This is a genomic window from Flavitalea sp., assembly GCF_035489435.1.
GTDB lineage: Bacteria > Bacteroidota > Bacteroidia > Chitinophagales > Chitinophagaceae > DATHKG01.
The window spans coordinates 1-57,671 of the sequence record NZ_DATHKG010000180.1 but is presented as its reverse complement, the minus strand read 5'-3'; the positions used below and the strand labels follow the sequence as shown (position 1 = coordinate 57,671).

Here is a 57,671-nt window from a genome sequence, read left to right as displayed (position 1 = left end):
TGTGTATTGATGAAGACAAGAATGAAGTTTACCTCAATATAGATACGAATCATTCCATTCATTTTACACAGACTCCTGGTTCCGGCATCAATTCTTTAGAAGAATTAAGGAACAAGCTTTTGTGGCTTGCCTGTTATTTCCCATTCACTAATAAAGAATCAGGTAAATCTTCTACCGGACGCAATGTTGAGCGATTTTGCATTGAGATCAGGTTGCCAGGTTTTAATCCCTGCGCTGACTGCAATGGGAATGAAGGCAAGCCTGAAGAATTATGTCCCCTGGCATGGATCAGCGAATGTTGTTTTGGATCCTGCGATGAATTGATTGCAGCGTTTAAGATAATCGTTAACCTGCTTCAGCATTTTCGGTTGTACCTGCCCGTTTTTGATTGTAAATGTGGTCCCTATGGGATCGAACTTTATGATGTTACGTCCCGCTGTATAGACGAAATGCGGCATCCGGATTCAAACACTAACAATGCCAATACAATATCTCTGAACAGGATAGTGGCCAGAAATCCGCAATGCTATCCAGGTGCGGAGATAATGTGCGAAGCCATCACGAGGTCAAAAAAACTGATCAATAGTGAGGGGCTCCACCTGGTGGAACATATCTTGCTGAGACCCCGCTGCCCGGAGGATTGTGAATGTGTACTTGAGCCTTGCCCGAATCCCTTCGATGATTGCAAATTTCCTTATTGGGATGATCTCGATGATGAAGATCCCTGTGATACAAGAAAACCTGTTTGCTTTCAACCCGGGCATGATCCTTATTCGTTTATTGCAACGGTTGCATTACCCGCGTGGCCTGAAAGGTTTCGGAAAAAAGAAAGTCGTGCAATTATTGAGAACATGCTTCACCGGGAAGCTCCGGCGCATGTTGCCTTACGTGTTTTATGGTTAACGCCACATGACCTTTGTTGCTTTGAACAGCAGTATAAACGATGGTTGATATGGATCGCATATAAGAAGTCCTGTCTTGATAATTATAAAACCTGCGACTTCGTCAACTTCCTTTTCCACCGCGAATTTGAATGTTGGATTGATAGACCAGCCTGCGACAATTGTGAAGATCCAATTGAAGAGGATAGTTGCGTTCAGCGTATTAAAGATGAGGAAGGAGAAAACAACCAGAACAAATGCAGACCCCAGAAATGGACGGAACAGATCAATGAATTGTTTTGTTGGAAAGATAAAAATTGCAGCGATAGCTTTTACCTGCCCTGCGAGGAACCTGTTGTCGAAATCAATAATGAACGGAGCGCAAAATTAAAAACCAGAGAAAAGCCGAAGGCGAAAACGCCTGTTAAACAAGAAAAATCTAAAGAAGCGCCAGAGACGAAAATACCTGGCGAAAAAGAAAGAGCAGTTGAAGAACCGGCAGATGTAATTGACCCACCGAAAAAGACGAGCAAGACAAAATTTGTGAACAGCCGCCTGGCCGCTTATAGAAGGGAATTGGACTCAATTGTCGAAAAATCCAAAGGCAATGACCTTATGCTGCGGGCAAGACGTTTCCTGGACTCCGGTTCCGCATCGTCTGAAGAGTATAACAAATTACTTACAGAGCTGAATAAGGCCTGGGATAAGGCTAAGGCAAAAAAGACAGAAAGCAAAAAACTCTTCGACATTATTTCGAATATTACCCGATTTTATCTGGACAAATTGTTGTTCAATGGTGGTGTAACAGAAGAATTAAGTGAGCTCCGCACGAAATTTTTATCAATGCGCAAAAAAGGTATGAATACCGGCAACATCTATAAGTCATGGCAACCTGGGATCGTGCAGGAATATCAACCCGAGCTTGATTTTGCAAATCTGGAGAAAATAATAAAAGGATAGTAATAGTATGCGACATGTAATCAGAAAGCAGGTCCTTGACATTAACCTGAACAAAACACAGGATGCATTTCGCGTACAAAATGATCTGAGCCGCTTTTATTGGAATCAGATTGTTCCAACACTGGAACGGGTATTTAATGAAATATCAGTAGAAGATGAGATCATTCAAATAGATCAACTCGAACTGGATCTGGGTAAGCTCTGGTTGGAAAGCATCGGTTCAGGAAAACCTGACAATGATTTGTTTGAGCGATTATACAAACAGATAAAGGAAGCAGTTGCTACCAAAAAGAAGACTTCAGCACAAGGCAAAGTTAAAAGCATTGCCGCTCAATGGTTGTATTATATGGAAAGGGGTTGGCTTGATTGGAACACGCTGGAAATTGATCACGAATGGAATCGCAAAGTATTGGAAGCCTTAGCTACGGATTATGCCAGCATTACAGCGTTGCGACATCTCGTTCAAAAGGATTCAAGGGTACGCGCCAGGATAGCAATGCGGCATGATGAAGTTTATTTGCTTCAGCTCATTGAAGTATTGACTGCTCAAAAGCAAGATGATATAGCTCATGTCATAAGAGAGTTGATTAGTTTGTTTACATCTTTGAACATTCAAATTCCGGCCGATCTTTCATCCCCTGGAACAATTGAGAAACTTCTATGGAGTCAGGCAATTTTTCTTGCTGCAATTCAGGGTAACAAAATGAATTCGCGGGAGCTGGCTGCAGAAATCCTTAACCTGTATATAGGGGAGAAAACTAATCCGGCATGGAAACGAATTTTATCAGTGACTGACGCCACCGCTCCCTATCTGAGTAAGTTTTATTTATCGGAAAAGTACAGGATAGAATTCGACTATGAGGAAAAGCATTTAACCTGGAAGTCATTAGAAAAAATGACTCAAGGTCAGAAAAACATACAACGTGAAATTGAAAAGCAATTGTTCGAAGACGGAATTTTCTTGAACAATGCCGGCCTGGTATTACTACATCCTTTTTTGTCAACGTTGCTGACACGGATTGGATTAATAGAAGCTGGTTCTTTCCGTGAGCCTTTAACGCATCAAAAAGCCCTGCATGTGTTGCATTACCTCGCCCTGGGACGTCATGCAACCGAAGAGCACGAACTACTGATGCCAAAGATTTTATTGGCTTATCCATTGGAGGATCTGGTTTTGCTGGATTTGCATTTAACAGATGCTGAAAAGGAGGAAGCCGATAACCTGTTGGAGACTGTAATTGCACGATGGCAAATTCTTCACAATACTTCAAAAGCCGGGTTAAGGGAAGGATTTCTTCAACGAAGGGGAAAATATTTCTTAAAGAACGATAACTTCTATTTACAGGTTGAACAGAGTAGTATTGACATGCTTCTTGACCATTTGCCCTGGAACCTGAGTATTATAAAACTTCCGTGGATGAACCAGATGTTGAGAGTTGAATGGAGATGATATTAGACCTATAAACCAATTATCCGAAGTAAGGAGTCCGGATTTTATCTGAAAAATATTGTTCAGAAGCAGATAAGCTGCACTTAAAAATAAAATGACCTGAATGACTTATCAACGGATCATACTTAATGTTTTAAAGATGAGGAAATGAAGGCTGTTGGACAAACCACGACCTCGGCACCTCCAAAAAGTGAGTCTCCTTTTTTCAACAAGGGGGGCGAGGGGGATTTTGTTGGGGAGTCTGCCGGCAAACAACCTTTTTTTAAATCATCCGGTGCAGCCAAACCCTTCTTTCAAACCAAACTTTCAATAGGACAAGCCGGGGATCATTATGAAAGAGAAGCCGACGCAATGGCTGATAAAGTGGTGCAACGTATGGCAACTCCGGATATCAGGGCCAAAAAAGATCCTGCTATACAGGCAAAGCCATTAACGCATAGCATTACACCACTTGTGCAAAGCAAATGCGCTTCTTGTGAACAGGAAGAGAAACTAAAAAACAATGACGACGAAGCGGAGGGAGAACAACCAGAATTGCAAAAGAAACCAATTTTTGAAAGTAATGGCGATCCCCCGGAAGATAAGTTTTCGCAATTTCAACGCAAGCCGATATTCGAAAGTAACGCTGACCCAATAGAGGAACAATTGCAACGCAAGGAAGCCGGAAACCCTGGGACTGCGGCCTCCTCTGCTGTTGAAAGTGGAATAAGCAACAGCAGATCGGGTGGCAGCCCACTCGCTCCGGAGACTAATGCTTCAATGAGTAACGCATTTGGAACAGATTTTAGCGGAGTGCGCATACACAATGATTCATCAGCTGCACAGCTCAGCAAGGACTTGAATGCCCAGGCATTTACACATGGAAATGATATTTATTTCAATTCTGGCAAGTATGATACGAATTCTACTGCAGGAAAACATCTGCTGGCTCATGAATTAACTCATACAGTTCAACAAGGGAATACGATCCGGAAAAAAGATGATAAAAAAGACAAAAAAACTGATACAAAAGAAAAGTTACCGCCTCTGCATAAAGCTTCTGACGCAGAACTACAGGAACAGAAAAAAACGAAAGGCGATTACAAGGGTTGGTTCACAAAAAAAGGAAAGGATTATGAACTGCATCTTGACAAACTTGAGGCAAAAAGATATCTAAAGGAAAAGGATGTAAAGATTGATACCCCATATCGTCTTCCGGGGCCTGCTGAAGAAAGGGAAACAAAGCAAATGTCTATTTGGAAATCTGAAGTGAAGGAAGATGTTTTTAGTTTACTCTCAAAGATATGCACGGTTGAAGAGAAGGATACAGATAAGTTATTAATGCTTGCTTTGAAAAAGAGTAAGGCAAAAGGTCTGATAGGAACATTTAAGCAGGTTATTAATGAAATAATGGTTCCGTTTTGGGGAAAGAATGGAAAGTCTATGTTGTATGATGTAGAGCATATGATCGACTGGCAATTGGTTGGTAAGAAAGCGGACAAAATTGAGAATCTGATACTACTTGACCGCTCTTATAATCGCACCCTTGGTAACGAGGTAAAAGCGAGTATCGACACTCATATAAAAAAACTCGCTGAGCATTATAGCAAGGAATTTATAGTTAATACCAATCCCGATAATGTTCGGGCTAACTATCAAATAGTAGTTGAAAGTCTGGATTTTCGGGAGGAGCGCATAAAGAAAGAACAGCTCTACAGTAAGGAAGAGCTTTTAGATGCGGCTGCAGGTGCCTATCAAAAAAAGCATATTGAAGTTGGACCGGCTATAATTCCCAAAGGACATTTTCTATTAAAGACAACCATGGGAAGGGCTGGCTATATTCTTCCAAACAATGCTAAAAAAGAGAGAATAGGTACATGGTTCGTTACAACAAAGTATAATAAAAAAACAGAAGAGATTGAGTCGATAAAACTCGAGTTAGCAATCGAAGATAAAGACAAGATCATTGAAGTTGGTAAAGGAGATATTGAAGCGATTGAATACAAGAAGTTCGACTCCAATGTTTACCAGATTGAAGGAACAGACCTGCGAAAGCAATTCGGATCAGCGTTCAAGGAATTGCAGGTTAAGCCCTTTAGCCCAATCGTTTTGGATGAACCCGATATTGAAGGATTTAATGCTAAAGTGAGTGGGAAGGTCGTTTCCAATCTCAGCTTCCTGAAAGACGTTGACATCAGATTCAACTTCGAGAACGGTGAATTCCTGATCCGGGCCGAGATTCCGTTAACTAATATCGGAAAGAATATTCCAAAGCCTTTTGAAGTAACCAGTTGCAGTATTATCATAGCCGCGGGTTCAAGGGAAGGATTAACTCTGGCCGGTAACCTTGCATTTCGACTTGGCAAATTTGGTGAAGGAGAATTAACAGCTGGAATAAACAACAGGATCGGTTTCTTCTTGCACGGAAGTTTTGACTTTGACAGTAAATACTTTAACCCCGCAAATGTTTCATTTGAGTACGAAAAAGGAAAATGGAGCATAAAAGGTACGATAGGAATCGAGGAAGGAGTGATAAAGGGTGTGAAAAGTGCTACCCTGGAGGTTGGTTATAAAGATGAAAAGTTCACGGCAGCGGGTAACGCGGAATTAACGGTGCCAGGAGTTGAAAAAATAATCCTGGCAGCGGAGTTTGATTTACAGGGAAACTTCGCATTCAGTGCCGAGGTGGCACTTGGAAAATTACCCGGAATAAAGAGCGGTAATGTAAAGGTTTGGGTAAAGTCAAAGGAAGGCGAAGAAGGCGTGAAGGTGAGTGCTGCCGGCAAGGCCACTCCTGATTTTCCTTCGATCCCTGATCTGAGTGCTGAATTTTCCGTATTGTATGATGATGGTGTCTTCGATGTGAAGGGCAGCGCCAAGTATAAAAAAGGAAGGTTTACCGGATCAGTTGAAATGGGCGTAACGAATAAAGCGGTTGATGATAAAGGAAAGCCACAGGGTGAAGCGCCACCTGAAAAAGGACCCGTCATTGTTTATGGTTTTGGCCAGCTCACTGTAGATCTGTGGAAGGAGAATAAAGGAACTGTAAGCGTCAGGCTTACGCCAGAGAAAGAAGTGCTGGTTGCCGGAATAATTCTTTTAAAGAATTTGAAACCATTCGGGGATGGGTACCATTTCAATGAACCATTAATAACTTTCCCCACTATAAAAATTCCGTTGGTTGGACTTCCCGGATTAAGCATCTCAGCATTTATTAATGGCGGTGTATACTTCAAATTCGATTGGGATCCGCTTGTATTGAAGGAGTTGAAGGTTGAATTGAGAGAGATCAACGTAAACGAAATTGAAAATGCAACCCTTGATATACATGGTTCGGTGGGTTCGATAGCCAGCGCTGAAGTTTATATGGTAATTCGTGCCGGCCTTGAAGCTCAGGCACTAATTGCAAAACTCAGGGGCAGCATCGGAGGTGAAGCAGGATTGGGAATTACCGCAGAGGCAGGAGGCGAACTGGATGCAACCTTTAATAAGGATAAAGGCCTCCAGTTTAAGGAGGTCAGAGCGTTCCTGAATGTTACACCAAAGGCAATATTTCGGTTAACCGGTGAGGTTAGTGTTGATCTTGACCTCTGGTTCACCGAAATAAACCTTTACTACCATAAATGGATATTCGCAGAAAAGGAAATAGATCTTAGTGGTCTGGTCCTGAAACTGGACTTTCCGCTCAAATTCGGTGAGGATAACTCGCTAATACTTCCTGATGTCTCACAAATGAATCTCACAAAACCTGAATTTTCAGGTTCACAGGGACAACAGATCCTGGATGACGCTATAAATGGGGATGCCAAGAAAGAGGTGGAAGAAAAGAAACGGCAAATCAGAGAAGATGTTAAAAACGATTTAAGAAAGGGCCAGTATGATGAGAAGTTTACTTTGAGTGATTACAAAAAGAAAATGCAGGAAAAGTATGAGGATAATGCAGCGCTGAGAGAATATGTATTGAAAACTATCGACGAAGAAGCAAAGGTTCTCGAATATGAACTGTTTGAAAGGCAGAAGAATATTATCCGCGCATCAAGCGTGCCATTGAGTACAAAACTGGCGTTTCTCAACATTTTCACAATGTGGACCTTGTATATTTCTGAATCAGATGTACAGGCATTTAGTACGGAACTCATCAAAGCTGATGAAGAAAAAAAACTGGCTCAACAATCAAGTCAATTACCTGATCAGGACCTTAAAGATAAATTGCCAGGAGAAGGATCCCCTGCAGCAAGCAGCAGCACACCACCACCCAATAGTTCCTCAACTCCAGCCGCAACCAACTCTACCGTACAGAAAAAAGAGGATACGGCGCGAGGTGGGGGAGCCGATAATCCGGCTATTGGAGTGCCTTCTACAAATCAAATCGAGTCTTCCCTTGCTTCATCCGGCGGTAAGGGCGAGCCATTATCTGAAGGAACGAAACACGAAATGGAATCCTCGTTTGGTGCTGATTTGTCAAATGTCAGGATTCATGACGATGATCAGTCTGCACAAATGAACAAGAGTCTGAAATCTCAGGCATTTGCTCACGGATCAGATATATATTTCAATCAGGGAAAATATGATCCGGGAAATAAAAATGGAAAGCATTTACTGGCTCATGAGCTAACGCATGTAATGCAACAAAACCCGGAGGGTGTGGATCTGGAAAATTCTCAGGTTCAACGGCAGCCTGAGCATGCCAACCCGCCAACTACGGAGGTCCGGGATCTAACGGGAATAGTCAACCTGGGTTCTGTTCAGGATTTTGATGCAGCAAAATGGCTGAAACAATTAAATATCCCTCAGGAAACAATTCCACCGGGTGTAGTACAAAATCAGGATTTTAAGCTGGCGCTTCTCAAACGACTTAATCCTGCATCGGCAAGCGTCATGGTTCCGTTGGATAATATTCCTGATGATTTCGCTGGTCTGCAGAATAACCAGATGGCGGAAGTGCATGGCGAAAGTGTTCTGGATATCTTTTTAAAAAACCAGGGGGAGAACGATACGACCATGCCGAACTATGCCGGCAGGGCTGCAACTAAAGGTGTGAATACAGCTCTCGGCGCTGGAGGTTTTTCAGCCGCCGGACCTAATGCAATCGGAATTGTAGCTTTCCCCATGTCCAAAACAGCGCGTGTTACAGTTGGCGGTGGAAAATGGGGCACTCCCGGGCCGTACCTGCCCGGATCTCAAATTGTTCTTGGTCACACCGCTCTATATGCAAGGATCGATGGAAAAATTGCAATAATCAAAAGTTATGGCCCTGCATCTTTAGTGGATGCCGCGAAAAATATAAAAGGTGTCAGCGCTGGTACAAAAGGTGTTGATTCAAAGATTCTCGATCATATGTCAGGGCAAGGTCCGGGCGGTAATATGTTTGAAGTTAACCAGGCCCGTTCAATCGAATATCCACTCTCCAAAGAAAACGTTGAAAAATTCATTAAAGACCTTCCACCTGCAGGTCCGGTTTCCGGAGGTTCTTATACCGCCAGGCCCGAAACCGCTGGTCTGTGTAAAGGGCGGAATTGTGTTCATTGGGCAGTTGAATGGGTGGAAAATACATTAGGGACGCAGATTGGTGAGGGAGGTACTTCACAAAAGGATATTGGTGGAAAGAATACAGCAAGGCAGGGGAAAGTAATGGAACTGCTTTCAGAAAAAAATCCAAAACCATTAAGACTTCCTGATGGATCAACGATACAGCCTAAAACAGGCAGTATTCCAACATCTATGAAAATCATTAAATATGGAGGGAAAATATTTACGCTGGTCGATATAGGTTCAAGTATTCACAGGATCTGGAACGCCAGTGATGAAGATTTAATACAGGTAATTGGTGAAGAGGCGGGAGGATTTGCATTTGGAGCTATCGGTGCGGAAGCAGGCGCAGGAATTTGTGTAGCGATTGGTGTACCCACAGGTGGCCTGGGTTTGATAGCATGCGGCATAGTCGGAGCTATCGGTGGCTCGAAAGTGGGCAAATATGTTGGGGGTGCTATTTTTGGATTACCTATGGCTATTCTTCAGGGGATGCACATAGTATCATGGTTGTTGGAGAGATTTATGGATGTTACGGAAGCTGGCGGCAAAGCGATCCACGGGTTCTTCCAGTTTATCTTTGAAGAACAGGTCAAAGCCCATGAAAGATTAAACTTTGAGAATTGGGATTTAAGATTTCTGCCAGAGCCATTAAAAAATGATATCAATCTATTGGGGCAGAACATGTGGAGCCTTTTGAATCGGGAAGAAGTCGGAGCGCCAAAGCCAACCCAGCCAATGGATAAAGTATATTCTGTTCTCAAAAAATCACAACTGAAATTAATCGAATTAGGCATACCGCTTCCTCTTCTCCAGAGCATGGCACAAAAAATGACAGAAATTAATGTAAAGAACGGCGGAAGCCCATATTCAGCCGACCAATTTGTCAATATGAATTCCGTCGAGTTCGTGGAATTTCTTGAAATGTGGAAGCTTCAATTTAAGCAAAGCCCCGTATTTATTGCAAACCCTGAGAACTATTGGAGTGCTGGTGATCCAAACACGCATATGGGTCATTTGAATATCCACTACAGGAATGTCATTGAAACAAGATCAAAACTCAATATTCATAATTGGGGAAGCTTTGCAATTAAAGAACCGCTCTTTGAATTCTTTGAAAGAGAACAGGCCAAAGAAGAGGCAAAAAAAGCGAAGAATACTGAACCAGAACCAGTCTCTGCGGACGAGGAAATGCTGCCCGGTGAAACACCTGTCGATATGGTAGCTTTTGGCTATGATTATTACGATAGTATCGGGCAGTCACTTGAAAATCACATCCGGGAAATAGGCAGCCTTGTTTGGTCGGTTATGGGCCCATTAAATTTTAAAGATTTTACGTCTTTAATGTATAAGCCGCTATCTGAATTTAATCCGGATCAGGCAAAGGTGAAGCAAATAGCTCATGGCCTTTCACTGGTTATAAATGCCATCGGAAATAAACAGGGTAGTGGGATTCTTCAAATGACAGATGTTGACGCAGATTTCATCTTAACGCAAACACCTGCGGATTTGGTCGATTCATTGGTCCAATACAATTTATTAACATATAATAAAGCGCCTTCGGAAATCGCTGAAATTGCATTGATTTGGATGAATGTTGGTTTTGAGCCATGGTAAAGACTTTGAACAGATTCCAGTATCGATGTTGAACAAATCAATGAGCGAAAACTTTTAAATCTAAAGTGATGTCTATAATTTCCATTGCTATTTTGAAAGGAGGTACCGGGAAAACAAGTACAGGAATAAACCTCGCCGCAGCGTTACAGCACCGTGAAAAAAAAATTTTGCTAGTCGACGCTGACCCCCAGGCAAATCTTTCGCAATCACTCGGCATACCCGATGAGCCGGAATACAATCTTTATACAGAACTTAAAAAGGAAATGGCAGGAGAGGATGCCAATGTGCACAGGGCTATCCTTGAAATTAAGCCAGGCTTGTCAGTCTTGCCGGCATCAATTGAGTTGGCAGGAGCAGAAATGGAATTGGTTAGCGTGTATGGAAGGGAACAAATGCTGAAGTCCATTCTTGAACCCATTTCCGGGAAGTATGATTTTATATTTATCGACTGTCCTCCCGCAATCGGATTGTTGACAGTGAATGCATTGGTGGCAAGCGATTTGGTACTGATACCTATGCAGGGAGAATTCCTCCATTTAAAAGGCGTGTATAGTTTCATGCGTCATTTCATTATGATCCGTAAAAAGCTGAATAAGAAGCTTGATTTACTAGGCATAATACTCACGCGGTTTGATGAACGTAAGCTGATGAACCAACAGGTGAGGTCAGGATTGATTAATGAATTTGGCTCAAAGGTTTTTCAAACAGTGATCAGGTCAAATATTCAATTAGCGAAAGCACAGGAAGCCGGAAAAGATATTTTTGAATTTGATCATCATTCCCATGGCGCCGAAGATTATCAGCGCCTCGCTGACGAATTTCTGCAAAAATTAGCCAATTTTGAAAACGGGAATTCTTCAAAGGAGTTTTCTGAGTTATCAGTGAGTCCAAATAGTTCTTCAACCTAATCCTTTTTATATGTCCTACGCTACCCGGGTTTATCGTCAGCGCAATGCGCACACTCACGATGAAACAACTGACCAGGCGCCTTTTTTTACGAGATCTGAGAAACAAGCTGACCGTTCAAAAAGCAGTCAGCCATTCTTCCAGCCGAAGTTGGAAGTAGGTGCGCCGAATGATAAGTATGAGAAGGAGGCAGATGCCGTTGCAGGCGCAGTGGTGAATAACCAGAATAAATCTGCCGCGACAGTTCAGCAGAAAAAAATAAGCAGCATTCAACGCCTGGCCACTCCTGAGGATGAAGAAAAATTATCCACCAATGAGGACCGGATGAAGGAAGATAAAAAGGTACAGCAGAAACCGGAGATCCAGGCTAAATGTGATGAATGCGAAAAGGAAGAAAAGGATAAGGCTGTACAAAAAATGGATGATCCCGAAAAAGAAAAGGACAAGATGGCACGGGGACCTGTTCAAAAAATGGGTGATCCAGAAATGGAAAAGGAAGATGATAAGAAGAGTGGGGTCAATCCGGTCCAGAAGAAATCAGATGGTTCGAAACCGGCATCTTCTCAATTGTCATCACGGATTGAGCAATCTGCCGGCAAGGGCAAGGGAATGGGCACGAAAACCCGCGACGCAATGGAATCTTCCTTCGGTCATAATTTCAGTGATGTTAATATTCATACAGGAGCGGAATCTATGGAGATGAACAGGGAACTGGGAGCCCAGGCATTTACTCATGGTAAGGATATTTATTTTAACTCGGGCAAATACAACCCGGATACCAGTAGTGGCAAACAATTACTGGCACATGAGCTCACACATGTCGTCCAGCAGAATGGGGCAACTGAAGCGCCTATTGAAAGAAAGATCTCGGTCCAGGATCCTCATCAGAATATTCCAAATCCAGACGGAAAAGGATTAAAGCAATCCAACGAGGTTACCGTTTTAGAATACCTGGGTAAACTCTGTCCTGATACCGGCATTATGGTTGGGGACGGACAGGTTGATCTGTTGGATACAGGTTTTTGTTTCCCTTCCGAACAACAGGAAGACGGTTCATTTAAAAGCCCTGCTGAACTAAGCGATCATCCGGTTTCCTGTGAATGTTTGTGTGAAATGATCATGGATCCGCTTGACCTGATTACCATCCACATAGATGATAATGTAGCAGGAACCGGATCTACAGGGTCTGCTGGTGGGATAACTGTAATATCGGTTCCCTCACCAAATGCCAAAGAGCAGCCGGTAAGAGGCACAACCGGGGAAAGCGTTGAATCACCTCCTCATATCATCCTTGCCCATGAAATGTGTGGACACCATTTCCTTGCAAAACATGGAGTAGATGAGAGGGAAAATGTGGCAAATATGGCTCGTGGTGGCCATGACTCTGCAATAGGCCGGGAGAATCTGATTCGTGAAGAACATGATATAAAAACCCGTGGCACTTTCCGTGACCCCTGCTGTGGTCTTGGTGAATCTACTGCTGAGGATCTGGCTAAACCATCAGGGAAATGTGGTAAGGAATTCGAGGAAGCTAAGAAAACGCACCGGGGATTTGCTTTTGAATGTCAGCACTGGCGGCAGGAATACAATAAATTAAATGGTACCAACTTCACTACCGACGATGCTATTCCGGAAGCAGAGGATGAATCCCTTCCTGCCAAATGGAGATTCGAGATAACTTTTAAAATTGACACTCCACAGCCCTGGTTAACTCTTCAACAAAGTCTCACGGAGGAAGGCAAGGAAAGTTTGCAGATCGTAACATTACTTTTAAACAGACACCCCGATTTGAATGCTCAATTAGCAGGAAATGCTTCAACAGATAATGCTTCGGGGGATCCTGATTATAATAACGAGCTTGCCAAACGAAGAGCAGAATTTGTTTTCAAAGACCTGGTTGAAAAAGGAACCAGTGAGGAAAGGTTTACTACTTTCGACAGTGATTGCGAAGAATTGAGGGACGGAGTTCACAATTGCGGTGATACGGAAAGTGAGAAAAAATCAAATGCCCTTGATAGAAATGTGGAAGTGAAAATGTTCGATTAATGATGAGCTGGAAGGGATTATTCCCACAATTAATATAAAATAATATGGAGAATATAATAATAGGAGAAACTCCGGTTATTCGAAAGCCAGTTGATGAACTGGATTACGTGCAGGAACTTATCAAATTCAGGCTAGCCGAATATTTTAATCCTACTGATGATCTAATAGAACCACAACTTCCTGAGTTGGATCAATGGATCTTGCCTATGGCTGATTATGTCAGGCGCAAAACGCTATCCCCGGATCTGACGAAAATTCTCCTGATCGCTCTGATGCCACATATCCGGCCAGAACTTTTCGATAACATAATTGAAGAAAGCCTGAAGAAAGCAGGCGACTTTCCAAAGCTCGGTGGCGCCAGAGGAAAAAGTTTCCGTGGTTTTCTTCCGACGGGAGAAACAGTGATCTTTCTGCTGGGAGGGAGTTCCCTGCAACGAAGGTTTGACATTCAAAATTATTTTAATGCTGAAGAATTCTTTGCGAAGGAGAAAATATTGTTGTTGGAAGATGTTCCCCAGGGTGAACCCCTGATGAGTGGAAAGCTGGTTCTTTCCCCGGAATTCGTTGATCTGTTTACGATGAATAAAATCAGTCGCCCGCATTTCAGCTCCAGTTTCCCCGCAAGATTTATTCAAACAGAATTGGAATGGGAAGATCTGGTACTGAATGATGAAGCGATGACGCAGATCAAAGAATTGGAAACATGGATCAATCACAACGAACAATTAATGAATGGATGGGGTATGCGAAATCGTCTCAAACCCGGATATCGCATTCTGTTTCATGGCCCTCCCGGCACAGGAAAAACCTTTACAGCTACATTACTTGGAAAATATACCGGTAGGGATGTTTTCAGGATCGACCTGTCGATGGTTGTTTCAAAATACATCGGGGAAACTGAAAAGAACCTGGAAAATCTTTTTGCAAAAGCCGAAGCAAAAAAATGGATCCTGTTTTTCGATGAGGCAGATGCGATTTTTGGAAAACGCACGAGTGTAAGAGATGCGCATGACAAATATGCAAACCAGGAAGTTTCATATTTGCTTCAACGGATTGAGGACTTTGATGGAATGGTGATACTAGCATCGAATATGAAAGCTAACATCGATGAGTCATTTATCCGCCGCTTCAATGCAATGATCAGGTTTTCGCTACCCGACGAAAATGAACGACTGGTATTATGGAGAAAAACATTTCCTTCCCATATCGGCTTTCATAAAAACGAGGATATTCCCGATATCGTTAAAAAGGTAGAACTAACCGGTGGTAACATTAACAATATTGTTCAATATGCATGTCTGAAAGCTGTTGAAAAAAGCAATTCAAATATCTACCTGGATGATGTGATAAACGGCATTAAGCGTGAATTACATAAGGAGGGAAAACCTTTTACTGCAATTTCCTGACAATTGCCAGCTAATACGGCTACAGCTAATTGCCATCTGATACTACAAACCTGTTTCTTTATAACCTCAAGTGTTAAGCTGACAACTATAACCTGCCTGTCCAGAAATACACTGCGGGGCTGAGTCTCCGCACAGCTCATCACAGTTAGGGCTCAAATTATGAGTATTATGCTTCCTGATTAACTCTTCGTATGCATAAAATCATCTCTTACATTTTTATGTTCCTGATATTTTCGCCTGAAATTGTTTATTCTCAGAATAAGCTCCTGTATACTAAACCAGCTGTGAATTTCAATGAAGCATTACCTCTTGGCAACGGAAGAATAGGCGCAATGGTATATGGCCGGGTTCAAACCGAATATATTTCGCTTAACGAAAGCACTTTATGGAGTGGCGGCCCTGACATACAATGGAATAATCCTGATGTAAAGAAATATCTACCATTGATAAGAGAAGCCGCATTAAAAGGAGAATATAAAAAAGCAGATAGCTTGTGTAAGTTCATGCAGGGACCATACACAGAATCTTATATGCCGATGGCGGATTTGAATATTGAGTATAAAAATATCAGCGATTCATCAAACTATAGGAGAATGCTTAACCTTGATAGTGCTGTTGCAACAACAACATTTAAAAGTGATAACATAAACTTTAAACGAACTGCATTTGCCAGCTTTCCTGATAGCGTGATTGTAATCAGAAATGAGGCTGATAAAAAAGCTGCTTTGTCTTTTGATATCCTGCTTGCCAGTAAACTCCATTTCAACATAAAAACTATTAATAATAACGAAATTATTTTAACGGGTAAATGCCCGAAACACGTTGAACCTGCTTACCTATGGAAGATAAAAGAGATTGATGCAATGCAATATGGAGATGAAGGCATGAGCTTCACGGTTCGGGTGAAAATAATACATGAAGGTGGCAGACTAATGGCTGATGATAAAGGCCTGCACCTTTCAAATGCAAATGCAGCAACGATCCTGGTAACAGCAGCAACAAGCTTTAATGGTTTTGATAAATCGCCATCAAGGCAGGGAAAAAATAATGCTTTGATTGCTGAACAGGCTATGCAAAAGGCAACATCGAAAACTTATTCAGATTTATTAAACAATCATATCAATGATTATAAACCTTTTTATGAACGTGTCAGATATGACTTTGGTAAAAGCCACAATGAATATTTATCTGCAGGCAACAATGAACATCTACCAACTTATGAACATCTACCGACCGATGAACGATTGAAGAAAATGTCATCAGCGTTCGATCCGGAACTGTTAGCAACCATTGTTCAATATGGAAGATATATCCTCATTGCCAGCTCAAGGGCCGGGGGACAACCCTCAAATCTGAAAGGCTTGTGGAATGAAAAACTTCGTCCGGAATATAGTAGCAACTGGTGTATTGATCATGATGCGCAGATGAGTTACTATCCGGTTGAAACTAATAACCTTTCTGAAATGCACCAGCCTTTTTTACAACTCATAAAAGAGCTTTCGGAGAATGGCTATAAAACAGCCAATATAAATTATGGTATGGGCGGCTGGTGTGCGCATCACAACACAGATATCTGGCGGAAGTCTTCACCCGTTGGCAACTGGGGTGAAGGAAATCCGCATTGGGCCAACTGGAATGTAAGTGGGGCCTGGCTTAGCGATCATTATATGGAACATTTCAAATTTACGCTTGATACTAATTTTTTAAGGCGGCAGGCATACCCAATAATGAAAGGTGCCGCAGAATTCTTTTTGGATTGGCTCATTCCAGACAGTACTAATAAATATTTAATTTCTGTTCCATCGTTCTCTCCTGAAAATACTTTCATTACAAAAAATGGGGATACAGCACAAACCAGTGTAAGTACGACAAGTGATATTGAACTGGTGAAAGATCTTTTTAAAAACTTTATCAAGACAGCCGAAATATTGCACATAAAAAATGCATTTATTGACTCTGTTCAATCTGCACTTAATAAACTGATGCCTTATCCCATTGGCGCAAACGGGCAACTATTAGAATGGCAACAAGACTGGCGTTCAACCGATCCTGCACATCGCCACCTTTCGCACATGTATGCGGTGTTTCCCGGCTCGGAAATATCCCCGCTAACGACACCACAGTTAGCAGAAGCTGCAAAGAAGGCATTATCGTTTCGCGCAAAAACAAATGGCAGCTGGGGCTTTGCCTGGAAGGCTGCATGCTGGGCAAGATTAAATGAGGGCGACAGTGCATGGCAAACCTTGCAATACCAGTTGAATTATGTAAATCCGCAGGCCAAAACAGCGGTGAACAACCTGGGCTTATACCCTAACTTATTTAACAGCGAAGTACCGGGGATTATTTTGAATGGCAATACCTGCATTACTGCTGCTGTAACTGAAATGTTGCTGCAATCACAAACCGGAGTGATAGACCTGCTGCCTGCATTGCCAAAAACATTTAAGCAGGGGGAAGTAAAAGGTCTTGTCGCAAGAGGTGGTTTTGTTGTCAATATTGTCTGGAAAGGAAATGCATTAACGGCGGCAACCATTTACTCAAGGCATAACAACCCATGCAAAATAAAACTCAATAACAACTACGCCGTGTATCAAAAAAATAAGCGGGTTATTTTAAAAGAAGAAAGGAAGAACATTTATTCGTTTGATACAAAGGCTGGGGAGACTTATGTTATTAGTAAACACAATTGATTTCTAAAGTGCGAAAGTATTTATTACTTTTTTCTTGTACTGTCACCGTCGGAAAATACATAGTCGAAAGAACGAATTCATCAATATCGAAAACTTCATCCGCAGTCAGACTTGTATTCGTTAGCATGAACTATCGACGGGTTAACCAATGGGAAGCTAAGATTGAGAGATAATTTTTAATTTCCCTTGACATGAGTTAAACAACTTTTTAATAGTGACCGCTAATTAAGTCATTACAGCCAAGTTTATAAAATGAGCGCTACTTGAGTCATTACAGCCAAGTTTTTTAAATGACCGCTATTTCAGTCATTTTGACCAGACTTTGACTGAAATAGCGGTCATTTTAAAAATCACGAAAATAAAAGGTTCGCAGACTTCAACGCCTGGATCTTAATCCGGCTTTTCGTTTAATTTATCAAAATGCGGTTTTAGATGTTCATACATCCCTTTGCGGAATTCTTCGCGGGTGCCGTTTTTGAGGATATTAACCAGGTCGATATGGCTCACCTTACCTGAACGATGTTCTTTTTTTTCAGAGATCATGACATAACCAAATATTGGTAGCAACATGTTCTGAAAACGCTTCAAGGTATCATTACCGGTCATCTCATAAAGCTTACCGTGAAATTCAATTTCATTTTTAATCCGAAAAGTATGCGGCTTATCCTTGATCTGTTTTTTTGCTATGGCTTCCAGTTCTTTCAGATCCTTTTCTGTTTTTCGCGCGAAGAGTATATCACCCAGGCCGATTTCGATGACCAATCTCAGTTCGAAAATTTCTTTTAAGATATGATCGTCGATCAGTAACGGATTCATCACCTTTTCGAGTGAGCCCAATACATCCGGCCTAGCCATCACCATACCGCGCTTCTTCCTTGTTTCTATCATGCCAAGCATTTTCAACCGGCTAAGCGCTTCACGAATAATGTTCCGGCTTACACCCATGGCCTCTACTAACTCTATTTCCTTAGGTAAAGGATCACCGGGCTTTAGCGCACGCTCCTTAAAATATGTCTGCAACGACTGCTCAACCAGGTCGGTCATAGTCGCTTTGCTGATACGTTTTAAAGTTCCCGGCACTCCGCTCATAGTTCGTTTTTGAACAAAGATAATTGAATATAGTTATGAGTTATGAGTTAGTGATGAGTTAGTGATGAGTTTTAGAAATGACTAATAACGGCAACCTTTGATTAGTTCAGTGGTATTGTTATCAATCCAGTCCCAGTCAATTTCTACACCCAGGCCAGGTCCGTTTGGGAGATGTTGGCATCCATCTTCACGGACATCCAGGGGATTGCCTTTTAATCCAAAACGAAACATGGAATGATGATTTTCGACAAAGTTTGATAAGTGCGTTGCGCAAGCAACATGAAGATTTGCCACATCCAGCAATGGCGATGAGGCGGTGTGGATCTCCAGTTCATAACCCATCAGTTCACAAATGGCCAATGCTTTCATCAGGCCCGTGATACCTCGTTTGATATGGGTATCAGCACGCATAACATCTACTGCTCCTTCGACCAGGTATTGAGGCATTTCAAACAAGCTGATTGTTTCGCCGGCAAGTACGGGAGTATTCACTCTTTCACAGATCTTTTTTAATTGTTGAATATGCCTGTCTGGGATCGGTTCTTCAAACCATTCAAAATTTAATTCATCCAATAGCCTACCTATTTCCAGAGCATCTACAAAGGATAGTTGTGCTGATGCATCGAGCATCAGGGTAAAATCTGGTCCGGCTTTTTCACGCGCACAGGTTAGTCTTTCGATATTTGTTTTTACATCACCAAGCAATTGGAGTTTCAATGCAGTATATCCTTCTTTCTTTGTGAGATCTATGGCTGCTCCTACCTGTTCCACGCTCCTGACCTTATGTGGCGGATGGGTCCGGTATAACCTTACCCTGTCCCGCACCTTGCCTAATAATACGGCGATTGGCAAGCCAGCAACCTTTCCTTTGATATCCCATAGTGCCACATCCAGATCGCTTTGCACAGTGTCGGTCATATTATATAAGTGTCTGCCTTTTTTTCGCATCTCCTGCCAGATGGATTCATGGTTAAGAGGATCCTTGCCTACGAGATCATGATAATACACATCATGAATATGATATGCAGAACCACGACCCTGGCCGAGTGGACCATATCCCATGGTATATCCCTCAATTCCTTCATCCGTATGTAGGATTGTAAATGCCATCTCCCAGAATGGCACATGACCGGCTGGGATTGGTTCGGGGGCGAACCAGGCCTCAGACGGGAGTTGTATAATACGGGTGGTGATATCAGTAATTTTCATTTATGCCAGTTTGTTTTCATTTGTCCCGGCTTGTTTTCCATTTCAGCATGTCACTACTGTCGGACAGCTTTTAGCCATAGATTCGTTCCCTCTGGTATACATTATTCTGTCGGTCAGTTTATTCAGACTAATTATCATTGATCTTTTTTTATCTTAACTGCAAACAATGACCAGGTAGCTATCAGCAGCAATACCGCAGCTCCTTTATAAATAACGGAAAGATCAATTTGCGCATCTTTCAATGCACCACCAACATAAACCATCAGGCCACCTACGATGGTGCTTAAAAAATTAAGAACTCCATACCCGGTTGCCACATAACGGTTATCAATAACCTGGTGAACGATCGGCATCAGGTTGGAATCATTGAAGCCTCGTGCAAGACCGAATGCAATCATCGCAACAATGGCAATGCCAAAAACATAGGTTGATGACATCAGGAATAAAACCGGTGCACCCACACTAAAACCGATAATGATCATATATAGCCGGCTGCGCTGATTGGTACGGAACCACCGATCTGCCAGTATGCCCCCAACGATCACTCCAATAAAAGATCCGATCTGTACATAACCCGTTGCGGAAAGACCCGCTTCACCAAGACTGAGATTAAACTGATCTTTCAGGAAGGTTGGCAGCCATCCATAGATCAGCCAATTCGCCACTCCGAGCATCACAAAATAAAATAACAAAACAAGGAAGGATCGATTGTTAAGAATCAGGCGCATAGAAGACAGGAATGTAATTGGCTCCGACACGGCGATAACTGGACGGCTTTCTACACGCCCAAGGCTGTCACCAGGTTCTAGGTTATCAATAGGCGTTAGGCTATTGACAGGCTCCTTGCTTTTATCTTTTAGATAAAACAGAATAAACACTGCATAAAGACATCCAAAGATCCCGAACACCTGGAAGCCATAACGCCAGCCCCACCATTCGGCAATAAATCCACCGACACCACCAAGAGCCAGGCCAGTATACAATCCGCTGAAATGTATACCGGTTGCCAGTGAACGGGTTCGTCCTCTATGATAATCTGAAATCATTGCCAACGCAGCCGGGATATAGAATGCTTCGCTGATGCCCATGAAAATACGGGCCACAATCATTTCCTGAAATGAAGAGACAAAACCAGTCCAAACGGTCACAGCCGACCATACAGCTACACTAAATACAATCACTTTTTTACGGCTATACTTATCTGCCAGGTATCCACCGAAAGGACTTAAAAATCCATAAGACCAAAGGAACACGGAAGTGAGCAAACCAAACTGTGCATCATCAAGTGTAAACTCTTTTACGATCGGATCACGCATGGAAGTGATAAGTATCCGATCCAGGTAATTTAAAAAAGCAACTACCCATAATACACCTACAACTCCCCAGGGATACCACGATGCCTTTGTGTTTACATTCTTCATTTATTTGTTTTATGCTCTTTATATACAGAAGATATTATTGGATAGATGTTATTCAGTTCCCCCTTAATCATTTTATCGATACATATTGATGCCTGCTATTTAGAGTTGCCGTTTTCGTTAGGAAGCCTGTTACTTCTAGTTGCACTATCTATATAGTAAGGTCTATTGCATTATTTAAATAGTAAAGCCCATTATTTTAAAGTTGCCCTTAGCACACGATTTGTTCTCACACCTGGCCTAACCTCTCCACCTGGAATTATTATATCGCCATTCCAAATTACAAGCGGGGTAGTGACTGATGCCCAGGTGCTGCCATTGGGATTATTTTCCGGATCAGGCATTTTTTTAGTGAGTACTTCTGATACAGGTGACCAATCATTATTATGATATGCCAATATACCTGTTCTGAATCCCGGATGTTTATCTTTCAAAATAGTGTTGCTGTCAGCGCGACTCCCATCATCTCCGCCGATAACCAATAAGCCCAATTCCTGGCTCGCATATGAAGGACCAGGAGCTGCGGCTGTCGAATATGGAAGATCAGAGATCTTTTTCCATCCATTGCCCGGTGTATAAGCATAAGCATCTTTCAAATATTCACGATGAGCGGCTGTATCATCAGTTGCAACAGCGAGGTGAACACCACTCATTAAATAAAATTCGTCATTCATAGATCCCGCAACCGCCAACATACGTGATGGTCCCGGCCAGGTAATAAGTACTTTCCAGTTGCGATGCATGACCGGCTTCGAAAGATCAAGTGACCAAAAAACATTGAGAGTTTCTTTTGCTGTTGGAGAAGCCAGACCCCCGGCTACATAAATAATATCATTTATGATCACACCACTTGCGTTGGCGTTTGGTGCAGGCAAATCAGGAAGTTGTTCTGTTACAATACTGTCGTTCACATACCTTATAAAATAACATTCCGCATAATGTTTGTCTTTATCTGCTCCACCAAGAATGATCACACCATCTTTCCAGGTGAGGGAAACACCATATCCCATTGGTCTTGGCAACTTGCCTATTTCTTTCCAATTACTTTTTGGATTTTCTAAAACAAATATGTTATCGTACCAGGTTTTAGTTCCACCCGACCATGGACGGGTATTAGCAGGAAAATTTGATCCGCCTGCAACAATCAGGCTACCATTGCTCACGCCTGCAAAAGAACCTGCAAAACCAGTTGAATCAGGAATGATAGGTAATTGATCCCATACAATCATTTTATCAGTTGGTACCGTACAGGAAAAGTTTTCAACAATACTCATAAGGGTAAGGATTAATAATGAAAGGTTTTTCATTTTATATCTTTTCAAAAAATTCGGGCAACCATGATCTTGCCTTTAAAGCTACATTTCTTACCTCCGATTCCGGGATCCATTGATAGGGCCAACGAAGCCTGGTGCCAAGCTCTGCCCATCCCCCTGCCGCCGCAAGTAACTTGTCCAGGGCCGGGTTGCTATATCCTGCATTTTTAAAAGGCACAATGCATTCGTCGAAAAATGATAAGATACGCTTCTGTATTTCCAGTGCAGCCGGCATATCGACCTTCATAAGTTTCCACCAGGATTGTGATCCCATAGGACTTAAACAGGCAACATTGGAATAGGCACCGTCCGCCACTTTAGCTTGCAAACCCGAAGCCAGGAAATGCCCGGGGACAAAAACAGAAAATGAATTGATACTCCATTGCATTGCATCGAACCATTCCTTATCACCACCAGCGAGCTTCACACCTATTAACTGCGGAATAGTATTACACAAGTTTTCAAGCTCCGCCGGGGTCAATACTTTTTTTGCATGTGGTGGATTATATAAAACCAATGGAATACCTGAAGCCTCAGTCGCAAGTCTTTCAAGATAATCGACCTGCTCCTTCTCATTTGCGGTCACCCAATCGGGTAAGATTACCTGGAAGGCATCCGGCTTTAATGAGACTGATCGTTTTATTCGTTCCAATGAAATTACCGGCGAAGGATGAGCCGCACCAATTTGAAATGGCATCCCCTCACGATGACATTTTTCAGCCATCAGGTACTGGATGTTATCAAATTCCTGTTCTGTCTGGTTATGAAACTCGCCTGCTGTTCCGTTTGAGTAAATGCCATCAAGCCCGGCAGCGATAAGATAGTCAAGTTCATCTGCCAGTCTTGAATAATCAATGCTATCATCAGCATTAACAGGCAACAATAAGGTACCCCAATTTCCTCTTAGGTTTTCACGGGTCAGCAATATTGGTTAATTAAATTTATAAGAAGTTCCATGATCAATTTTTGCGTTGCTAATTATTTGAATTTTCAGCTACCTGAATAGCCTGATGGTTTAATCGACATTTTTTGCATCATTGATAGTTTGCATCATCAATCGTAATCTTATTTGAAATCACCCAACGAAAGTTCTTCAAATACAATTCCTTCATAAGGTTTTGCATTCCCGGCTTCATATAAACAAGCCAGGTTTCCGTTCGGCAACACCACCAGGTTTGAATATGCGGCCGGACCTTCATGCAGCACATTTTTTGATTTCCAGGTGCTACCATTATCATAACTAATCCTCACAGTCATATTGGTACGCGCCTTTTGATTTGCAGGATTTGAAAATACCAGGAAAGATTTTTTGCGTTTATAGTTATACGAAAGCAAACTACCCTGGCAAACCGGTTCTACAAGCGTGGTATCGCTTTTTAATTCGGACCATGATTCACCCCCATCTTTACTTAATGCAACCTGCCTGTTACGGCTTGTACCAAAGTTGCGCATATTCAGCATCAAAACACCTTTTGGTAGTTCTGCAACGGTACATTCATTTACACCATCAGCCGGGGTGGTTCCACCCAGTTTCCAGTTATCACCTCCGTTGTCAGAATAAATAGCATGCGAGAAATATTTTTTTGTATCAGCTTCAATATGATCACAGGCAATCACCAGCCTGCCCTTATGTTTCCCTTTGCGAATTTGAATTCCATTTACAGGACCCGTAGCATACCAGGTCCAGTTATCTTTTTTTACATCGGTTGTTATTTCCTTTGCCGCAGACCAGTGTTGGCCGTCATCAGCGGAATTCAATACAAAGACCCGTCTTGTATCTTTTGCTGTTTTTGCAATGATATCTTTTTCATGATCAGTGCCCAGGTTCCAGGTTGAAAGCAGGATAATCTTCCCGCTTTTCTGGTCAACTACAGGCGCGGGGTTGCCACAGGTATTCGTACTGTCGCTCCAGACAAGTGACAAGTTTGACCAGGTCTTCCCGTTATCTGCTGAACGTTTTACTACGATATCGATATCTCCCGCATCACCGCAGTTGTTCCTTCTTGCTTCTGCAAAAGCAAGCACTGTTCCTTTTGAAGTAGTGATGATTGCCGGGATCCTGAAACAGGTATAACCATCTTCGCCGGCTTTATAGAGGTGGCTTAGTTCCTGGCTATAACTTTGCATAGAGACACCCGCTAATAAAACAAACACCACTATCAATCCTGGCTTGATAACAAATATTGGGCGCAGGAGCTGAACTAACCGCCGTTGAACTAACCGCAGTGGAACGGAGTGCAGCTGAACCATACGCAGTCGCATTGAGCGCAGTCGAATTGAGCGTAGGTTTGGAAGAGAATAATTTCTTTTCATCAGTTGATTTTATTTTTTGCCAGACCTCTTGCCGCTTTAGTATATGATTTATATGGGATGAATACAAAGCAAGTGTAGGCTGCGATTACTGCTTATAAATTCTTTTCAAATGCATTCACTTCATCAAAGATTGTCGTTCCCCGTACCAGTCTTCCCAGCCTTGGTCTCCGGTCATTGTACACTTCCACGGCATCTGCATCTGCATATCGAAGAAATAATATTCTCCGGTCACGTTCATTCGAATAATTGCCATCAGATTTATGAAGCATCCAGCAATTAAATATCAATGCATCACCTGCTTTCATTTCCATCGGAACAGCAAGATTATCCTCAGCCTCAACTATTATTTCGGATTTATTCTTTTTTTGTTCCTCTGTCTGGTTAACTTTTATCTGCCCGCCTTTGTGACTGCCTGGTATCAACCAAAGACAACCATTTCCCCGGTCTGTATCATCAAGTGCCGTCAGGGTAGTTAAGGCTGTATAAGGTTCCAGTTCACCATAACCATTATCCTGGTGCCAGCCGAAGGGTTTTGTATTACCCGCCATCTTGAAAGTAAGTTGTGAAGTAGCTCCCTTTATATTCGGCCCGATAAGTTGAGTGGCTATTTCGACCAGTGGTCCATCAAAATAATATGATTTCACGGCCCTCGATTTATGATGAATATTTACCAGCAATGAATTTTGCAACCATGACTTGTTTGGATCAAAAGCAACTTTTTCTTCATTCCAGGCGGTCATACATTCATCGCGCATTTGGGCCAGGCCCTCTTTGGTCAATATGTTTTTAATAACCAGGAAGCCCTGTTCTCTGAAAGTTTCCAGCTGTTCGACTGATAATAAATTGTAATTAAAATATTGTTCTTGTCTTGCCATATCAATATTTATGAGATCGGATTCAATTAACTGCTATTTCTGAGTCGATATTTGATCTATTGCTATAATCGTACTCAAATAACTTGTTATACCCGACCAGGGATTTTATTTATTTCAATAATCCTGATTAAATAAACTTACGCACTGCACCTACGTGTGTTATCTATTTCAACAATCAGAATTAAATAACCTGTTTTTTCCTGGCAGGTACTTTGTCAAAAAAAGAAAGCGCGTTTAGTTCCTGGTAAAACTGCTCGTAAGCCTTTTCATCCAATGTGGTCAAAGGAAGTCTCGACGGACCTAAATCCCAACCCAACATTTTCATGATGGCTTTCTGACCCGGTATTGGCGGATATTTGACCAACACACGTACTATATCAACGAGAAAATTATGATTCTCACGCGCAGCTTCTATATTACCGTTATTAAACAATTCAATTGTTTTAAGATAAAGAGGTGCCGCAAATGTATAGGTACTGCCGATGGCCGCCCTGGCACCAACAGACAATGCAGGTAATAACATTTCATCCAAGCCAAACAGGATATCAAATCTGCCGTTGTCATAATTGAGACATGATTGGTATTCCTGGAGTGTAGTTGCCGTGTACTTAATACCGGCAAGATTTGGAATAAGCGGCTCAGCAATCTTAAGAAATTCGATCATATCCATACCAACACCGGTAAGATGCGGGATATGATAATAATAGAATGGAATTTCCGGTGCTGCACTGGCAATTTCTGCCATGCAATCGGCCAGGTTCTTTACCGAAACCAGTTTGAAATAAAAAGCTGCAACTGAAGAAACCGCGTCAGCACCATTTTCAGCCGCATGCGCAGCCAGTTTTTTCGCATCGGCAATACAACTGTGGCCCACATGAACCACGATCAGTATCCTTTTGTCAGCCGCCTTTATAAATGCTTCGGCAACCTGCATTCTTTCTTTGGTTGTCATGTTGGGGCCCTCGCCGTTGCTGCCACAAACAAAAATTCCTTTTAAACCATCTGCAATAAGTTTATCCACCACCGCCGGAATCATTTTGAAATTAATCGTTCCATCTTCATTAAAAGGTGTAAAACTAGCTGCAATTAAACCATCCATTTTCTTCATAGTTATGTTTTGTCTTTTTTATTCCAGGGTCGGATATTTGAATAGAAATCTTTTACTTCACTTCTTTTTCGAAATAAAATCCTTTCCATCAGTCAGCCATTCAATATTAAATCTGCGGATCACCATGCGATAAATCCAGTCGGTATCATCGCCGTCTCTTATTTCATACAAACAAAATATCATTCCTTCTTTATCAACCGCAAGATCCGAATATCCTGAACCGCGGGCATGCATCACCTTATGAACAGGCCAGGTTTTGCCTTCATCATAACTCAGCCTTGCTGTAATATTTTCTCTTGGTTTATTAACTCTTGAATTCTTTCTTACCTGTATCTGATTATTCCGGCTATCGGGGTTAGCAAAGATCAGGCGGGGCTTATCATCTCCCTTACCGGTAACCCTGATCAGGCTCGCCATACATACCGGTTCGAACAGATCATTATCGAAAGCCGGTTTGCTCCAACCTGAAATACCATTTTTACTATAACTGATCAGTCTGCGGTTTGAATCTGATTCATTGCGCATATTGATCATAATGCTACCATCTGTTAACTGCACCACAACTGACTCATTTGGATTGATGATGGTATCGTTTGAATTCGCAGGCATATCCAGGTTGTTTGAAATGATGTCACCGCGTTTCCAGGTTTTTCCGTTGTCGTCACTATAAATAGTAGCAACACAGCTTGGCCTATGATCCCCACCCGGCTTGCTTCTATCGGGAATACATAGCCAGACTGGAACCAGCAATCTCCCATTGGTCATTTGAATGGCATGGGCAGGACCCGGGGCCAGCACTTTCCAATCATAATCTTTTTTGAAGAGATCGAATACATAGGTAATATCGATAGGGGCAGACCAGGTCTTTCCCTCATCGGTTGATTTTATATAATAAGCATTGGCATAGTTTACCTGGAACAAAACATGAACTGTTCCGTTTTTATCCGCAATCGGAGTGATATTACTGGTTGGTTTTCCTTTTGTATATGGGATCACCACTTTTGAAGGTTCCCAGGTATTTCCGCCATTAACACTTCTTCTTAATAACAGGTCCATATCATCCCAATCCTTACCTTTTCCATATCGTCCTTCTGTGAATGCGAGCACAGTTCCTTTCTCAGTGATCACCAATGCAGGCACATGGAACATGGTGTAACCTCCCACAGCTGGTTCGTATAACAAGGTTGTATCAGTGAATGCAGCCTGTTGTGCTTTTACGCTATGGGCTGGTAACATGCAAGCAAGAAGAAACGTTGCAAACAAAAACCTGGTGATGATAATTCTGCAATTCATAAATATGTCCTGATTCATTTTGTGTCCTGATTCAAAAAACATTCTATTCTGGTGCATAAATTAATATCCTTCAGTTTGAACGATCAGGTTGTTATTTGCCAGCACCGTTGTATTAACCGGCCAGAACAACGGTGTTGTTTTACCGACCAGGTTTGGAACATAAGTGTACACATTAATAGTACCACCGTAATGAAAACGTACCAGGTCATACCATCTTTTATTTTCGAAAAAGAGTTCCCGGCCACGTTCATCAAGGATTTCTTTTTCCACTGTTGTTTTATCGGTTGCACCCATGTATGGACCATTACCGGTGCGCACCCGAACCCTGTCTATGTACTTTATAGCATCAACAGTATTGTTGATAGCTGCAAAAGCTTCCGCTTTCAGCAGGAATATATCTGCCAACCGGTATACAATCAGATCATTGTCCGGGACACGGTCTTCCGGATATTTTGTGCCAGGATATTTTGTGATCCACGCGATTTTTGGCCCGCTTGATTGTCTTTCGACTATCCAGGTATAGGGAATTCTTTTATCAGCCGGATAAGCATTGAACAGCGCCCTTGATTTGGGGCTGATCTGGTATGCGCCCTGGCCATTGGAAGCAGTAGCGCACCATGGTATGCTGTCAAGATTAAGAGCACCGGTTATACCAGCTAAAAACGGCAAAGCATTGATTACATAATTATTGCTGGTTTCATCGCGGTTAAAATAGACAGAAAATATTATCTCTGGATTTGAAGTTGCTCTTAAACCTACAACATTTTTGAAGTCAGCGTTTAAATTCACCCCGCTCAGTTCTACCTCATTGATTGCCGCAATGGCGGCATTAAAATCAGCAGCACCGCCACCTAATACTTTACCACTCCACATCTTGACATCAGCCTTCATGGCCATTACTGATCCATAGGCAAAACGATATTTGGATGGATATAAGGTCGGACTGAAAGACGGGTTTGTTTTCAGCAACAGGCTGGCAGAATCAAGATCACTCACAACCTGGGCAATTACCTGGACTGCAGGCGAGCGTGGCAGCAATTCAACATTTTCATCTACCACTGCCTTAAGCATCAAAGGAACATCCTTTAATATCCTGGTTAACTGGAAATAAAAGAAAGCCCGCAATGCATAGGTTTCGGCGATGATTCGATTTTTGCTCGCCGGGTTAACGGTAAACTCAAAATCCTTAATGCGTTCAAGCAACAGGTTACAATGCCCGATGGCGCGGTAATAGACGTCGTAGTTCACTGCACCCGAAGTTGGTGATAAGGTATGAGTCCAGGCCACAGTAAAACGGGAATTTTGGGCCGAGATCAGTTCTTCGCCGCGCTCGATGCCATAAGTCACATTGTTTTGTAACGTTCTTAACTGGCTGTATATTCCCGTTACATAAGGTTCAAAGTCGCCTTCGTTTTTAAAATATACCTCTTCGGTTATACTTGACTGTGGTGTTACTTCAAGAATCTTTTCGCATCCGGAAGCGATCACCAGGATAGCTGTAAGAGAAAGTAGTTGTTGAATTATTTTTTTCATATCTGGCATATTATACCGGTTGGCCCGGGTTTTCCGGATGGCCGGAATGTTAGTCCCGGATGACCGGAATGATGAATCATTTATTAAAAACGTAATGTTGCGCCCAGAGTATATTGTCTTGGGCGTGGATAGCCAATTGCATCAAAGCCAGTATAGGTTTCGGGGTTGATGCCTGAATATTTGGTGATATATGCAATATTGAATGCAGAGGCAAAAACGCTCAGCCCGGTTGAATGGATTTTCTTCATTATTGAAGCTGGTAACTCATAGGAAAGCGTGATTTCACGTAAGGCGATGAAATCACCTTTCTCGTATAGCGCTGATACATCAGAACCATAAGAATTATTGGCTCCGAGGGTGCTCGAACGAAGATAGTTACGCTGTCCAAAGTCAAAATCAGCAAACGAAAACCTTGCGTATTTTTTTCCAACATCGCCTTCTTTCTGCCAGATGTCCGGACCAAGTGCTTCTTCGGGAGCTCCTTCATTAAAAGCACGACCCTGGCCAAGTGAACGCGCCAATGCCCCATTGCTGATAATATGACCAAGCGCATAATCCAGTCCCACCCTGAGTGAGATGGCCTTATAAGAGAAAGTATTTTGCCATCCACCAGTAATATCGGGCGACCTGTAACCCATAAATACCTGGTCTTTTGTATCAATAATTCCATCACCATTTACATCTTCGAAGATGAAATCACCGGCGTGTTTTTTGGCGATGATTCCCTGTGGGGAAGCCAGGTTATCTTTTGTTGTTGCATTCCAGGCGGCTGCATCAGCTTCAGTTGCAAATACTCCCAACACATTGTATGCATACATGGCAAACGGGCGTTCACCTTCGGCAATTCCACCGACTTCTATATTTGTTTTTGTTCCCTTATCATAGATTATGTCACCACCCTGGCGATTGTTCGCACGACCATTATCAGGCAATTGAATTACTTTCTGATTGTTCTTTGCAAACGCAACAGAGGTGCGCCATGAAAAGTTTCTGCCTTTGATTATTGTTCCGCCTAAATCAATTTCAATACCCCTGTTCTGCAATTGACCATTGTTATAAACGATGGAAGGGAAAGGTGCTTCAGATGGAAGTGGTTTTGAAGCAAGCCTGTCTTTTGTAAGTTTATTATAAATGTCAACAGTTAATGTTATCCGGTTGTCGAGGAAGCCCGCATCAAATGCAAGATCCGATGTTGCTGTAGATTCCCATACAAGATTCGGATTGGAAAGATTGGCGCGAAGAATACCGGAACCCAATGCATAACTGGTAGGGGAATAGCCGCCATAAGTATCGGTGAGTGAAAGGTCACTTAACCCTGCTTCACCCCAGCTTGCCCTTAGTTTCAGCATGCTGACAGGTTTTATTGAAAACCATTTTTCCATATGCATGTTCCAGCCAACCGAAGCCGATGGGAACAGTGCATATTTATTTTCAGGTGCGAAGTTTGAGAAGCCATCATTCCGTAATGAAGCACTGAGCAGATATTTACCGGCATAGTCATAGTTCACCTGGCCAAAAACGCTGGCTGATTTTGATTCTGATAATTTTGTCATGAAATCGGTAACATTTGAAACGGTGATACCGTTTATTACCGCGGTGGGTGGTTCATTAATCGTGAATATATAATCGCTCGTAGCGCGTTGTGAACCGATGTTTATTTCATTCGCACGGTTTACGGTATAGTTAAAACCGCCAAGCACCGTGAAATTATGATCGCTTCCTAAATGAAAATCATATTGCAGGATCTGGTCGGTCATTAATTGTCTTGAAGCAATGGTGCGTTCAAGTTTTTGCCTGATCGTGGCTGGTTGTATCTCATCAGCCGGTGTTCCCAAACGTCTGAACATATAGGTATAGTCCTGCATTATATAAGATACAGATGGCTTAAAGTGCAAACCCTTGTAAATGGTGATATCACCACCGACCCTGGCAACAAGTCTTTCGGTAGCTATCTCCTGGTCATCATATTGCAAGACATGGAACCGGTTGCGGGTAGTGTAATTTTCACCAATGGCTGCGTTGCCATCATCCTTATAAATACGGATCAGCGGTGTGACCCTGGTGGCGCGGGTAAGATCATTCTGAAATGCTTCAACATAATTTGGCCGCACATCCTGGTAATTTATCATCGCATCGATCCTGGCATTTTTCGAGACTTTGAATCCGAAATTTCCTAGCACATCAAGTCTTTTATACCTGGTTCCTGCGAAAACTCCTTTCTGATCGGTATAGGCGGTCGATAAATTATAATTTGCATTTTCTCCTCCACCGTTGATGGCTACGCTGTTGTTCTGCGAAAGACCAGTTTGCCAGAGCTTATCCTGGTAACCATTATCCGCATAAATGAGTTTTGTGCCGGGGTTGATGGGGTCATCCATGGTCTGATAACCTTTCGATAACAGGTTATCGACATAAGGCTGGCCTTCAATAGCAACGAGGTTGTCGTATAACGCCGTCGTATACACGTAACGACCGAATTGTCCTTTTGCAGTGAAAGGCCTTGTTCCGGCAGAAAAACCGCCATTGTATAACAGGTTGTTTTTATCTAACAGATCGAATGTGTTCTTAACCGTGGTGCGCGCGAGCCGGAGATATTCTGTAGCGCTGAGATAATTATAATCTCTTGATTGTGTTTCCCAGGTTGAGCGGTGGTTAAGCGTAAGGTTCATTTTGGTGTTAAACTTTCCGCCTTTGGTCCTGATAACGATAACACCGTTAGCTCCTCTTGCGCCATAGATAGCTGTAGAAGCAGCATCTTTCATTACCTGGAAGGTTTCAATATTATCAGGGTTGATATCATCCATTGATCTGAACACACCATCAATAACAACTAATGGGCCTGTATTATCTGCATTACCGATTGGGTTTCCGGAAGCATTTCCAAGTCCACTTCCGTAAACGTTTAGTTTTGTACCACCGCGGTTAATTATATTGGTAGCACCGGCTCCGGGCTGACCGGAGGTGATCGGAACGGCGACCCCCGCGATTTTGCCCTGCAGTGCCTGGACCGGGTTCGGACTGGGCCTGTTCTGTAATTCAGAGATATTGAGTTTCGAAATTGCTGCTGTCGTTTTTGTCTGACTTTGCTGGGTATAACCAACAATCACGACATCCGTTAAGGTTTCATTTACGGTACTTAGAACAACATTAAGTGGCCCGTTACCCGCTATTTTTTCCTGTATTCCAAATCCTACGCTGGAAAATACGAGGGTGGAACTTGTCGAAGGCACCGGCAAACTGAATGCGCCTTCAGCATTTGTTGATGTACCGCCTTTTGCGCCTTTAACCTTTACACTTACGTTTTGTAAAGGGGCGCCAAGACTGTCTGTTACAGTCCCGGTGATGGTTACAGACTGGGCTGAGGCGATTGAATGGAAAAAAAATAATGCTGCGAACAGGGGGATGAGTCGCAGTTGTAAACACGAAAAGAGCCTTTTCATATGCAGCAGGGTTTAAATCGTTTTTTTAAAAGTAGCAATTAACTATGTAGTTATGTCCTACATAAGACAAAGATGGGAAAATATTTGAACCTTCCAAAAAAATTTGGTTTTTTGTTTTTTGGGGGATGATGATAAGAGAACTGTGTTGCCTGCGTGTATTGTTATTCCTGCTGATTACTAAGACAATAAGTTTTTTTATTATCTTGAAGGTATATGCAGACCTGCCAAAACTGCGGAGATACCAGGCAAGAAAAATTCTGCCCCAACTGCGGTGAAAAAACATTTCATGCAAAGGCTCTATCCATTAAACACCTGGCGGGGGAAACCTTCGAAAGCCTTTCACATTTTGATAATAAGTTTTTTAAAAGTGTTGCAACCTTACTGATCAGGCCGGGTGTACTGAGCTATCAATACTGCAATGGGGTAACGGTGCGATTCATGAAGCCGTTTTCACTTTTCCTGGTGGCCAATCTTATTTTCTTTTTATTGCCGGTTCAAAATCCATTCAGTCTTCCCTTATATAATTACGTTACTTATGAGCCGTTTACAACAATGGGAAACACGAGAGAAGCAGTGCGGGCTAAATTGCGCGAAACCGGGCTGACTGAAAAAGAACTCACAAGCACATTTAACGAAAGGATCAGATCAAATTCTAAAATCTTCATCGCATTATTCATTCCTTTTTTTGCCGGCATCTTTGCTTTGATTTTCTTCAGCAGCCGCAAGCGATTTGGAGAACACCTGGTGTTTGCCACGCACTTTATGACTTTTTTAATTTGCCTGATGGTTTTGCTTACCCTTTTTTTTATGTTGACCCCTATAAGTTTCAACGCGGGATCAGGAGATACAGTTGTCACTATAATTCTTTCCCTGATTTTATGTACCTATTTATCTATTGGAGTGCACCGTTTTTATGTCAGATCCTGGTGGAAGGCGGTCCTGGCTTCGCTAGTGATCGTAGTCAGCCTGATTATCAGCGAGCAGGCTTTCAGGATGTTTTTATTTTACCAGGTGCTGAGTGGAATCGGATAATTTATCAGATGGTTCTACATCTCAAAATTCACGAAATCCATATAGTTCTGCCTGGTTATAATACCAGTTATAGTTCCCGGATAAGCCTCCAAAAAGCTGGATGGTATTTTTGCCTTAGCTCTTTCATTCCATTTAAATTCCCACGCATATAACTTGCCTCCCGTTTCTTCGATCCGGTCAATCTCCTGCTGTTGATGAGTGCGCCAGAAATAGTTATTTACATAATGATTTGTATAGTGATTGAACTTATCCCTTTCAGCTGCCAGGAAATTTTCCCACAAAGCACCTGTATCCTGTCTAAGCGATAATGGGGAAAAATTTTTTATTATGGCATTCCTGATGCCATTATCGTAGAAGTATATTTTTTTTCCTTTTTTAATTTCGTTACGAAGATTGCGACTAAATCCGCTAACCTGGAAAACGACGAAACATTTTTCAAGCAATTCAATATATCTATCTACTGTTTTATTATCAGTACCAATTGTTTGCCCTATTTCGGTATACGATATTTCATTCCCTATTTGTAAGGCAAGCGCAATAAGCAATCTTTCCAACAATGCCGGTTTTCGAACATCCCGCAGAGAAAGGACATCTTTATATAGATAATTATTTGCGAGTTCAAGCAGGTTTGCCTGGGCCTCAGCTGGCGAGTTGACAATATCCGGGTAAAAGCCATATATCATTCGTTGTTCGAGCAACCTGGTCTCCTTCAGCACGGAAGTGTCGGCTACCATTTCGGCTGTTGCAAACGGGTAGAGACGATACTCTCTTTTTCGCCCGGTTAAAGGTTCATTTATCTCGTCAGCAAGTTCTAATGCGGATGATCCAGTAGCTATCACCTGTATGTTTTTGAAGTTATCTACCAGGAGTTTCAGGGTGAGACCAATGTTTTTTACCCGTTGGGCTTCGTCTATTAGTATCAGTGAGTTATTACCTATCAAAGCCTGTAAAGAACCAGAGCTGGCGTTTTCCAACAATGACCTCACATCAGGCTCATCACAGTTCAGATAGAGCACCTTAGATTCGGTGCCCTCCATGATGGATTGCAATAATGTTGTTTTGCCAACCTGTCTCGGACCTGTTATTATTATGGCTTTCCCTTTAAAGAGAGACTTGACTATTTGTGCATATAAAGCTCTTCTAATCATAATGTTAATAAAAGCTGCAAGTTACTCTAAAGTTTTGATCTATACTATAATTTGCCTATATACAGGGTTTATAAACCCTATATTATATCAAATTTAAGGTTTATAAGGCCTACATTTAATATAAATTAAGGTTTAGAGCTGAGAATTTAAGGAGGCGGATCCCAGGAAGATGATGATGATAAATTCACCCATCCAGATAATCATCGGCATCAAGGCAGGTTGACGGGTATCAGTTCGACCTTCTTTTTCTTCACCATCTGCGGGGGCAGGTTGTCGATAATGGTTTGACTCAGAAGACCGATCAATCTTGTTTTAGTAAATGTTTTCAAGGAAACCAGGCTTATTTCTCTTACAGGAGCCGGACTCTTGAAATAACGTAACATATTCTTTCTTGCACTGCTCATGTCATAGGTGGCCAGTTCAGGCAACAAAGTAATGCCGCCATTTTTTTCGACAAATCGTTTAAGTGTTTCAATACTACCGGCCGCATAATCAAAATGTTTTTCTCTTGACGCATCTTTCTGCAAAGCACAGAGATTCATCACCTGGCTGCGGAGGCAGTGACCCTCTTCCAGCAGCCACATACTATTGACATTAATATCAGCGGGCAAAATGTATTTTTTGTTAAAGATTTTTTCGGCGCGCGATACATAAGCTACAAACTCTTCATTAAATAAAAATTCCTCTTTCAGATCGGCGTGATTGAGCGGCGTGGCCATAATGCCGGCATCCAGGGTTCCATTCCTGAGTTGGCGAACAATATTTTCTGTAGTCATCTCATGAATGCTGAGACGCACATTCGGATAATTTTTAGTAAAGGCTTCAATAAATTCAGGTAATAAATAAGGCGCCAGCGTAGGTATCACCCCAAATTTAAGACTACCTGTAATGACACTTTTTTCCTGCTCAATAAGCTGGTGCATCATACCAGCTTCGGCTAATATCTTTTTGGCCTGTTCGATTACAACCTGGCCGGTTTCTGTCGTAGTAACGGGAGTGCTACGGATAAAAATCTGGGTATCCAGCTCTTCTTCCAGTTTCTGAACCTGCATACTGAGCGAAGGTTGGGTGATATGACATTCTTCCGCTGCTCTTGCGAAATGCTTCAATGTATCCAAGGCAACAACATATTCTAATTGAACTAAAGTCATGATAGGTTAAAACTATTGAAGTATAAATTTAATTGATTGTAGTTATATTCCAAATGTCATAATATTGTCGGCTGATATCAATCTCTTTTTACCCGGTCTGTATATGCAGGCGGGAAAGAGTGTTTGATTTTGGGCGGTTTGCAAAATGGCCGCAATTTCAGCCAAAAAGAGGCGATTTTGACTGAAATAGCGGTCATTTTGCAGCCATTGGAAATTCACATATAACGAAATAGTCAGCGCTAAGTATTCGCAACGCCTAAGTTTCCGTAACACCCAAGTATTCGCAACACCTAGGTTTAATAAACACAAAATTCACCATAGCAAATTCAAATTCAGTATAACAAAAAACTATTTACAATGGGAGACAACGACATCAGCAAATGCCCGTTTCATAACGGAAAACTAAAAGAAAATGTCGGCGGTGGCGGCACCAGGAACCGTGACTGGTGGCCTGACCAGTTAAAAATAAATATTCTGCGCCAGCACTCTTCATTATCAAATCCACTGGGTGAAGATTTCAATTATGCAGAAGCGTTCAAAAGCCTTGACCTGGAAGCAGTAAAAAAGGATCTTCATGCACTTATGACCGATTCACAAGACTGGTGGCCCGCAGATTTTGGCCACTATGGCCCCTTGTTTATCCGAATGGCATGGCATAGCTCAGGCACCTATCGTGTCAGTGATGGACGTGGTGGCGGAGGAACAGGTCAGCAACGATTTGCACCCCTCAACAGCTGGCCCGATAACGTGAGCCTTGATAAGGCACGCCGCCTGCTCTGGCCGATCAAACAAAAATATGGACGTAAATTATCATGGGCTGATCTCATGATCCTTGCCGGAAATATTGCGCTCGAATCAATGGGCTTTAAAACTTTCGGTTTTGCCGGCGGACGTGAAGATGCATGGGAACCACAGGAAGATGTTTATTGGGGATCCGAATCAACCTGGCTTGGCGGTGACATCCGCTATGCACATGGTTCTGAAGGAGTAGCCAAAGACGGAGCGGTTCTCGTATCAGATGATGATACTCACGGTGATATACATACGCGGAATCTTGAAAAACCACTTGCAGCCGTGCAAATGGGCCTGATATATGTTAACCCGGAAGGACCAGATGGCAATCCCGATCCGGTTCTTGCTGCAAAAGATATCCGTGATACTTTCGGCCGTATGGCAATGAATGATGAAGAGACCGTTGCGCTGATTGCCGGCGGACATAGCTTTGGTAAAACACATGGCGCGGCTCCTTCCACTAATGTGGCACACGAGCCCGAAGCCGCTGGAATCGAAGCCCAGGGTTTCGGTTGGAGTAATAGCTTTGGTTCAGGCAAAGGCGCTGACACTATTACCAGCGGACTTGAAGTTATCTGGACAAAAACACCGACTCAATGGAGCAACAACTTTTTTGAAAATCTTTTTGCCTTTGAATGGGAGCTGACTAAAAGTCCCGGCGGTGCACAACAATGGGTTGCAAAAAATGCAGACAATATTATTCCCGATGCATTTGACCCGGTAAAACGACATGCTCCCACGATGCTCACCACGGATATCGCGCTGCGACTCGATCCTGAATACGAAAAAATATCAAGACGATTCCTGGAAAACCCTGATCAGTTTGCTGACGCATTTGCAAGAGCCTGGTTTAAACTCACGCATCGTGATATGGGTCCACGTGCTCGTTATCTCGGTGCTGATGTGCCTGCTGAAGAACTGATCTGGCAGGATCCTATCCCGGCTGTGAACCATCCTTTAGTTGATGACAATGATATTGCATCTTTAAAAGCAAAATTGCTCAACGCTGGTCTCACGGTATCACAACTCGTATCAACAGCATGGGCATCGGCCTCAACTTTCCGCGGTTCTGATAAACGTGGTGGTGCAAATGGCGCCCGCATTCGTTTGGCGCCTCAAAAAGACTGGCATGTAAACAACCCTACACAATTATGGAAAGTATTGTCTGGCCTTGAAGGCATTAAGAAAGAGTTTAATACATCAGCAGCAGGTGGCAAGAAAATTTCACTCGCTGATCTGATTGTCCTGGCTGGTAATGCGGCTATTGAAAAAGCAGCTAAAGATGCAGGTCATAATATAACTGTTCCATTTAAGGCCGGACGCATGGATGCTTCACAGGAACAAACCGAAGTGGAATCTGTTGCATTCCTGGAACCAAGGGCAGATGGTTTCCGCAATTATCGCAAACCAAACGCAAGGGTATCAACAGAATCCTTGATGATCGATAAGGCCCAGTTGCTGACACTTACGGCTCCGGAATTAACGGTGCTGATTGGTGGTATGCGTGTATTGAATACAAATTTTGATGGTTCCGCTCATGGTGTGTTTACAGAAAGACCAGGTATACTTACCAACGACTTTTTTGTAAACCTTCTCTCCATGGGCACTGCATGGAAACAAGCTTCTGATGATAAGGAATTATACCAGGGTTATGATCGCGCAACTGAGCGACCAACCTGGACTGCCACCCGTGCAGACCTGGTCATTGGTTCAAATGCGGAACTGAGAGCTGTTGCCGAAGTATATGGAAGTGCAGATGGACAGAAAAAATTTGTAAATGACTTTGTTGCAGCCTGGACCAAGGTAATGAACCTTGATAGGTTTGACCTGGCATAGTCGCTGATGATTGGTAATAAAAGCTGATGATTGATAATAAAAAAGGTGGCAGAAATCTGTCACCTTTTTTTATTGCATCTTATATGGTACAATTGATTTAAACGTCTCACATTGTACAATTGATTTAGATAATAGATAAATAATTCAGAGGCACAATCACCATTGATTAATAAGTTTTAAAATATTGACTAATTAGTTTTAAAAATATAAAAACAATAATGGCTGGAATACTTCCGGTATCAGTAGCCCTCCCAAAGGCAGTTGCCACCTAAATCCGCAAGGCTTATAGCAATAAAATAATATAGCAAACAATGCTAAATACGGCATAATATGACAAACTGAATCCAGGAGCTTCTTTAAAATGAAAGAAAAGACAAACTGTAAAATGAAAGCAAAGACAAACCGGATAAATGATCATATTATAACTGTGAGGCGATTTAATATTTAGATAATATCAGCACGTCTCCAAAAGAGGAATATTTGCACCTCGGAAGCAACCTGCTTTCGAATGAAAATATTTAAACACATGTGCAGTATGCAAAGAGTAAAAATGGCGGGACTCACCTCGTTCCTACTGGTTTGTTTAGTTGTTGTTAACGCCCAGGATTCAACCAGGAAAAAGATCAGCCTTCCGGACATTCCCGGCTATGTTACTTTAAGATGCGATTTTCACATGCATACCGTATTCTCTGACGGGCATGTATGGCCGACATTTAGAGTGAACGAAGCGGTAAGAGACGAGCTGGATGCAATATCGCTCACCGAGCATATTGATTTTGAAGGGCAGCCGGATGATATCAAAAGAAATTATAATCGTTCGTTTGACCTGGCTACGGAAGCGGCAAAAAATAAAAACCTGTTGGTGATCCGTGGCGCGGAGATATCGCCGCGGGTACCGCCTTATCATAATAATGCCTTATTCCTGAAAGATGCGAATGTGATACCCAGCCCGTATATGAAGGACTGGAAGAAAAAGTTTGTGATGAAAGACAGTATCAAACATGATGAGCTGATGGCGCCCTTCCTCGAAGTAAAAAAGCAGGACGCATTTGTGTTTTACAATCACCCGGGTTATTCCTGGTGGGATAAAAAAGATACCAGCATATTTACCAGCTTTCATAAAGAGTTACTCGAAAAAGGAATTTTGGCCGGCGTAGAAGTAGCCAATTCAGGTAAATATAATATTATCGCTCACCGTCTTGCCATGCAATATAATCTCACCATGGTTAGCAACACAGACGAACATTATGACATGTTTGCAAGGTATTACGAAACGCACCGGCCCATGACACTCGTATTTGCAAAAACCAAGTCCGAAGCGGCTATTAAAGAAGCATTAAAGGCGCGCAGAACAGCGGTGTTTATCGACAACTACATCATTGCACGTCAACCCGAAGCTGAAGCTTTCTTTAAGTCATCTATACAACTTTCCGTTAAAAAGCAATTGCGAAACGGCGAACCAATACTTGTTGTTGATCTGCTTAACAAATCCTCTGTCCCGTATCAAATCAGGGCGACAGCGCAGTATAATATTGAAGAATTTCCACTTGGACAAACAACATTACAGCCAAATGTCAAAACAACGATCATACTAAAGGCTATCTGGAAATATCCAAAAGAAATACCCCTGGGAATTGAAGTATTTAATATCATCGTATCTCCGGAAGAGTCATTGAAAACAGAGTTTAATCTTGTTATTCCTCAATCCTGATTTCAAACAGTAGTACTTCAACTTGTAAAGCCCTTTAAGTACTACAACTTGTAGTCCATTTAGTTCTTCAACTTAAAATTTATACGCAATAGAAAACCGCAATGATCTTGGTGATTCTGTTTGCCAGTTATATGCGTTCAGGGATGGATACCATGAACCGCTATAAAGATATTCATCCAACACATTGAAAACATTTGCATTCACCCTGATCTTATCATTTTCCCAGAACAATCCTGCATCGAGCTTGAAATAATCTTCCAGCTCTTTGCTGGGATCGGGAGCCTTTTCCCAATAGGTTGCACGATCGCCTAAGTATGTTCCGCCGGCAGAAAAACCAAGGCCTTTCAAAGCACCACCCTGTATCTTATAACTCAACCATGCATTTGCAGTATGTTTCGCATAACCAGGAACGATATCTCCTTCCTTCACAGCTGTAACACCTTTCGCCACCTTAATCACCTTTGCTTCTGTGTAAGCATAGTTGGCAGTTAAATTCAATCCTTTTATTATAGTTCCGCGCAGATCAAACTCTAGTCCCTGGGCTCTTTTCTGTCCAAGTTCAATACTCAGGTTTGAAGTTGGCGGACTGTTGGGATCAGCTATAAGTTCATTGTTCTTAAGAATACGATAAGCAGCCAGGCTCGTAAACCATCTGCCTTCAAACCATTCTTTTTTAACTCCTAACTCCATGTTGTTACCAGTGATAGGCTGCACTTTTCCACCGCCAGCGAGTACCCCGGTCTGGGGAACAAAAGCCTGGTCGTACAGCGCATATAATGAAGTCGATTTATTCGCAGAAACACTCAGGCCAACCCGTGGTGTAAAATGTTTTGCTTTATCCGGTGAAGCACCCCAGGCTGATTGTTTCAGATCTGTGTATCTGCCAGCCAGCGTAAGTCTTACCATATTGTTGAAAAAGCCAAGTTCATCCTGTACATAAACACTGGTATAGGATTGGTCCATTAGCCCACCTGCTTTGATAGCTCTTTCTTCCAAAGGTGTATTGCGGTCAAATACAGGATAACCATTTACCGGAACTCCATAGTTGGGATTCTTTGGATCAAATTCAGCACCGGCAGTATCGAGATCATGATACTGACCCCAATCGGCCATGTAGTCTTTGTTTGCCATATCAACCCCGGCAAGGATGCGGTGACGGATAGCACCAGTAGTGATGTCTCCATTCACAAACACCTGCGCCATGGTCATCTTACTTTTTGCATCCCAGATACTAACATTGCGTATGAGACTGCCATCTGCATTCACTGATGTAGGCCATGAAGAAGACCCAACCTGGTTATAGATAAAATGTGAACCCCGTCCTGTAATCTTCCAGCCAGTTGCGAAATCATGCTGGATGCTGGCATAAAAACTATGATCGTTGATCTTTGTTCCAGGCAAACCACCAGGCAGATTTGTAAAATCAACCGGAAGTGATTTAAATCCATCTGGTGAAAACACATAGAATGAACCAACGTCGCTCATGTTGGCACGTTGATAATTATATTCAAATGTCAGTTTTGTTTTTGGATCGAGTTGATAGGAAACCACTGGCGCAATTACATATCGATCATTATATTCATTGACACGATGTGATTTTTTGTTTTGTGCAGCCAGGTTAAGCCGATACAATAAACGTCCGTCTTTGCTTAGTTTGCCATCAAGATCAAGCGTTGCTCTGTATAATCCATAGCTGCCTGCCGTGAATGAAACTTCTCCCTTTGTCTGGCCGGTTGGTTTTTTCGTTACCAAATTATAAAGTCCGCTCGGATCTCCATTTGATAACATAAATCCTGCAGGGCCTTTTACAAATTCAATCCTGTCTACAAAACTCATGTCCTCGGTGAGCGGACCCCAATAAGAACTCACAACATTAAATCCATTGCGAAATGCCTGTATCTGTGAACCACGAGCCGTAATATTGGTATACATATCGCCCCAATGTTCCAGCCTTGTGAGGCCGCTAACGTTGCGGATAAGTCCATCACTCATACTGATAACCTGCTGATCCTTTAAAACATCTTTTGTAACAACCTGGATATTTTGCGGAACCTCTAATATTGGCGTTTGAAGACGAAGACTGCTGGAGGGAGCTCTTTCGCTATATCGGCCGGAATAGGAAGTAACCACAACCAGCTCCAGTTCTTTGCCACTTTCATTTAGCATAAAATCAACTGTCTCTACCTGGTCGGCTTTTACTTCCACTGACTGTTCCTGGGTTTTCAACCCGGCAAACGAAGCCAGCAATGTATATGTTCCGGGGTTGATATTCTTAATCAGGTAATTGCCTTTTTTATCGACGATAGCGCCTTTGCGATTATCTTTCAAAGTGATATTTACTGCTTCACCGGGATGACCGTCCTGCGTTTTCACAGAACCTTTGATCGAACCCGTTTGAGCTATAGCTGTAATGCCAATAATTAGTAATAAAGGTGTAAAAATCTGTCTCATAGCAATAGTATACCCCATTTTCTTTTTGTATTTTCTGAAACGCGAAAGTATTATCATCCGTTTGCCAGGGCTATAGCTGTCGGGAAATTCATTGTCGAAAGAAGGAAATTCATCAGTTTCGGGAACTTTAGATCGCGGGCAGACCTGTACTCATTAGCGTCAACTTTGAACCTGCTTACTGAGGAGTAAATAAGATGGTAAGATGATGTTTATTGCACGCTATATATTGGTAGACCGCTACAAATGAGTAGACCGCTATAAATGGGTATCCCGCCACAAATGGGTAAAACGACTTTTCAATAATGACCGCTATTTCAGTCATTGCCTCCAGTGTTTGACTGAAATAGCGGTCATTTTAAAAATCACCAAAACAAAAGGCTCCCAGGCTCCAACGCCAGTAACTAAATCCGGCTTTTCGTTCAGTTTATCAAAATGTGGTTTGAGGTGTTTATGGGCAAGGTTTCTTAACAAATAAATTAAGAACACCCCATGACGATAAAGCTCTCCACAACCAGCCATTTTTAGATAGTTGTGGAGGGTTATAAAAAATTATATTCCTCCATAACTATACAATTTTGTTTGCTTGTGGAGGATTTATTACCATTCACCAGAATAACATAAGTCCTAATTTTGTTTTGCGGTTGAAATTACGCGCTATGTACTGCAGAATAAAACAAAGCCTGTTACTGGGGTTATTCATTGTCATGAATGAGGGTAAGGGATTTTGCCAGGCAGACTCAATGTCGAGACTTAAACCCGTATTCAGCATTGGAGCGGGTTTACAACACGGATTTTTTTTCGCACATTCACCCGAAGTTCAGAATACGAAAGGAGCAAAACCGACAGGCGCAGAACTGATATTTTCCTGGCAACGAAATGATCCCGCGATCTGGAATCTATGCAATTGTTATCCGCGCCAGGGATTTCTGATCAACTATTACAATTATGATACAGAAATTCTTGGATCAGCATTAACCTCGGCATTTTTTCTTGAGCCATCGTTCAGGATCAGCGAAAAATTTCATTTATCTTTTGAAGCTTCAGCTGGTTTGTCTTATCTGACTAATCCTTTCGACTCTGTACATAATCCCGGCAATCAATCTTACAGCACAAAATTGAGCGGATATTTATTGGTTGGTGGGGGAATCTGGTATAAGATAAATGGGCATTTCTGGCTGAATGGATCTTTAAACTATCAGCATATCTCCAATGGTGGATTTCGTCAACCCAATAAAGGAATCAACTGGCCTACAGTTGGTCTCGCCGTTAGTTATCAAAAAGAGGAGCGGAAATTTTATTCGGGCAAAAAAGAATTAAAGAAATATTGGAAGGATAATGGCCCCCGTTGGGATGTTGCTGTGTTTGGAATTGCAAAAAGAATAAGGGATGAGAATGGGAATAGTAAACGGCTTCCATTGATCGGGCTTTCAGGACAAGGTTCAAAGCAAATTGGTGCTATTCATGCATTAACAGCCGGGCTTGAATTGTTTTATGATGATGCCTTGAAAACCAAAATCGAAAACGATACACTACACGCAAGTGAAAATGTCAGCGCTATTAGATCCGGCATATTGATTGGCCACGAATTTCTTTTAGGCAAGTTTATTTTTAGTCAGCGCCTTGGTGTATACATAATCAATCCTACCGATTATTTTACGACAATCTATCATCGGTGGGGTATTCAATATCGCTTCAATAAACATTGGGGCGCAGGTTTTAATCTACAGGCTCATAAACATGTTGCGGACTTTATTGATCTAAGGATTGTTTATTCATTTCAGCGAATGGGAGACTGAAGTGTTTTGAGACTTGATGACTTTCCGGGATTTATTTATACAATGGTTGGTTTCATCTCACATCGGATTCAACAAAGGTTCTAATAGTCCAGGATCATCTGCATAAGCCCTTCCAACGATACTGCAGTCACACCTTCACCCATAGAGAAAGTATCAGTACCGGAATACACAACAAACCGTCTGTCAGCCTTTATATCATCACAGGCGATATAAAATCCCTTAGAAAGTGATGGAAGAGAATTTCTCTTAATTTCGATTGCCCATTTTTCTTTTCCAGAAAACTCCAGAACAAGATCTATTTCGGCTCCATCCTGCGTACGGTAAAAAAATGGTAGCACCCTTGAATCCACTACTGACATTATATTTTCAATTACAAAACCTTCCCAACTTCCACCAACCACAGGATGCCCGAGTATTGTATTGTAATCACCCAAATTTAAGAGTGCGTGTGTGAGGCCAGAATCTCTTATGTATACTTTTGGAGATCGAGCAAGTCGCTTACCAATATTGAATGTCCAGGGCTGAACCTTTCGTACCAATAAAAGGTCAATCATCAGGTCAATGTAACGCGAAATAGTTACCCCGGACACTTCGAGATTTCTTGCCAGTTGGGCGTTGTTGAGTAGCGTTCCCTGATTGTGCGCAAGCATGGTCCAAAGCCTGTCAAGTGTCACTGCAGGAATTCTTGGACCGAGTTGAGGTATATCTCTTTCCAGGTAAGTTTTGATAAAATCTTTTCGCCAATCCAGGCTATCCTCATCAGAACCAGCAAGCAGACTTTCAGGAAAGCCACCTCTAGCCCAAAGCGAGTTTTTATTTTCAGGAGCACTGGCAGTATATTCCAGCATGTCTATAGGAAACAACTCGCGATAAGCAATACGGCCAGCCAGGGATTCACCTGATTGTTGCAGGAGTGATAATGATGCAGAACCAAGGAGAAGAAATTGACCATTCTTTTTCCCGCGTCTGCGGCTTTTGTCAATGATGCCTCTTAAAGAAGCGAATAGTTCAGGCATTCGTTGCACTTCGTCAAGAATAATCAGTTTGTCTTTATTCTGGTCATAAAACGCTGTAAAGTCTTTTGCCTTTTCCAGGTCAAGGCGGTCTTCAAGGTCAAGGTAAACAGCCGGGATTGTCTCGGAAATGTCTAAAGCAAGCGTTGTTTTACCGATTTGACGTGGCCCTAACAACGCTACGCTGGGTGTCCTGGCGAGCGCACTGACGATTTGTGTATGGAGTCTTCGGGTTATCAACCCTGCAAATATAACATTAAATATTACATTTGCAGGGTTCAAAATCTTTTATTCTTATAGTCATTATTTAGCTCCTGGCAACATCACCCAAGCTGCTACTTTCCCGTTATCACAAATTGTTTTGTAATCAAAATATCCTTGCCGCTAACTCTGACAAAGTAGGATCCACTCGCAAGCGCATGCAATGGCACAATAACTATTTGGCCTGTATTGTTAGGCTGAAGACTTCGCTTTAAAACCATTTGGCCGACACTATTGTATATAATCATATCTACAGGTACAGGTGACCGGTAGCTTACCCAAATTAATGTCTTTGCAGGATTAGGAAATAATTTTAGGTAAAAATTTTCTAAAGTACCCCCCGAAATAACAGGTCCTGGACCTCGGATTGGATTTTTTATTTCGCAGATTGGATTACTGGCACAGAGTTCTGCTAACGCTGTTTCCAAACCAGTTATAGCTTTGAAAGCATCAATCTTACCATAGCCCGATATGTTGTTGGGAACCGGTCCGTTTACAGCAGTAAAGTCATCATTATAAGCCGAACTTTTTATCTTTTGAATAATCACATTCCTGGTAAGTGTTGAGTCGCTTTCCCAAATCAATGCCGCGATACCTGCAGCAATCGGGCTTGCTGCGCTGGTACCACTAAAAGACTGAAGGCTGGTATCGATGATAAACTGGTGACCCGTGTAGGTATCCATCCTGGACCTTGCAGCCAGCACATTTTCACCGGGGGCGATAATATCCGGTTTAACCCGGCCATCAAGTGTTGGCCCATGACTTGTGAAATAAGTTACCTGGCATGATGGAAAGGAACTCACTACTTCATTGTGAATATTACTCACATAGCATGAACGAATATTATAAGCACCTGTACTCAGTACAGTGAATGCATTAGACGGTATGCCCGTGGTATATTGATTGTCGGTAGACCGATATGTTGGATCATTGGGATAGGGATTGCGATCAAAAAAATAAATCGGGTGAAGATTGGCAAATGGATACCAGCCATGAACGGTTCCGATGCCTTTGAATATAAAACGGTAAAGATGGTCATCGAAAGGTATCCCGCCTGTTCCGGAACTATGCTCGAAAGTAGTTACGATCAGTTCATCATAGTCTTCATTGTAATGTGATGCTGAAAAAGTGATTGTTGAAGAAAGATGACTGGTTTTAGAATAGCTCTCGAATTGAACAGGCGCATTACTATCTATAATCGCAGCAATATTTACAAAAGGTGTCTGGTAAAATATTGAGTCGCGACTGATATTTGGATTGCCCACGTTCCCCAGTTTCGCTTCTGCGATACTGAATGAAAGGTTTGCACTGTGCTGCTTTGGAATAGTAAAATACATTGAAGCTTTATAAGCACAGCGGAAAAAACCAAAACTGGAGTCTTTATGGATAGGCATGCCACCCCAGTGTTTCCAGCTGTTCCCTGAATTGCCCGCAGAGACTGCAACCAGGATATCCGGCTTTTCTGAACAAAATTCATCAATTGCCCTCTCGACCATACTCTTTCCATCATGCGGGCCGCCATCAAGAACCCCGAGGCTGATATTAATCACGCATTTTTTATTGAGTGATCTGGCCCTGGAATAAATATATGCGATAGCGTCAATGAGCCGGTCAGATCTAAGAAGAGTATCAGCGAAAGCGGAAAGTGCCACTGAAACAATTGCTGCACCGGGCGCCGTGCCATTTTTACCGGCAGCCAGGCTGGTTACCGGGGTTCCATGTCCACCATAACCAAACAGCTTCTGCATGTTCAGTTCATTGATCCCCTTTTTATTGAAAAGATTCGCATAATGGTTGATAGAATCCTGTGTCCATACATGACCGTAACTATAACCAACCGGCGGATTTCCTCCCTGATCCATGTTCCAGAGTTCGGTCACCCTTGATTTGCCGTTAGAATCTAAAAAATCGGGATGAGAAATATCGAGTCCGTCGTCAATGACACCAATCAGCACATTCTTCCCGGTGAACCCTCGTGTTAATGGAGAATGGCCTTGAATAACCCGGTCGGCTGTAACGAGCCTCTTCATCGTGGTATCCAATTTAGTCAGCAACAGAGGCAATTCCATCCGCCGGATCGATTTTTCGGAAGCGAGGTTCCAAATTAGATTTATTGGTACATCAACAGTCATGATGTTTCCTGTCCTGGTGCGTAGGCGAACAATCTTTGGATTGAATGGAAGGCCGGTAGAACCTGGTTCAAGCTCGATAAACAGCGGGACATATGTAGTTCCGTGACGAGCTGTAATAAATCGTGGATCAGGCACATCTGCTGCCAGGAATGTTTTCAGGGAGGCGCTTAAGCGGGAAATCCCCGATGATTGGGCAATGGCATTCTGGACAACCAGCAGCCAAAAAATAGCGAGGGGCAGGTAGCGCAATTTGGGGGGAGTTTGTTGCCTGACAATGTTTTCGTCGGTATTGTTGCAAACAGATTGAAACTAGTTTCCATCAATGAAGATAAAATTAAGATTATAATAGGGTCTCATTGGAAATGTGGGCAGGCATTTAAATTATCCTCTTGGGGATTCAGACTATTGGGGAAGTTGAAAGTGGCTATTTTGTAAATAGTTCACTACTCGAGATCGCTGTCACCCGTTGAGTTTCCTTCCGCTTAAGTTATATGATAATCTAGAATGCCAAGCAAAGATTTCAATGTATGTTTTTCGACATCAACTTATCAACATGCAAAAAAAACGTTACCTTTTATGACTGCAAGCGATGACTACCAAGTTTATATAAAAATCTTATTCCTATGCCTTTTATTGATGACAAATATGGTGAAACAGCCCTCAGGGAATCGAAGCCGGCGCACATTTATGCTGTGTTAGTTGGAATCAATAACTACCCGGTTAAACCCCTTGGTGGTTGTATTAATGATGTGAATGCCGTTGAAGAGTATCTACAGAAAATGTATGGGACAAACAAAAATATAACGCTAAAGATTAAACGAATTACGGACGAGGATTCCATTAATCCTACAAGAGAAAATATTATTGCCGGTTTTGAACATTTCAACAACGCAGCTGAAAACGACACTTGCTTTTTTTACTATAGTGGTCATGGCTCCTGGTCACCCGCACCAAAAGAATTCTGGTCAGAGGTTGATATGCGCAGCGAATCATTTGTATGTATCGACAGCCGAGTACCGGGTGGAAAAGATCTGATGGATAAGGAAATGGGTTACCTGATCTGGAAAACGATGGCCGGTAAAAAACAAACACGGTTTATCGTAATTACAGATTGTTGCCATTGCGGTACTATAACTCGTGACTTGGAAGATAGTGGCATTACGGAACGCATGATGCCCTATGCGTCCGAAGCCGTCAGTTTTAAAGAATATCTCGGTTACGAATCGCGCGTTAACGGAATAAAATATTATAACCCGGAAAAAGATACTGTGACAGGTGAAATAAAAGCCACATTTCGTCAAGGCAACCATATTCATCTGGCTGCTTCCCGCGAAAATCAGACTGCAAAAGAACTCAATATTGATGGTGTGAAGCGGGGCGCCTTTACGTATTCTTTACTGAAAACATTACACTCTATCAATGGAAATATTTCTTATCAAGACTTGATTAAAAAAACGTTGCTTGTTTTAGAGAATCTAGTCTATGATCAACAACCCACTTTAAATCTTTACGAGAATGAAAAGACGGACTATACTAATGATTTTTTTCTAACACGGGCGAGCTATGAAAGAGAAATTCTAGAGAATAATTGGACGGAATTACCCGAATTAACTCAGTTGCCTGCTAGCAAGCGACCGTATGAGCTCGGCTTATACAGGAATAATATTGCCGGTTATTATAAAGAATCAAATTTTGAAAAACTTGATTTAAATGATGTTATTAATGACTTTAGGTATCTTGAAGATGAAGGTGGCGAATTGCACCAGCCTGCTTTCAGACTGTTTATCAAAAACACCAGCCAGGAGCCACTATGGGTCAGCAATGCATATCTCGGATTTGACAATAAAATATCGACAGACTTTTTTGAAATTATTGAGCGGCTAGCTCCGGGTAACAAAGCTTGGCTCACATTCGTCAATGAGGAATCACAGGAAGCCACCGTACTACTTAACATTGATGAAAAGTATGCCGAGTTGGGTTATAATGAAATCACGGAATATCTTAAGCTATTTATTTCAACACAGCCAATTGATCCTGACAAAGTAAAACAGGATGGCCTGGACATACCTGTTATGAAAACTAGATCAGGTGATTACCACAGCCCTTCGTCTATTGCTGCTAAAATTCCGGTAGGAGCCTTCAATTGGTACACGGAAACAATTGGATTCCGTATAATCCACCCCTCCCGGAAAAACAGACATTGAGCCAAGCAAAGCCACAACTTTACTATCAGTTACAATTGGTAGTCAAACGATGTATTGGTAACAATTAGGAGCATCACCGAACGCGTAGATGTAACCGGCTGGAAATATAGCGCAGAATTGGTTTAAGTATAGCAGACCGTATGAATTATTTCACCAACAAGGTTGTACTGGAGAAAATATCGACCATATGATCATTATTTTCCTTCCTGCCAAACTTTTGCTTGAGAATCAGGAGAATATTCAATTTGAATATGATGCCGATAATGTAGCATTTCTAAATGCATAATTGAGGTTTCCATTTGGGTTGATTTTTAGTAAAGGCTCTATCGAACATTTAAGTTGACTGGCATAAGATCAAAGTTTTAGATTTGTTAACTCCTTCGTCAATTTCGTCTCTAGATCTTTTATTGTTGTATAAGCCAAACATCGCTGGCCGCGTGTATCAAATGTGAGTTCTTTCGTATCCTTTACTAATAGGACCGTTTTTTTGTTTAGGCCCCAGGCATAACCTACTTCCAAATATACATTGGGATTTGCCGTAGTCAAGTCCGCTATTATTAAATCGGCAATTTGAATCCTTTCCTTAACAAACTCCATCACATCCCCAACAAAAGATTCAAGGTCTGCCCTTTCACATAAATAGCCACAAGATTTTACAGCTCCTTGAATTCCATAATGAAAACAGTCATCAAATTCAGAAGCGAAAGGCATAGCCACAAAAACACGCTTTTTATACACTGAATTGTCACCAGCGTTATTCAACACCTCAGACGAAGCCTCATCCAGTTGTTTTATCTCTTTACCATTATGCGAAATCGGGAACAAACTTTCGAGAACTATTCGAAGGCGTGTTACTCGTCCAAGTGATTGTTCCACAAAAATAATTTCTGAAAGACTCCTGGGTATATCTCCTTTATTGATACTTTCTAATATACCTCCTAGCTGACTTTCAAAGGCTTCGCATTCATCCAACCCATAGCCTGGTCCGTGAATTGTCATTAAAACAGTCTTAACTGACGGGTCTGAATCTCTTAAAGCAATTAGAGCGCTTTTTCCAAATTCTCGAATTTCCTTATACTGAAAATTCCTGAGATTCGCGACTCCCAGGAACATAACGCTGTTAGTGTTTGTGATTTTATAGCTATCGGTTAAAAAACTTTTTCCAATATCGGGAAGCTTGTTAGCAATTGGTTTTCCTAATCTTTCAAATTTAGTCACAACCTCTCGATCAAGACCATAAACTGCTTGTGCATACTTTAATACTAAAGTGTCAGCTTTTATTCTCAACGCGTCACCGTGTATAAGCGAAATATTTACACCTGATAAATTCATTTTGCTTGTACTCATAGTATAGCATTAGTAATTGAAATTGACCATTGGAGCTAGTTAAATATTATTAAGTTTATAAATCTCACTTATGTAAAATAAAAGCTGGAAGATACAAAAATCCAGAATCGGGATTCCCTAATAATATTGGCAAGCAAAAATGAAACACGACTATCTTTTCGCCCAACCATGGGAAACCATGGGAATCTTAGAAAATTTTCCATCCCCTCTGATTGTAAAATTTTCATCCTAGATTATGAACTTGCTACCCAACAATATTCCACCTATAACTGGGATTATAAACTTCGAAAAAACCAGTAAATTCGTTGTCAAATTTGGCTTCTGCTTCAAAATTATCCATTCCCCAAACAATGGTCATTTGAGTTAATTCCGGACCTACAATGTATTTACAATTAACTTGTTCTTTGGTTAAAAAATTTTTGTACACAAAGGTGTTTTTATCCTGGAAAGTAATAGTTTCATAATTATTCGCTTTTTTCCAAGTAGTATAAATGAGGAATTTTTGCAAATGATCTATAGACAATATCTTTCGAAATTGTTTCACAATTTCAGGAAAGTCGAAGCCGCCTGTGGTGCCTTTTGATCTTGAAAATTGTTGAACATCGTTTAGTATCTGGTTTAATAGCTGAATTTCAAGCCTATCTTTCTGAATTCCTATAGTTGACTGGTGCTTGATGCCAACCTTTTTCGCTATAGAATAGCGACGTTCTTTGTCATTTATAGTTTGTTCAATTACTAGCGAAAGCTCTTTAATAGACTTTTGAAGTTGCGACGGTTGCAATAAATGAGAGTACTGATATGTATAGTACTGATTTAAATCAAAGTATTGAGATGTGATGTCATCTTTAATTAGGATAAACTTTTTGTCTGATCGAAGTGCCCATCCTAACTCAAGAAATGTATTGGGATTTCCTGAGGACAAATCGCAAAGTACCAAATCTGCATCCTCAATTTTGTTCCAAATATTGTCCACAATTAATCGACTTTGCAAATCATCGTCGTCGCGCTGTACTTTAAAACCAGACTTTTCAAGCGCGGGGACAATCAACCCATCGTATACTTCAATCCAATGATTTGTATCATTAAGATATTTTTCGAGATCTCCCGGTTTGACTGTAAAAGGCATGATTACAAAACAAGCAGGTTGGTGTGAAACTACCGTACTTTCAATTACGCGGTAAGTTTTACCCGGAACTTTATTTACTCCCATTTTAATGATATTTTTCAATTATCTGATCGCTTTTGGACCCGAACTATCCATTGTGTCATTGCCAAAAGCGTTAATGAAAGTAACATTCGTAAAGACCTTCAGTACATTTGACTATCTAGCAATTTCTGAGAATGCTATAGTTAGGCTTATTAATTTGAAGTTAATACTTTTCAAGAAAAGGTGTCTGTTTCTCATCAGGGGTGTAAAGAGGTTTAACCTTAGGCCTCAGATATAATCCTCCACCGTTACCACTTTCAGGTATATATGGAATAACTTTATTAATTTACATTTGACTTGGCCTAGCAAATTCCCACCCTCGATAACTCATTACCAGGTACGACCTCCGATCACGACGGCAATATTTGAATAAATAAACCTGGAATTGAAATCAATAGTCTGCGCTGCTGAAACTCTAAAGCCTTTCATATGACCCAAAACCGCTCCATTCAACTAAATCACATTATAACCCCGCTTATACTGGCTGTTCTATTATCATCCTGTGCAGTCAGCGACACCGTCCTATCCCGCCATTATTCTGATCAGCCGGCCAAGGCCAAACAACTATCGCATGTGGGTAAAACGCATTGGTCATATTTCTGGGGATTGTTAAAGCAGGATGAATGGCCCGCGGGTTGCCAGGCCGGTAGTAACATGAGCAGGGTGAAAGTGAAAACGAATCCCGGCTTTATAATCATATCATTTCTTTCGCTTGGAATCGCCGTTCCTCAAAAACTGGAATGGGATTGTAGCCCGCCGGTCAGAAGTGATGGTGAGATCGGGAACTGAATTACTATCGATTGTGCGTTAGCGTTAGTTGCCCCTTAGCTCTTATACATGTTTTCCTTACTCAAAATAAATTCTCATCATCATGCCGACCTTACCAACGGGTGTGGAGCAATTTCATCCCGAAGAACCCTGGAGCAATGCACATCAGAATTTCACACATAAGTTTAAGCGGGGGGCTTCCTATGCACTTCGCGTGTTTTCTTCCCAATCTACCTTACCCGATTATAACGCAACAACTGCAAATATTCAGTTTTTAATTAAGCAGGCCATTGCCAACGGAACCACCTTACGCGCAATGGGTAATAACTGGTCGTTTTCAAAGGTTGCTGTCTGTAATGGTGGATTGATCAGCACAAAAGCACTCAATCTCCGGTTTCGCCTGGCGAATAGTTCTTTTGCGCCGGAATTTCTTGCATCAGGGAAAACCAAACAGGATGTTTTATTTGTGCAGTGCGGGATGACGATACTTGAACTTTCCGAATACCTGGAAACCATGTCAACTCCCCGCAGATGCCTTGTTGCCTGCGGTGGCAGCAATGGACAGTCGGTGGCAGGCGCTTCCTCAACCGGTACACATGGTGGTGCTTTACATACCGGTGCATTGCACGATGGCATCCTGGGCCTTCATATTGTGACAGGACCAGATACACATGTGTGGCTCGAACGATCTTCAAACCCGGTGGTATCGGATGAGTTTATAAACCGGCTCGGCGCAGTAAGAAAAACGGATGATGACCTGTTCAACGCAGCCTTAGTAAGCTTTGGAAGTTTCGGCGTAATTCACGGCATACTCCTCGAAACTGCACCATTGTTTTTGCTCGAAGAACACAGGTTCGATAATGTTGTAGTCAACGATGTATTGATCGCTGCAATACAATCACAGGATATAGCAGCACTTAAAACGATCATTCCAAACTGGCCGGAGGAAAGTGCTGAGCGCAGCTTGTATCACCTGGAACTCGCGATTAACCCGCATCAATTCGAGCACAACAATGCAGCTAAAGGTATTTATATCCGTACTTTTTATAAGATCCCCTGCCCCGACACTTATAAACCTGTGCACGACCCGGTTACAGGTGGTCTTACATATGCAGATGATACTATGGGCATTGTTTCTCAAATATTGGATAAGGTGGGATCAAACGTGAGTGCGTTGGTGATTAAACCACTGGTAAACGCACTTTTTAAATCTGCTTTACGTGCAGCTCAGCCAGCACCTAAGACCATGGGTGAAACGTTCAGGCACACACGATTTCGCGGACAGATTGCCAGCGCCGCTTTTGCGGTTGACTGCTCAAATGTATTTGCCGTTGTAGATATCATTTGTGCGCTTAATGAAAAAACGCCGCTTGCTGGTGGACTTGCTTTTCGCTTTGTAAAAGGAACAAAGGCCACGCTCGGTTTTACAAAGTTTCCCAAAACTTGTGTGATAGAAATGGATGGACTCGATGCAAAGGTGACAAGGGCTTTTTTTGAAAAGGTCTGGCTCACCCTGGAAGAAAAAAATATTCCTTATACACTTCACTGGGGTAAGATGAATTTTATTCTTAACGGCCCACGTGTAAGAAAGATGTATGGCGATGATAAAGTAAATGACTGGATAGAATCCCGGCACGAGCTACTTTCCGAACCTGCCAGGAAAGTATTTACCAATGATTTTATGGTTGAATGCGGGCTTGATATATGAAGTCAGGGCATTTAATTTAACTGCATTTCTGTTTTAGCTTACATTGACAGAATTATCTAAAGCTTTACATAATTCTGTCAACGTAAACAGTAACCCGGGATATCCCTTAGTAATAATTTTAATAACCGCGAGCGCATTCTGAACTATTTCTTTGGCAGTATTGGGTAAGGAGTATCATATCCCTTAACCGAATGCCACAAGATCAGGTTTAGCGTATCTTCATCCGCTTCATCGATAGCTAAATTCATTTCCATTGATTTTTCTGCCCAGTATTTTTGCTTGCCAGACAGGGTTGTCAATTTAGGATTCATCTCATCAAGCGGAATTAAATTAGGCAATACTTTATAGGGTGTAAAATCGGGTTCGCTTGTAAAACAATCCACCATTGGCGTTGCTATCAAATCAAACTGGCTCATGGGAGCAACCCCTAAAATCAGTTGAATAGTCCGCAGAATACTGTTCTGATTATAAAGTGTACTCACTACAGATTTTCTCTTCGTATATGGACTAATGCAAAATGATATTGTTCTTCTTCCGTCTACGTGATCAAGACCATTCTGCGCATCGTCCTCAATCACAAAGATCACCGTCTCCTTCCAGAATTTGCTCTTGCTTACGGCTTCAACTATTCTTCCGAGTGCCAGATCATTATCGGCTACCATAGCCCGCGGTGTTGGAAAATCTTCCTGCGTGGCTGATGTGTGGTCGTTTGGCAAAGACATGATCATGAAGTTGGGGAAGGAATCATTTTTTTCAAATGCATTAAGTTCCTTAATAAATTCCGTTGCTTTATACTGGTCGTTTATGGTGCGGGGAGAGCCGGTATAGGTAGGACACACATAGGGCCTTATGGTATGAAGTCTTGCGGACGCATGTATTTTTATTTTGCCTGTTCCCTCTTTATAATCCTTGTAAATGTCCATCCACGTCGCATTTTCAGGTGTCACTTTATCCTGTACGAATTCACCGTATGTCCGAAATTTAAGACCCGATTTTATCACATTATCCCAAATAAAGCCTGAGGATGCAAACACCAGGGGATCATCCCCGCTCCAGGGATAACTTCGTGCGAAATCCGGGAAGGCTTTTTCGAGGTAATCTGTTACATATCCCTGGCTGGTCCATTGATGCCCTTCAGCGCTTTTCACGCCATTGCAATACATATTATCCAGCAATACGAACTGCTCGGCAAGAGAATGGTGATTGGGAGAAATCTTCCTACCGAATTGACACAATGTGCTGTCTCCGTTACCCTGCGGCATGTCGCCAAGTACCTGGTCGTAGGTCCTGTTCTCTTTAACAATATAGATAACGTGCTTAAATACTGATTTCTCGCCTGGCCTGGTGGGAACAGGAACTAATTTTTCTTTTACCTGTTCAAGAGGAATGCTCCTTGCAATCCCGGGCAACCGCATATTCGTAGCGGCTTTAATAGTATAGGTTTCCAAAGTGCTTTTATCAGGCACGGTAATAAAAGAAACTGAACCCAGTTGATCAGTAACGCTGTGGCCGTTTGGCCTGTTGCCTGTCTGCCTGCTGCCAACACCCTTTGTATTAGCTACAATAAGTTCCCTTCCATTATCCGACAAAATAACCGCACTCGGATACCAGCCTGTCGGTATCAGTCCTTTGACCTTGCCGGTGGAAAGATCAATAACTGCTAACACATTATTACCGGCATTGGCCACATAAAGTGTTTTTCCATCAGCAGAAAGAGTTAAAGCATTTGGCGCGCTTCCAAAAGGCAGCTCCTGCATTGGTTTCGTGCTAATTGTTCTTATAACCTTATCGGATTTGGTATTAATTACAGAGACGAGGTCGCTGTTTGCATTAGCCACATATAATTCTGTACTGTCCTGTGAAAAGGTCATCCCGCTCGGATGCAGATTCACAGTCAGTTCCTTAATTACTTTATTAGTGACCAGGTCAATTACCGAAACTGTACCCGATGAAGCGATACCTGTTTTTTTATCAACAACAACCGGGCTTCCCGAAGAAAAACTTGTAAGGTCTTTCGAATTTGGTCGTCGGCCACCCCAGTTGGTAACATAAGCCTTGT

Annotated in this window: 33 protein-coding genes (1 of these 33 running past the window's edge); 14 read left to right on the top strand and 19 right to left on the bottom strand. The window is 42.0% G+C overall.

Annotation, left to right across the window (positions count from 1 at the left end; translation table 11 throughout):
- The 7 genes from VK664_RS28540 to VK664_RS28510 all read left to right on the top strand — a co-directional run.
- Nucleotides 1–1,841: the end of a hypothetical protein gene (locus VK664_RS28540; protein WP_461402145.1), read on the top strand. Its footprint begins 4,825 nt before the window's first position; the window shows 1,841 of its 6,666 coding nt (coding positions 4,826–6,666); its start codon lies beyond the left edge, outside the window; its stop codon occupies nucleotides 1,839–1,841.
- Between the two features lie 7 nt (nucleotides 1,842–1,848).
- Nucleotides 1,849–3,291 carry a contractile injection system tape measure protein gene (locus VK664_RS28535; protein WP_461402144.1) on the top strand — a complete coding sequence of 481 codons (1,443 nt, stop codon included), beginning with the start codon at nucleotides 1,849–1,851 and terminating at the stop codon, nucleotides 3,289–3,291.
- 147 nt (nucleotides 3,292–3,438) lie between these two features.
- Nucleotides 3,439–10,416 (top strand): eCIS core domain-containing protein, encoded by a 6,978-nt coding sequence (locus tag VK664_RS28530; protein ID WP_461402143.1) that lies wholly within the window; start codon nucleotides 3,439–3,441, stop codon nucleotides 10,414–10,416.
- A gap of 68 nt (nucleotides 10,417–10,484) precedes the next feature.
- Complete coding sequence (locus tag VK664_RS28525) at nucleotides 10,485–11,324, top strand: ParA family protein (protein WP_461402142.1); 840 nt, start codon at nucleotides 10,485–10,487, stop codon at nucleotides 11,322–11,324.
- A gap of 10 nt (nucleotides 11,325–11,334) precedes the next feature.
- Complete coding sequence (locus tag VK664_RS28520; protein ID WP_461402141.1) at nucleotides 11,335–13,368, top strand: eCIS core domain-containing protein; 2,034 nt, start codon at nucleotides 11,335–11,337, stop codon at nucleotides 13,366–13,368.
- A gap of 44 nt (nucleotides 13,369–13,412) precedes the next feature.
- Nucleotides 13,413–14,774, top strand: coding sequence for an ATP-binding protein (locus VK664_RS28515; protein WP_461402140.1), 1,362 nt, complete (start codon nucleotides 13,413–13,415; stop codon nucleotides 14,772–14,774).
- 191 nt (nucleotides 14,775–14,965) lie between these two features.
- The gene (locus tag VK664_RS28510) at nucleotides 14,966–17,464 is read left to right on the top strand and encodes a glycoside hydrolase family 95 protein (RefSeq protein ID WP_461402139.1); all 2,499 of its coding nucleotides are present in this window, start codon (nucleotides 14,966–14,968) and stop codon (nucleotides 17,462–17,464) included.
- Nucleotides 17,465–17,854: 390 nt separating this feature from the next.
- Here VK664_RS28510 and VK664_RS28505 read toward each other — a convergent pair whose 3' ends face one another.
- The 11 genes from VK664_RS28505 to VK664_RS28455 all read right to left on the bottom strand — a co-directional run bounded on the left by VK664_RS28505 (nucleotide 17,855) and on the right by VK664_RS28455 (nucleotide 33,055).
- Nucleotides 17,855–18,553 (bottom strand): FadR/GntR family transcriptional regulator, encoded by a 699-nt coding sequence (locus tag VK664_RS28505; protein ID WP_461402138.1) that lies wholly within the window; start codon nucleotides 18,551–18,553, stop codon nucleotides 17,855–17,857.
- A gap of 81 nt (nucleotides 18,554–18,634) precedes the next feature.
- Complete coding sequence (locus VK664_RS28500; protein ID WP_461402137.1) at nucleotides 18,635–19,762, bottom strand: mandelate racemase/muconate lactonizing enzyme family protein; 1,128 nt, start codon at nucleotides 19,760–19,762, stop codon at nucleotides 18,635–18,637.
- Between the two features lie 134 nt (nucleotides 19,763–19,896).
- Entirely contained in the window at nucleotides 19,897–21,183 is a 1,287-nt protein-coding gene (locus VK664_RS28495) for an MFS transporter (protein WP_461402136.1), read from the bottom strand.
- A gap of 191 nt (nucleotides 21,184–21,374) precedes the next feature.
- On the bottom strand, nucleotides 21,375–22,487 hold the full coding sequence (locus VK664_RS28490; RefSeq protein WP_461402135.1) for a hypothetical protein: 1,113 nt from the start codon (nucleotides 22,485–22,487) through the stop codon (nucleotides 21,375–21,377).
- A gap of 1 nt (nucleotide 22,488) precedes the next feature.
- Complete coding sequence (locus VK664_RS28485) at nucleotides 22,489–23,418, bottom strand: dihydrodipicolinate synthase family protein (protein WP_461402134.1); 930 nt, start codon at nucleotides 23,416–23,418, stop codon at nucleotides 22,489–22,491.
- A 140-nt stretch (nucleotides 23,419–23,558) separates the two neighbouring features.
- Nucleotides 23,559–24,806, bottom strand: a complete 1,248-nt coding sequence (locus VK664_RS28480; RefSeq protein WP_461402133.1) for a sialidase family protein — start codon at nucleotides 24,804–24,806, stop codon at nucleotides 23,559–23,561.
- A gap of 92 nt (nucleotides 24,807–24,898) precedes the next feature.
- Nucleotides 24,899–25,681, bottom strand: coding sequence for a phytanoyl-CoA dioxygenase family protein (locus tag VK664_RS28475; RefSeq protein WP_461402132.1), 783 nt, complete (start codon nucleotides 25,679–25,681; stop codon nucleotides 24,899–24,901).
- A 181-nt stretch (nucleotides 25,682–25,862) separates the two neighbouring features.
- The gene (locus VK664_RS28470; RefSeq protein WP_461402131.1) at nucleotides 25,863–26,789 is read right to left on the bottom strand and encodes a dihydrodipicolinate synthase family protein; all 927 of its coding nucleotides are present in this window, start codon (nucleotides 26,787–26,789) and stop codon (nucleotides 25,863–25,865) included.
- A gap of 57 nt (nucleotides 26,790–26,846) precedes the next feature.
- Nucleotides 26,847–28,082, bottom strand: a complete 1,236-nt coding sequence (locus tag VK664_RS28465) for a sialidase family protein (RefSeq protein WP_461402130.1) — start codon at nucleotides 28,080–28,082, stop codon at nucleotides 26,847–26,849.
- A gap of 60 nt (nucleotides 28,083–28,142) precedes the next feature.
- Complete coding sequence (locus VK664_RS28460) at nucleotides 28,143–29,615, bottom strand: RagB/SusD family nutrient uptake outer membrane protein (protein ID WP_461402129.1); 1,473 nt, start codon at nucleotides 29,613–29,615, stop codon at nucleotides 28,143–28,145.
- Between the two features lie 83 nt (nucleotides 29,616–29,698).
- Nucleotides 29,699–33,055: a SusC/RagA family TonB-linked outer membrane protein gene (locus VK664_RS28455; protein ID WP_461402128.1), complete on the bottom strand. Its 3,357-nt coding sequence runs from the start codon at nucleotides 33,053–33,055 to the stop codon at nucleotides 29,699–29,701.
- Between the two features lie 213 nt (nucleotides 33,056–33,268).
- Here VK664_RS28455 and VK664_RS28450 point away from each other — a divergent pair, with 213 nt between their 5' ends.
- Entirely contained in the window at nucleotides 33,269–34,087 is an 819-nt protein-coding gene (locus tag VK664_RS28450) for a DUF3667 domain-containing protein (RefSeq protein WP_461402127.1), read from the top strand.
- A 14-nt stretch (nucleotides 34,088–34,101) separates the two neighbouring features.
- Here VK664_RS28450 and VK664_RS28445 read toward each other — a convergent pair whose 3' ends face one another.
- Nucleotides 34,102–35,235, bottom strand: a complete 1,134-nt coding sequence (locus tag VK664_RS28445; RefSeq protein WP_461402126.1) for an ATP-binding protein — start codon at nucleotides 35,233–35,235, stop codon at nucleotides 34,102–34,104.
- Between the two features lie 209 nt (nucleotides 35,236–35,444).
- Nucleotides 35,445–36,386: a LysR substrate-binding domain-containing protein gene (locus VK664_RS28440; protein WP_461402125.1), complete on the bottom strand. Its 942-nt coding sequence runs from the start codon at nucleotides 36,384–36,386 to the stop codon at nucleotides 35,445–35,447.
- Between the two features lie 357 nt (nucleotides 36,387–36,743).
- Between VK664_RS28440 and katG the strand changes: the two genes are divergently transcribed.
- Nucleotides 36,744–39,014 carry a catalase/peroxidase HPI gene (gene katG, locus VK664_RS28435; RefSeq protein ID WP_461402124.1) on the top strand — a complete coding sequence of 757 codons (2,271 nt, stop codon included), beginning with the start codon at nucleotides 36,744–36,746 and terminating at the stop codon, nucleotides 39,012–39,014.
- A gap of 535 nt (nucleotides 39,015–39,549) precedes the next feature.
- Nucleotides 39,550–40,725 carry an Sb-PDE family phosphodiesterase gene (locus tag VK664_RS28430; protein WP_461402123.1) on the top strand — a complete coding sequence of 392 codons (1,176 nt, stop codon included), beginning with the start codon at nucleotides 39,550–39,552 and terminating at the stop codon, nucleotides 40,723–40,725.
- Between the two features lie 72 nt (nucleotides 40,726–40,797).
- On the opposite strand, the gene VK664_RS28425 is transcribed toward VK664_RS28430, so the two are convergent.
- Nucleotides 40,798–43,176, bottom strand: coding sequence for a TonB-dependent siderophore receptor (locus VK664_RS28425; protein ID WP_461402122.1), 2,379 nt, complete (start codon nucleotides 43,174–43,176; stop codon nucleotides 40,798–40,800).
- A gap of 656 nt (nucleotides 43,177–43,832) precedes the next feature.
- On the opposite strand from VK664_RS28425, the gene VK664_RS28420 reads away from it, so the two are divergent.
- Nucleotides 43,833–44,972 (top strand): acyloxyacyl hydrolase, encoded by a 1,140-nt coding sequence (locus tag VK664_RS28420; RefSeq protein ID WP_461402121.1) that lies wholly within the window; start codon nucleotides 43,833–43,835, stop codon nucleotides 44,970–44,972.
- Between the two features lie 80 nt (nucleotides 44,973–45,052).
- On the opposite strand, the gene VK664_RS28415 is transcribed toward VK664_RS28420, so the two are convergent.
- Entirely contained in the window at nucleotides 45,053–46,225 is a 1,173-nt protein-coding gene (locus tag VK664_RS28415; RefSeq protein WP_461402120.1) for an ATP-binding protein, read from the bottom strand.
- A gap of 95 nt (nucleotides 46,226–46,320) precedes the next feature.
- Complete coding sequence (locus tag VK664_RS28410; RefSeq protein ID WP_461402119.1) at nucleotides 46,321–48,627, bottom strand: S8 family peptidase; 2,307 nt, start codon at nucleotides 48,625–48,627, stop codon at nucleotides 46,321–46,323.
- Nucleotides 48,628–49,070: 443 nt separating this feature from the next.
- Between VK664_RS28410 and VK664_RS28405 the strand changes: the two genes are divergently transcribed.
- Nucleotides 49,071–50,582 carry a caspase family protein gene (locus tag VK664_RS28405; RefSeq protein ID WP_461402118.1) on the top strand — a complete coding sequence of 504 codons (1,512 nt, stop codon included), beginning with the start codon at nucleotides 49,071–49,073 and terminating at the stop codon, nucleotides 50,580–50,582.
- Between the two features lie 354 nt (nucleotides 50,583–50,936).
- On the opposite strand, the gene VK664_RS28400 is transcribed toward VK664_RS28405, so the two are convergent.
- Together VK664_RS28400 and VK664_RS28395 are read right to left on the bottom strand one after the other, a co-directional pair.
- Entirely contained in the window at nucleotides 50,937–51,929 is a 993-nt protein-coding gene (locus tag VK664_RS28400; protein ID WP_461402117.1) for a hypothetical protein, read from the bottom strand.
- Between the two features lie 244 nt (nucleotides 51,930–52,173).
- Entirely contained in the window at nucleotides 52,174–53,139 is a 966-nt protein-coding gene (locus VK664_RS28395) for a hypothetical protein (RefSeq protein WP_461402116.1), read from the bottom strand.
- A 426-nt stretch (nucleotides 53,140–53,565) separates the two neighbouring features.
- On the opposite strand from VK664_RS28395, the gene VK664_RS28390 reads away from it, so the two are divergent.
- Together VK664_RS28390 and VK664_RS28385 are read left to right on the top strand one after the other, a co-directional pair.
- Nucleotides 53,566–53,925, top strand: coding sequence for a hypothetical protein (locus VK664_RS28390; RefSeq protein ID WP_461402115.1), 360 nt, complete (start codon nucleotides 53,566–53,568; stop codon nucleotides 53,923–53,925).
- A gap of 82 nt (nucleotides 53,926–54,007) precedes the next feature.
- Nucleotides 54,008–55,612 carry an FAD-binding oxidoreductase gene (locus VK664_RS28385; protein ID WP_461402114.1) on the top strand — a complete coding sequence of 535 codons (1,605 nt, stop codon included), beginning with the start codon at nucleotides 54,008–54,010 and terminating at the stop codon, nucleotides 55,610–55,612.
- A 143-nt stretch (nucleotides 55,613–55,755) separates the two neighbouring features.
- Here VK664_RS28385 and VK664_RS28380 read toward each other — a convergent pair.
- Nucleotides 55,756–57,671: bifunctional YncE family protein/alkaline phosphatase family protein (locus VK664_RS28380; RefSeq protein WP_461402113.1), on the bottom strand; the 1,916-nt coding region annotated here is incomplete at its 5' end.

What these genes read in the sequence shown, in the direction of transcription:
- VK664_RS28535 (WP_461402144.1), top strand. Translation starts at nt 1,849, where the DNA reads ATGCGACATGTAATCAGAAAGCAGGTCCTTGACATTAACCTGAACAAA.
- VK664_RS28530 (WP_461402143.1), top strand. Translation starts at nt 3,439, where the DNA reads ATGAAGGCTGTTGGACAAACCACGACCTCGGCACCTCCAAAAAGTGAG.
- VK664_RS28525 (WP_461402142.1), top strand. Translation starts at nt 10,485, where the DNA reads ATGTCTATAATTTCCATTGCTATTTTGAAAGGAGGTACCGGGAAAACA.
- VK664_RS28520 (WP_461402141.1), top strand. Translation starts at nt 11,335, where the DNA reads ATGTCCTACGCTACCCGGGTTTATCGTCAGCGCAATGCGCACACTCAC.
- VK664_RS28515 (WP_461402140.1), top strand. Translation starts at nt 13,413, where the DNA reads ATGGAGAATATAATAATAGGAGAAACTCCGGTTATTCGAAAGCCAGTT.
- VK664_RS28510 (WP_461402139.1), top strand. Translation starts at nt 14,966, where the DNA reads ATGCATAAAATCATCTCTTACATTTTTATGTTCCTGATATTTTCGCCT.
- VK664_RS28505 (WP_461402138.1), bottom strand. Translation starts at nt 18,553, where the DNA reads ATGAGCGGAGTGCCGGGAACTTTAAAACGTATCAGCAAAGCGACTATG.
- VK664_RS28500 (WP_461402137.1), bottom strand. Translation starts at nt 19,762, where the DNA reads ATGAAAATTACTGATATCACCACCCGTATTATACAACTCCCGTCTGAG.
- VK664_RS28495 (WP_461402136.1), bottom strand. Translation starts at nt 21,183, where the DNA reads ATGAAGAATGTAAACACAAAGGCATCGTGGTATCCCTGGGGAGTTGTA.
- VK664_RS28490 (WP_461402135.1), bottom strand. Translation starts at nt 22,487, where the DNA reads ATGAAAAACCTTTCATTATTAATCCTTACCCTTATGAGTATTGTTGAA.
- VK664_RS28480 (WP_461402133.1), bottom strand. Translation starts at nt 24,806, where the DNA reads ATGAAAAGAAATTATTCTCTTCCAAACCTACGCTCAATTCGACTGCGC.
- VK664_RS28475 (WP_461402132.1), bottom strand. Translation starts at nt 25,681, where the DNA reads ATGGCAAGACAAGAACAATATTTTAATTACAATTTATTATCAGTCGAA.
- VK664_RS28470 (WP_461402131.1), bottom strand. Translation starts at nt 26,789, where the DNA reads ATGAAGAAAATGGATGGTTTAATTGCAGCTAGTTTTACACCTTTTAAT.
- VK664_RS28465 (WP_461402130.1), bottom strand. Translation starts at nt 28,082, where the DNA reads ATGAATTGCAGAATTATCATCACCAGGTTTTTGTTTGCAACGTTTCTT.
- VK664_RS28460 (WP_461402129.1), bottom strand. Translation starts at nt 29,615, where the DNA reads ATGAAAAAAATAATTCAACAACTACTTTCTCTTACAGCTATCCTGGTG.
- VK664_RS28455 (WP_461402128.1), bottom strand. Translation starts at nt 33,055, where the DNA reads ATGAAAAGGCTCTTTTCGTGTTTACAACTGCGACTCATCCCCCTGTTC.
- VK664_RS28450 (WP_461402127.1), top strand. Translation starts at nt 33,269, where the DNA reads ATGCAGACCTGCCAAAACTGCGGAGATACCAGGCAAGAAAAATTCTGC.
- VK664_RS28445 (WP_461402126.1), bottom strand. Translation starts at nt 35,235, where the DNA reads ATGATTAGAAGAGCTTTATATGCACAAATAGTCAAGTCTCTCTTTAAA.
- VK664_RS28440 (WP_461402125.1), bottom strand. Translation starts at nt 36,386, where the DNA reads ATGACTTTAGTTCAATTAGAATATGTTGTTGCCTTGGATACATTGAAG.
- katG (WP_461402124.1), top strand. Translation starts at nt 36,744, where the DNA reads ATGGGAGACAACGACATCAGCAAATGCCCGTTTCATAACGGAAAACTA.
- VK664_RS28430 (WP_461402123.1), top strand. Translation starts at nt 39,550, where the DNA reads ATGCAAAGAGTAAAAATGGCGGGACTCACCTCGTTCCTACTGGTTTGT.
- VK664_RS28425 (WP_461402122.1), bottom strand. Translation starts at nt 43,176, where the DNA reads ATGAGACAGATTTTTACACCTTTATTACTAATTATTGGCATTACAGCT.
- VK664_RS28420 (WP_461402121.1), top strand. Translation starts at nt 43,833, where the DNA reads ATGTACTGCAGAATAAAACAAAGCCTGTTACTGGGGTTATTCATTGTC.
- VK664_RS28400 (WP_461402117.1), bottom strand. Translation starts at nt 51,929, where the DNA reads ATGAGTACAAGCAAAATGAATTTATCAGGTGTAAATATTTCGCTTATA.
- VK664_RS28395 (WP_461402116.1), bottom strand. Translation starts at nt 53,139, where the DNA reads ATGGGAGTAAATAAAGTTCCGGGTAAAACTTACCGCGTAATTGAAAGT.
- VK664_RS28390 (WP_461402115.1), top strand. Translation starts at nt 53,566, where the DNA reads ATGACCCAAAACCGCTCCATTCAACTAAATCACATTATAACCCCGCTT.
- VK664_RS28385 (WP_461402114.1), top strand. Translation starts at nt 54,008, where the DNA reads ATGCCGACCTTACCAACGGGTGTGGAGCAATTTCATCCCGAAGAACCC.